Source organism: Rhodococcus sp. T7 (assembly GCF_009872365.1).
Lineage (GTDB): Bacteria > Actinomycetota > Actinomycetes > Mycobacteriales > Mycobacteriaceae > Rhodococcus_F.
On the sequence record NZ_WXYH01000187.1, the window covers coordinates 1 to 57,671 of the forward strand.

The window sequence follows — 57,671 nt, forward strand, 5'->3', positions numbered from 1 at the left end:
CCCCCGCCAAGAAGAAGCCGGCGAAGAAGGCCCCGGCCAAGACCGCGGCGAAGAAGGCCACCGCGAAGTCATCCACCTCGGAACGCAAACGCGCCTGAACCGACGCGGCGCAAACGCGCCTGAACCGACACGGAGGGGCTCGGCGAGATGGTTCTCGCCGAGCCCCTCCGTGCCAACGGTGGTGGGTGGTCAGACCGTGAATCCGAGGGCGCGCAACTGCTCGCGGCCGTCCTCGGTGATCTTGTCGGGGCCCCACGGCGGGAGCCACACCCAGTTGATCTTCAGTTCGTTGCACAGACCGCTGCGGACGAGCGCACCGCGCGACTGGTCCTCGATGACGTCGGTCAGCGGGCAGGCCGCCGACGTGAGGGTCATGTCGAGGGTCACGACGTCCTCGGCCTCGGTGATGCCGTACACCAGGCCGAGATCGACGACGTTGATGCCGAGTTCGGGGTCGACGACGTCACGCATCGCCTCCTCGAGCTCCTCCAGGCGTTTCGGGTCGGTGATCACACCCGATGCGGCGGGCGCGGATTCGCTGCCCTGGTCCGCCGCTGCCTGCTCCGGTGCGGCTGTGGCGTCCGCCTGCGGCGTCTGCGTCTCGCTCATGATGCCTGTCCTCCGATTCGAGCGGGTTCGCCGTCTGCTGTCGGAACGGCCGAATCCTGTTCGTCCACGACCCGGTCGTCCACTATCTGAACAACCGCGTCCTTGAATGCCATCCATCCCAGCAACGCGCATTTCACGCGGGCCGGGTACTTCGAGACGCCGACGAAGGCGATGCCGTCCCCGAGGACGTCCTCGTCCCCCTCGACGGTACCGCGGCTACTCACCATTTCGTTGAACGCGGCAACGGTCTGCAGCGCCTGCTCGACGGGCATTCCCACCACCTGATCGGTGAGCACCGACGTCGACGCCTGGCTGATGGAGCAGCCCTGGCCGTCGTACGACACATCCACCACCGTGCCGTCGTCGGCGAGTTCCACGCGCAGCGTCACTTCGTCGCCGCATGTGGGGTTGACGTGGTGGACTTCAGCGCCGAACGGCTCACGAAGACCGCGGCCGTGGGGATGCTTGTAGTGGTCCAGGATCACTTCCTGGTACATCTGTTCCATTCTCATGCAGGAACCTCCCCGAAGAACTCCTGGGCACGCCGCACCGCCGCCGCGAGAGCGGCGACCTCGTCGACCGTGTTGTACAGCGCGAACGACGCCCTCGCCGTGGCCGCGACACCGAAACGCCGGTGCAGGGGCCAGGCGCAGTGGTGGCCGACACGGATGGCGACGCCCTCGTCGTCGAGGATCTGGCCGAGATCGTGGGCGTGGATTCCGTCGACCACGAACGACACGGCCCCGCCGCGATCCTCCGCGGTCGTGGGTCCGATGATGCGCACGCCGTCGATGGCGCCGAGCGCTGCCAGCGCCGCCTCGACCAGGGTGTGCTCGTGCGCGGCGACCGCGTCCATCCCGATTTCGTCGAGATACCGGACCGCTGCGCCGAGACCGACCACCTGCGACGTCATCGGAACGCCGGCCTCGAACCGCTGCGGCGGCGGCGCGTAGGTGGTGCGTTCCATCGTGACGGTCTCGATCATCGAGCCACCGGTGATGAACGGCGGCATCGCGTTCAGCAGTTCGCGGCGCCCGTACAGGACACCGACGCCGGACGGGCCGAGCATCTTGTGCCCGGAGAACGCCGCGTAGTCGACTCCGAGCGCGTGGAAGTCCACCGCCATGTGCGGGACGGACTGGCAGGCGTCGAGCACCACCAGCGCGCCGACCGCGCGGGCGCGGCGGACCAGTTCCTCGACGGGTGCCACCGCCCCGGTCACGTTGGACTGGTGGGTGAACGACACGACCTTGACGGCATCGGTCAGCTCGAGCGAGTCGAGATCGATGCGGCCGTCGTCGCTGACGCCGTACCAGCGCAACGTGGCACCGGTGCTGCGCGCAAGCTCCTGCCACGGCACCAGATTGGCGTGATGCTCGAGCTCGGTGATGACGATCTCGTCGCCGGGACCGAGGTGCCGTTCGAAGCGGTCGTCGCCGAGGACGTGGGTGACGAGGTTGAGGGACTCCGTCGCGTTCTTGGTGAACACGAGCTCGTCGCTGTCGGCGCCGACGAACTCGGCGATCGCCGCACGCGCGTTCTCGTACGCGTCCGTGGCCTCTTCGGCGAGCTGGTGAGCGCCTCGGTGCACGGCGGCGTTACAGGTGGTGAGAAACTCCCTCTCGGCGTCGAGCACCTGGTTCGGGCGCTGCGAGGTCGCACCCGAATCGAGGTACACCAGCGGTTTTCCGTCGCGGACCGTACGCGCCAGGATCGGAAAGTCCTCCCGGATCCGGGTGACGTCGAATACGCGCACCGAGGTGGTCATCTGCGTTTATGCTCCTTGCGTTGCTGCAGCCTGGGTGAAGCGCTCGTAGCCGTTCGCCTCGAGCTCGTCGGCCAGTTCCGGCCCGCCCGACTCGACGACGCGACCGCCGACGAACACGTGGACGTACTCCGGCTTGATGTACCGGAGGATGCGCGTGTAGTGCGTGATCAGCAGGATTCCGCCGTGCTCGCGCTCCTTGTAGCGGTTCACGCCCTCGGAGACGACGCGCAGGGCGTCGACGTCGAGTCCGGAGTCGGTCTCGTCGAGGATCGCGATCTTGGGCTTCAGGAGGCCGAGCTGCAGGATCTCGTGGCGCTTCTTCTCGCCGCCGGAGAAACCTTCGTTGACGCTGCGCTCACCGAACGAGGGGTCGATGTCGAGTTCGGTCAGCGCCTCCTTGACTTCCTTCACCCAGTGGCGGAGCTTCGGGGCCTCGCCACGGACGGCGGTGGCCGCGGTGCGCAGGAAGTTCGACATCGAGACGCCGGGAACCTCGACGGGGTACTGCATCGCGAGGAACAGTCCCGCGCGGGCGCGCTCGTCGACGCTCATCTCGAGGACGTCCTCACCGTTGAGGGTGATGGAGCCCGACGTGATCTGGTACTTGGGGTGACCCGCGATGGCGTACGACAGCGTCGACTTGCCGGACCCGTTGGGTCCCATGATCGCGTGCGTCTCGCCGGACCGAACCGTCAGGTTCACACCCTTGAGGATGTTGATCGGTTCGGCGTTCTCGTCGGTGTTCGCGACGTCGACGTGCAGGTCCTTGATTTCCAGGACCGAGGTTTCGGGGGTGGAAGCGTCAGGGGTAGACATTGTGATCCTTCGAAGAAATGGGAAGTAATGGTCCGGCGGCGCGGCTCAGACGCCGACTGCGGCGAGTTCGGCCTCGACGGCAGCCTCGAGACGCTCGCGGATCTCGGCGACGGCGATCTTGTTGATGATCTCGTGGAAGAAGCCGCGCACGACGAGTCGCCGTGCCGCGTCCTCGGGGATTCCGCGGGCGCGCAGGTAGAACAACTGCTCGTCGTCGAATCGACCCGTGGCGCTGGCGTGGCCGGCACCGACGATCTCGCCGGTCTCGATCTCCAGGTTCGGAACCGAGTCCGCGCGGGCACCGTCCGTGAGGACGAGGTTGCGGTTCAGCTCGAACGTGTCGGTGCCCTCGGCCGCCGCACGGATCAGCACGTCGCCGACCCACACGGTGTGGGCGTCGGGCTTGCCCGACTCCGGATCACCCTGCAGGGCACCCTTGTAGACCACGTTGGACTTGCAGTGCGGCTGCGAGTGATCCACCAGCAGTCGCTGCTCGAAGTGCTGTCCCGCGTCGGCGAAGTACAGACCCAGCAGTTCGGCGTCGCCGCCGGGGCCGTCGTACTTGACGGTCGCGGAGAGGCGGACGAGGTCGCCGCCGAGGCTGACGGCGTTGTGCCGCAGGACCGCGTCCCGGCCGAGCCGCGCGTGATGCGACGCGACGTGCACGGTGTCGTCCGCCCAGTCCTGGACGGCGACGACGGTGAGGTGGGCACTGTCGCCGAGCACGAATTCGACGTTCTCGGCGAACGTGCCGCTGCCGCGCTGGTCGATGACGACGGTCGCCTTCGCGAACGCGTCGAGCCGGATCTGCAGGTGCCCGAAGGCGACCTTGCCCTCGCCCGGGCCCGTGATCGTGATGTTGATCGTCTCGGCGACCTCGATCTCACGGCCGACGGTCACGACGGTCGCCGTCTCGAAACCCGAGTACGCCTGTGCGGCCACCCGGTCGGCGGGAACCCCGGCCTTGCCCAGCCGGTCGTCGTCGCGGCCGACGGTCTCGACCTTCACGGAGTCCGGGCCTGCGACGTCGACGCCGGCCGCGCCGTTCGCCACGGCCGTTCCGTCGTGCAGTCCGCGGAGACGGCGCAGCGGGGTGAACCGCCAGACCTCGTCACGACCACCCGGGATCTCGAACGCCTTGACGTCGAACGACGTGAAGACCTCGCCCTTGTTGGCGATCGGCGAGCCGGTCGACGTCCGCGCTATCCGCGGATTCTCGCCCGCGACGGCTCCCGTGACTCCGAGATTCTGGACACCAGTTTCTGGCGTGGTCACTAACCCACCGCCCCTTCCATCTGCAGTTCGATCAGGCGGTTCAGTTCCAGGGCGTACTCCATCGGGAGTTCCTTGGCGATCGGCTCGACGAAGCCGCGCACGACCGTGGCCATGGCCTCGTCCTCGGTGAGCCCGCGGCTCATCAGGTAGAACAACTGGTCGTCGCTCACCTTCGACACGGTGGCCTCGTGACCCATGGTCACGTCGTCCTCCCGGATGTCGACGTAGGGGTAGGTGTCCGAGCGGCTGATCTGATCGACCAACAGGGCGTCACACTTGACCGTCGACTTGGAGCCGTGGGCGCCCTTGTTGACCTGGACGAGTCCGCGGTAGGACGCGCGTCCGCCGCCGCGGGCCACCGACTTGCTGATGATGGTCGACGACGTGTGCGGCGCGAGGTGCAGCATCTTGGCACCGGTGTCCTGGTGCTGGCCCTCACCGGCGAATGCCACGGAGAGAACCTCGCCGCGGGCGTGCTCGCCCATCATCCAGACGGCCGGGTACTTCATGGTGACCTTGGACCCGATGTTGCCGTCGATCCACTCCATGGATCCGCCGGCCTCGACCTTGGTGCGCTTGGTGACCAGGTTGTAGACGTTGTTCGACCAGTTCTGGATGGTCGTGTAGCGGCAGTGGCCGCCCTTCTTCACGATGATCTCGACCACCGCGGAGTGCAGCGAGTCGGACTTGTAGATCGGCGCGGTGCAGCCCTCGACGTAGTGCACGGAGGCGCCCTCGTCGACGATGATCAGGGTCCGCTCGAACTGGCCCATGTTCTCCGTGTTGATGCGGAAGTAGGCCTGCAGCGGGATGTCGACGTGCACGCCCGGCGGGACATAGATGAACGAGCCACCCGACCACACGGCCGTGTTCAGCGCGGAGAACTTGTTGTCGCCTGCCGGGATGACCGTGCCGAAGTACTCCCGGAACAGTTCGGGATGCTGCTTCAGGCCCGTGTCGGTGTCGAGGAAGATGACGCCCTGCGACTCGAGGTCCTCACGGATCGAGTGGTAGACGACCTCCGACTCGTACTGAGCCGCGACACCGGCGACGAGGCGCTGCTTCTCGGCCTCGGGGATGCCCAGCTTGTCGTACGTGTTCTTGATGTCCTCGGGCAGGTCTTCCCAGCTCTCGGCCTGCTTCTCGCTCGAGCGCACGAAGTACTTGATGTTGTCGAAGTGAATGCCTTCGAGGTCCGATCCCCAGTTCGGCATCGGCTTCTTGTCGAAGGTCTTCAGCGCACGCAGGCGGATGTCGAGCATCCAGTCCGGTTCGCTCTTCTTCGCCGAGATGTCGCGCACGACGTCTTCGGACAGACCGCGCTGCGCACTGGCACCGGCCTCGTCGGAATCGGACCAGCCGTACCCGTAATGCCCGAGTGACGCGATGGTCTCTTCCTGCGTGAGCGGCTCGGCGTTGGCCGACGCAGTGGATGTCACCTGGTCTGATGTGACGGTCATGCGAGCTCCTTCCGGAGTCTTGTTACGAGACCGGCGAGGGCTGGTCGCCGGTGGAATTGCTGACTAGAGGATCTATCGGTGAAGCGATCTATCGGTGAAACGTTCATTTGGGACCGGACGGCGGGACGAGTGGAACGTGGGTGGTGCAGGCGCAGTCGCCGTTGGCGATGGTCGCGAGCCGCTGGACGTGGGTGCCGAGCAGTTGGGCGAACGCTGCCTGCTCGGCTTCGCACAGTTCCGGGAATTCCTCGGCGACGTGCGAGACGGGGCAGTGGTGCTGGCAGATCTGCACACCGTTGCCGACCGGGCGGGTCGAGGCCGCGAATCCGGCGGTGGTGAACGCGTCGGCGATGGCGTCGGCAGTGGTTTCGAGGCCCTCGGCGCTCTGATCCGCGGCCGGGGTGACGTCGCCGACGATGGCCTGGACTCGGCGACGAGCGAACTCGGTGATCGCGGCGTCTCCCCCGACCTCCCGCAGCTGGCGCATGGCCGCGCCCGCGAGGTCGTCGTACGCGTGACCAAGCCTGCCGCGGCCCTTGGCGGTGATCTGGAAGTATTTGGCGGGCCGTCCCCGTCCGCGGTGACGCACGGCGACGGAGGACGCCTCGCGCGCCTCGCCGGAGTCGAGGAGTGCGTCGAGATGGCGGCGGACGCCGGCGGCACTCAGGCCCAGGCGGGTTCCGATTTCCGACGCGGTGATCGGCCCTTCCTCGAGAAGGAGCTTCACGACGGCCGCGCGGGTGTGCCCTTCGTGGCCCACGGCGACGGGTGACGCGGTTGCGACAGGCGCCGCCGAAGAAGGCGCGTGAACTGCGCTTTCCTTCGTTGCACGTGGTGTCGTATCCGTTTTCACAACACCAGTGTGACGGAATTCCGATCGCAGGTCTACTAAGGGTGCCCTGCCTTACACCTGTGATTATGTGCCGCCCGGGCGCGGGAATACTGGCCGAACCGGCCGTGTTCGGCGCACCGCTACGCTGCCTTGTGTGCCGCAGACCCCCGAGAACCCGGAGCCGACCCGCGCGGAGCCGACCTTGACGGCTCGCGCCGCTCTCCGACATCCGGCCGAGCTCTTCCGGCGGGCGCTGGGCATCGACGGCCCCACCCCGCGCTCGTCGGTGGCGGCCGCGTTGCACGGCGACGAACCGGAGACCGCGGGCCTGAACGGGCAGGAGACCGCCCAGCTCCGCGGCATCCGCCGGTTCGGCGCGACCGGCGCCGTCCTGATGGCGGTGGGAGCACTGGGCGCAGGCGCCCAGCCGGTACTGCAGAACCCCGTCCAGGGGCTGCGCATCATCGGACTTCCCGCCCGGATCCCCAGCGTCGCGCTGACGCTCACCATGACCGGCACCGTGATGATCGTGCTCGCGTGGCTGCTGCTCGGACGGTTCGCGATCGGCAGTCTGCAGTCCGGGGCGGTGCGCCGCCTCAACCGGTCCCAGCTCGACCGCACCCTCCTGCTGTGGATCATCCCGCTGTCCGTCGCACCGCCGATGTTCAGCAAGGACGTGTACTCGTATCTCGCGCAGAGCGAGATCGCGGCCCGCGGGCTCGACCCCTACGCCATCGGTCCCGCGGGCGCTCTCGGCGTCGATCACGTCCTGACCCGCACCGTGCCGACGATCTGGCGGGACACACCGGCGCCGTACGGTCCGCTGTTCCTCTGGATGGGGCGCGGGATCAGCTGGCTGACCGGCGAGAACATCGTCGCGGGGATCTTCCTGCACCGGTTGCTCGCCCTCGCCGGCGTGGCCATGATCGTGTGGGCGCTCCCCCGCCTGGCGCGCCGCTGCGGCGTCGCCGAGGTCAGCGCCCTCTGGCTGGGTGCCGCCAATCCTCTCTTGCTGTTCCACCTGGTCGCCGGGATCCATAACGAGGCGCTGATGCTCGGACTCATGCTGGCCGGGATCGAACTGGCGCTGCGGGCCGTCGAGCGGTCGGAACCGATCCGAGGGCAGTCTCTCCTCCTGCTGCTGTCCGGGGCGGCGCTCATCGCCCTGTCGTCGACGATCAAGATCCCGTCCCTGCTCGCGCTGGGGTTCGTCGGGATGGCGCTGGCCAGGCGATGGGGCGGAACCCCGAAAGCGGTGCTCTACGCGGCCGCCCTGCTCGGCGGCGTGGCCCTGGTGGTCACCCTCGTCATCAGCACGTCCAGCGGACTCGGCATCGGCTGGGTGCACACCCTCGGCACGGCGAACGCGGTGCGCAGCTGGATGTCGATACCCACACTGCTCGGCCTGGGCACCGGCCTGGCCGGGGTGCTGTTGGGCCTCGGCGATCACACGACGGCAGTGCTGAGCCTGACCCGGCCGATCGCCGCCGTCGCTGCGGCGTTCATCACACTCCGGATGCTCGTCGCCACCCTCGTCGGCCGCATCCACGCGGTCGGCGCGCTCGGGCTGTCCCTCGGCGCGGTCGTCCTGCTGTTCCCCGTGGTGCAGCCGTGGTATCTGCTGTGGGCGGTCCTGCCGCTCGCCGCCTGGGCCACCGCGCCCGCGTTCCGCGTCCCCGCGATCGTCTTCTCGTCCATCGTCAGCGTCATCCTCATGCCGAACGGCGGCGAGTACCAGCCCTTCGTCATCGTCCAGGCCGCCATCGCCACCATCTTCACGGCCGGAACGCTGATCGTGATCACCCGCAACCGCCTGCCGTGGCGGGTCGGTCCGGGGCAGCAGCCGGCCGTGCCGGAACCGCAGGATCCGCCCCGGGACGACGCCGGCGCGGAAAGCCGGGGCACCGGCCGGGTCACACCCGGCCGGGGCTTACGCTGATTCCCCGTGACCTCGCGAACGCCCGGATCGGCGCAACCTGCTGTACGCCTGGAAGGCGTGGTGAAGACCTTCGACGGTGTGAGGGCCGTCGACGGGCTCGATCTCACCGTCGAACGCGCACAGGTCGTCGCGTTGCTCGGTCCCAACGGCGCGGGTAAGACCACCACCGTCGAAATGTGTGAGGGCTTCATCCGCCCGGACAGCGGCACCGTCCGCGTCCTCGGACTCGATCCCGTCGCCGATGCCGGCGCCGTCCGGGCCCGGATCGGTGTGATGCTGCAGGGCGGCGGCGCGTACCCCGGTTCCCGCGCAGGCGAGATGCTCGACCTGGTCGCCGCCTACTCCGCCGACCCCCTCGACCCCGACTGGTTGCTGCGCAGCCTCGGCCTCGAGGATTCGCGTCGCACCCCGTACCGCCGGCTGTCCGGCGGGCAGCAGCAACGCCTGTCCCTGGCCTGTGCGCTGGTCGGCCGCCCCGAACTGGTCTTCCTCGACGAACCCACCGCCGGACTCGACGCCCAGGCCCGCCTGCTGGTGTGGGAACTGATCGACGCGCTGCGCCGCGACGGTGTCAGCGTGCTGCTGACGACGCACCTGATGGACGAGGCCGAGGAACTCGCGGACCGGCTCGTCATCATCGACCACGGGTCGATCGTCGCCGCCGGAACGCCCGCCGAGGTCACCAGCCGCGGCGCCGAAGGTCAGTTGCGGCTCACCGCGCCCGCCGGTCTGGACACCGGGCCGCTCGCCCGGACCCTCCCCGACGGCTTCCGGGTCGCCGAGTCCGGACCGGGCACCTACCTCGTCGAAGGGCCGATCGACCCGAAGGTGGTGGCCTCCGTCGCATCGTGGTGCGCCGATCTGGACGCCCTGATCAGCGACATCCGCGTCGACCAGCGCAGCCTCGAGGACGTCTTCCTCGAACTCACCGGCCGGGAACTGAGGGGATGACGATGAGCACCAGTGACCGTCTGACGGAGAATCGTTTCGCCCCGGGCACGTTTACCCCCGACCCCCGCCCGAGCGGCGCGGCGGTCATGCTGCGGGCGCAGACCGCGCTGGAGCTGAAACTGCTCCTGCGCAACGGCGAGCAACTGCTGCTGACGATGTTCATCCCGATCACGCTGCTGATCGGGCTGTGCCTGCTGCCCATCGGCGACCTCGGAACGTCGCGGGTCGACAAGGTGGTGCCCGCCGTGATGATGGTGGCCGTGATGTCCACCGCGTTCACCGGGCAGGCGATCGCGGTCGGTTTCGACCGCCGCTACGGCGCCCTCAAACGGCTCGGCGCGACGCCCCTGCCGACGTGGGGAATCATCGCCGGGAAGAGCGCCGCGGTGGTCATCGTCGTCGCCCTGCAATCCGTCCTGCTCGGTGCGATCGGGCTGGCTCTCGGCTGGCGTCCGAGTGCGTGGGGACTCGTCCTCGGCGCCGTGATCATCGCCCTGGGCACCGTGACGTTCGCGGCGATGGGCCTGCTGCTCGGCGGCACCCTCCGCGCCGACATCGTCCTCGCCCTCGCCAACATCCTGTGGTTCGTGATGGTCGGTGTCGGAAGTGTGGTATTCGCCACCGGCGACCTCCCCTGGCTTCTGCACACCGGGGCCCGGCTGATTCCGTCCGGAGCGCTCGCGCACGCCCTGGACGCCGCACTGTCGGGATCGGTGGACCTGCTCAGCGTCGTGGTCCTCGCCGTGTGGGGCGCGGCCGCGGGGGCCCTGGCGGCGAGGACGTTCCGATTCACGTGATCCGTCGACCCACGGCCCGCCGTGCGGGCACCGTCCTCGCCGTCCTGCTCGCCGTCCTCTGCGGTGGCGCGCTGCCCGCGGGCGCCGCACCGCAGTGGGGTCCGCCCGCGTCGCCGAATCCGTTCCTCGGACCCGCGGGCACGTCCACGATGCACGGCGACGCCGGGTCCACCGACGTGACGCCGCTGCCCGGTCCCGGCACCGGCCCCGTCACGCTGTCCGCGTACCCGCTGGTGTCGGCGTGCCCGACCCTCCTGCAGGGTTCCGACCGCCTCGTCGTCGCCCTGTGCACGTCCGTGGCCGGCCAGGTTCCCACCGTGCACCTGATCGACCCCGCGGCTGCCGCGGCGCCGTTCGGCGGCTCGCTCGCCACGTTCACGCTGGCGAAGGGCAGCCTGCTCGGCGGCGTCTACGCGTTCCTCGACAACGACAACCGCCTCGTCGTCGTCGACGGCAACCGTCAGCTACTGCGCCTCGGACATTCGAAGGAACCCAGCGGCCAGTGGCGGATCACCGTCGACTCGCACGTCGACCTGTCCGGCAGTGTTCCCCAGGGCGACAACGTGACCGGGCTGACGCCGGACTGGCAGGGCAACGTCTGGTTCGCGACGGGCGGCGGCGTCGTCGGAGCCGTGGACCGCGGCGGTGTCGCGCACACCCTGCCGCTGGCGGCGGGCGAGCAGGTGCAGAACAGCATCTCCACCTCTCCGGCAGGCGCCGCGGTCGCGACCACGCACGCCCTGTACCAGTTCGCGCTCCGCGACGGCGAGGTCCGAATGGACTGGCGCCGTGAGTACGACCGCGGACCGGACCGGAAGCCGGGGCAGCTGAGCCACGGCACCGGCTCGACCCCCACCTACTTCGGACCGTCGACGGGCAGCGATTTCGTCGCGATCGTCGACAACGCCGACCCGCAGGTGAATCTCCGGGTGTTCCGCGCCGATTCCGGTGACGAGATCTGCAGCCTCCCGGTGCTCGGCAACCCGGGCGGCAGCGAGAACTCACCGATCGGCATCGGCAACTCGGTGTACGTCGCCGGGACGTACGGCTACCCGTATCCCACCGTTCCGGACGGGGCGGGACCGGCCGTTCCCACGAACGCGCCCTTCACCGGCGGCATGACGCGGGTGGACATCGACCCGATCGGCTGCCACCAGGTGTGGAGCAACGACGTCCGCAGCGCCGCGGTCCCGCACCTGTCGACCGGCGACGGTCTGTTGTACACCGTGATCCGCCAGGGGTTCGACGTCACGACCCCGCTGGACGGTTTCGCGTTCGCGGTGATCGACCCGTCCGACGGCTCGGTCGAGCACACCAGCCCACTCCCCGGGACCGCGGTCAACGACACCCTGCAGATGTCCGGACTCGTCACCGACACCGGCGACTTCTGGCAGGGCACGGTGACCGGCATCCTGCGCATTCGCGGCGAGTAGCACGGAGTCGGCCGCGCCGCCACCGGCCCAACGACACGGTGTAGTTGACCGCCCTCTACCATCGATGCCGTGCTGTATCGCGGGTTTCTGAGCCTGGTAGACCGTCTCCCCCTTCCGTCGCTGACCGTGCAGCGTGTCATCGCGTTCGCGGTGATCCTCACGCAGGGCGGCATCGCCGTCACCGGGGCCGTGGTCCGGGTGACGGCGTCCGGCCTCGGCTGCCCCACCTGGCCGCAGTGCTTCCCCGGCAGCTTCGTGCCGGTCGGGCACGGCGAGGTCGCCGTCGTCCACCAGGCGGTCGAATTCGGCAACCGGCTGCTGACGTTCGTCGTCGTCGTGGCCGCGGCCCTGATCGTCCTCGCGGTCACTCGTGCCCGCCGCCGCAAGGAGGTCCTCGTCTACGCGTGGATGATGCCTCTCGGCACCGTCGTGCAGGCCGTCATCGGCGGTGTCACCGTGCTCACCGGACTGCTGTGGTGGACGGTCGCGGTGCACCTGCTCGCCTCGATGGCGATGGTGTGGCTGGCGACCGTGATGTACGCGAAGATCTGCGAGCCGGACGACGCCCCGGCGATCGACGTGATCCCGGCACCGCTGCGCTGGCTCACCGCACTGTCGGCTGTCGCGCTGGCCGGGGTGCTCGCCGCCGGAACGCTGGTCACGGGTGCGGGACCGCACGCGGGAGACAAGAGTCTCGACCGCGTCGTTCCCCGCCTCGAGGTGGAAATCGTCACGCTCGTGCACCTGCATGCACAACTGCTGGTGGGCTACCTGGCGTTGCTGGTCGGCCTGTGCTTCGGCCTGTACGCCGTCGGCGCCACGCGCGCGGTGAAGGTCCGGGTGCAGGTTCTGCTCGCGCTGGTGGTGGCGCAGGCGCTGATCGGGCTGGTCCAGTTCTTCACGGACGTTCCCGCCGCGCTGGTGGCGTTCCACGTCGCGGGGGCCGGGCTGTGCACCGCGGCCACCGCGGCGGTGTGGGCTGCAGGACGCACCCGCGAGTACGTCACACAGCCCGACACCGCGAGCGTCTAGCGCTCGTTGCGGGCCTTCGGGAACCGGGTCTGCCGGGCGACCCAGCCTGCCATCTTCTGGAAGTGACCCTTGCGGGGTGTGACGATGCTGGTGATCGCGCGGTCCCACTCCGAGACGGTGACGTCGTCGAGCGAGGCGACGACGGCGTTCGCGGTGGCGAGATCCTCGACCACCTGGTCACCGAGGATGCCGTCGGCTCCGACCAGGGTGATCCGGACGCCGGCGAGCCCGATGGGCTGGATGACGGCGCTGGCCGAACCGCCGTGCTGGGCGACGAACTTCTTGATCGCGTCGACCGTGTGGGACGGCAGCGAGGGCGCCGGGCTCGAGGGGGCCTGTTCCGCATGGGTGTCGGTACTCATGGTCCGAGAATACTGGGCGGTAGACGCGGCGTGTCCGCCAGGCTCCGTGCGGGATGCCGCGCCGTGTAGAACTGAAACCATGCGCGCTATACAGGTTTCCCGTCCCGGTGGTCCCGACGTCCTCGAACCGGTGGAGGTTCCCGAACCCGGGATCGGAGCGACGGATCTGCTCGTACGCACCGACGCGATCGGCATCAATTTCATCGACACGTACTTCCGGACGGGGCTGTACCCGCGGCCGCTGCCCTACGTTCCCGGCGACGAGGGCTCCGGCGTCGTGGAGGCCGTCGGCGGCGACGTGACGGATTTCGCACCCGGCGACCGGGTGGCGTGGTGCGCCGCTCCCGGCAGCTACGCGGAGAAGGTGGCCGTGCCCGCGGCGGCCGCGATCGCCGTTCCCGACTCCGTGCCCGCCCCACAGGCCGCCTCCGCGCTGCTACAGGGCATGACCGCCCACTACCTGGCCCACTCCACGTACCCGATCCGGTCCGGCGACACCGTGCTCGTCCACGCCGGTGCGGGCGGAGTGGGTCTGATCCTCACGCAGATGGCGACGACGCTGGGCGCCCGGGTGATCACCACCGTGTCCTCCGACGCGAAGGAGCAGTTGTCGCGTGACGCCGGGGCACACGAGGTGCTGCGCTACGACGACGACATCGCGGCCCGGGTGCGGGAACTGACCGACGGCGAGGGCGTCGCGGCAGCATACGACGGTGTCGGCGCGTCCACGTTCGAGGCCAGTCTCGCGTCGGTGCGAATCCGGGGAACCGTCGCGCTGTTCGGCGCGGCGAGCGGGCCGGTGCCGCCGTTCGATCCGCAGCGGCTGAACCCGGCAGGTTCACTGTTCCTCACCCGGCCCACCCTCGCACACCACATCCGCAACCGGGAGGAACTGACGTGGCGGGCCGGGGACGTGTTCTCCGCCCTCGCCGACGGCGCACTGACGGTCCGGGTGGGAGCGGAGTACCCACTCGAGCGGGCGGAGGAGGCGCATCGCGACCTGGAGGCGCGGGCGACGACGGGATCGATCGTGCTGGTGCCCTGAGGCGAAGCCTCAGCTCGGCAGGCTGAACCGAGGCGAAGCCTCAGCTCAGCAGGCTGCCGATGGTCTGCAGTCCCAGCACCGAGTCGACGGCGAGCCCGACGAACACGATGGCCAGGTAGTTGTTGGACTGCAGGAACAGGCGGAGCGGTTTCACGGCCGCTCCGCCGCGGACGCTGCGGTACAGCTGGTGGGCCATGAGCAGGAACCAGGCGCCGGCGACGAGGGTGACGGCGGCGTAGACGACGCCCGCGGCGGGGACCAGCGCGAGCGAGGTGACGACCATCGCCCAGCTGTACAGCAGGATCTGTTTGGTGACGTGCTCCTCGGTGGCGATCACCGGCAGCATCGGGACACCGGCCGCCTTGTAGTCCTCCTTGTAGCGCATCGCGAGCGCCCAGGTGTGCGGCGGCGTCCAGAAGAAGATGACCAGGAACAGCACGATGGGCTGCCAGCTCAGCGATCCGGTGACCGCCGACCAGCCGACCATGACGGGCATGCAGCCCGCGGCGCCGCCCCAGACGACGTTCTGCCAGGTCCGGCGCTTGAGCACCATCGTGTACACGAGCACGTAGAACGCGATGGTCAGGACGACCAGGCACCCGGCGAGCAGGTTCGCCCGCCACCACAACCACAGGAACGACGCGATACCGAGCGTCATGCCGAACACGAACGCGTGCGACGTCGGCACCGCGTCGCGAGCCAGCGGCCGCCGCGCGGTGCGCTTCATGACCTTGTCGATGTCGGCGTCGACGACGCAGTTGAGGGAGTTCGCGCTCGCCGCACCCATCCACCCGCCGAACAGCGTGCTGAGGATCAGCAGGATGTCGACGTTGCCCCGGTCGGCCAGCAGCATCGCCGGGATCGTCGCGACCAGCAGCAGTTCGATCACCCGCGGCTTGGTCAACGCGATGTAGGCCAGGACCTTGCCCGTGGCGCGACCCAGCACCGTGTCGGTGCCGGTCGCGCGGGGGGCGGGGCTGGGGCTGCCGAAGCCGTGTCCGCTCGGCTGATGCCCTGTCCGCACGTTCTCTCCTCGCACCACGCGTAATTCCACATCCGAATGCCGGCGACTGCTCCCGAAGTCCTTCGCGACGGCCGGCCGTTCTACTACAAACGATGGTAGACCGCCGTAATGCGCGAACCGAATCGACCCGGATACGACCGCGCACTAGGCTGGAGTCGCACAAGAGGCCCACGCATCCTCAGGCTCCACGTTCACCCATGTCAGGAGACTTCTGCCCGTGTCGATCACAGACGACATCCACGTCCTCACGCAACCGGTTCATCCCGCCGACTGGACCGAACTGGACACCAAGGCCGTCGACACCATCCGGGTGCTCGCCGCCGATGCAGTGCAGAAGGTGGGCAACGGCCACCCCGGCACGGCGATGAGCCTCGCCCCCCTCGCCTACACCCTCTTCCAGCGCGTCATGCGCCACGACCCCACCGACGCCGACTGGATCGGCCGCGACCGGTTCGTGCTGTCCTGTGGACACTCCAGCCTCACCCTCTACATCCAGCTGTACCTCGCCGGTTACGGGCTGGAACTCGAAGACCTGGAGTCGCTGCGCACCTGGGGCTCGAAGACCCCCGGCCACCCCGAGCACGGCCACACCCGCGGCGTCGAGATCACCACCGGACCGCTGGGTCAGGGTCTGGCCTCCGCCGTCGGCATGGCCATGGCCGCCCGCCGTGAGCGCGGCCTGTTCGACCCCGAGCCCGCGCTCGGCGAGAGCCCGTTCGATCACCACATCTACGTGATCGCCTCCGACGGCGACATCGAGGAAGGCGTCACCTCCGAGGCGTCGTCCATCGCCGGTGTGCAGCAGCTCGGCAACCTGACGCTGATCTACGACGACAACAAGATCTCCATCGAGGACGACACCGCCATCGCGCTGTCCGAGGACACCGCCGCCCGCTACGAGGCGTACGGCTGGCACGTGCAGATCGTCGAGGGCGGCGAGAACGTCGTCGCCATCGAGGAGGCACTGAACAAGGCCCGCGAGGTCACCGACAAGCCGTCGCTGGTCCTGCTCCGCACGATCATCGGTTTCCCGGCACCGAACAAGATGAACACGGGCGCTGCGCACGGCGCCGCCCTCGGTGCCGACGAGGTCGCGGCCGTGAAGACGGCGCTCGGATTCGATCCGGACAAGACGTTCGAGGTCGCCGACGAGGTCATCGCCCATACCCGCAAGGTCGTCGAGCGCGGCGCGCAGGCACACAAGGAATGGCAGGCCCAGTACGACGAGTGGACGCAGCGCGCCCCCGAGGGCAAGAAGCTGCTCGACCGCCTGATCGGACGCGACCTGCCCGCCGGCTGGGCCGACGTCCTGCCGACGTGGGAGCCCGACGCGAAGGGCCTCGCCACCCGGAAGGCGTCCGCCGCCGTCCTCAACGCCGTCGGACCGGTGCTGCCCGAGCTGTGGGGCGGCTCCGCCGACCTCGCGGAGAGCAACAACACCACCATCAAGGGCGCCGACTCGTTCGGTCCCAAGTCCATTTCCACCAGCATGTGGAACGCGGAACCGTACGGCCGCACACTGCACTTCGGTGTCCGCGAGCACGCCATGGGCTCGATCCTCAACGGCATCGCCCTGCACGGGCCGACCCGCCCCTACGGCGGCACGTTCCTCGTCTTCAGCGACTACATGCGTCCCGCCGTGCGGCTGGCCGCGATCATGAAGACCGCGGTCACCTACGTGTGGACGCACGACTCCATCGGACTCGGCGAGGACGGTCCCACCCACCAGCCGATCGAGCACCTCGCGGCGCTGCGCGCCATCCCCGGCCTGTACGTCGTGCGACCGGGCGACGCCAACGAGACCGCGCACGCGTGGCGCGCCGTTCTCGAGAAGGGCTCCGACGAGGCCACCCGCGCTCCCGCCGGTCTCGCCCTGACCCGCCAGGACCTGCCGGTCCTCGAGGGCACCAGCTACGAGGGTGTCTCCCGCGGCGGGTACGTCCTCGCCGACGCGTCCACCGGGGCACCGAAGGTCGTGCTCATCGGCACCGGCTCCGAGCTGCAGCTGGCCGTCGCGGCCCGCGAGGCCCTCGAGGCCGACGGCATCCCCACCCGGGTGGTGTCCATGCCCTGCGTCGAGTGGTTCGACGCCCAGGACCAGGCCTACCGCGATGGTGTGCTCCCCCCGACGGTCAAGGCGCGGGTCGCCGTCGAGGCCGGCATCTCCATGCCGTGGTACCGCTTCGTCGGTGACGCGGGCGAAATCATCTCCATCGAGCATTTCGGCGCCTCCGCCGACTACAAGACCCTGTTCCGCGAGTTCGGCTTCACCGCCGAAGCCGTCACCGCAGCCGCACAGCGCTCACTCGCACGCGTGAAGGGATAGAACGCCATGACTCAGAACCCCAACCTCCAGAAGCTCTCCGAAGCCGGCGTCTCGGTGTGGCTCGACGACCTCTCCCGTGACCGCATCGAGTCCGGCAACCTCGCCGAACTCGTCGCCACCAAGTCCGTCGTCGGTGTCACCACCAACCCGTCGATCTTCCAGGCCGCACTCAGCAAGGGCCACGTCTACGACGCCCAGGTCCGCGAACTCGCCGAACGCGGCGCAGACGTCGAGGCCACCATCCGCACCGTGACCACCGACGACGTCCGCGCCGCCTGCGACGTCCTCGCCCCGCAGTTCGAGGCCAGCCACGGCGTCGACGGCCGCGTGTCCATCGAGGTCGACCCGCGCCTCGCCCACGACGCCGACAAGACCGTCGCGCAGGCCGCCGAACTGTGGAAGATCGTCGACCGCCCGAACCTGTTCATCAAGATCCCGGCCACCGAGGCCGGCATCCCGGCCATCGCCAAGGTGCTCGGTGAGGGCATCAGCGTCAACGTCACGCTGATCTTCTCGGTCGAACGCTACGAACTCGTCATGGGCGCCTACCTCGACGGCCTCGAGACCGCCAAGGCCGCCGGACACGACCTGTCCCGCATCCACTCGGTCGCCTCGTTCTTCGTCTCCCGCGTCGACACCGAAATCGACAAGCGGCTCGACAAGATCGGCACCCCCGACGCACTCGCGCTGCGCGGCAAGGCGGCCCTCGCCAACGCCCGCCTCGCGTACGCCGCCTACCAGCAGGTCTTCGAGGTGCAGCCGCGGTTCCAGGGACTGCTCGACAGCGGTGCCCGCCCGCAGCGCGCACTGTGGGCGTCCACGGGCGTCAAGAACCCCGCCTACCCGGACACCCTGTACGTCGCCGATCTGGTGGCCCCGAACACCGTGAACACGATGCCGGAGAAGACCCTCGACGCGTTCGCCGATCACGGCCAGGTCAAAGGGGACACCGTCTCCGGCACCGGGGTCGCCTCGCAGGAGATCTTCGACCAGCTCACCGCCGTCGGCGTCGACCTGCCCGACGTGTTCAAGGTCCTCGAGGACGAGGGCGTCGACAAGTTCGAGGTGTCCTGGAACGAACTCCTCGAGGCCACCGCGGAGCAGCTGCGCGCAGCAGGGCAGAAGAGCTGATACGTGAGCGAGCCCGCAGCGTCAGACGATTGGGTCAATCCACTTCGCGACAGTAGGGACAAGCGCCTACCACGCATCGCCGGGCCGTGTGCGCTGGTGATCTTCGGTGTCACCGGCGACCTGGCCCGGCGCAAGTTGATGCCCGCCATCTACGATCTGGCCAATCGTGGTCTTCTGCCGCCCGGGTTCGCTCTCGTCGGGTTCGCCCGCAGGGATTGGTCGGACGAGGATTTCGGCAAGATCGTGCACGATGCCGTGCGCGACCATTCCCGGACCCCGTTCCGGGAGGACGTGTGGGAGCGGCTGTCGGAGGGCCTGCGGTTCGTCAAGGGCAGCTTCGACGACCCGGCGGCCTTCCAGGAACTGGCGAACACCCTCGCCACGCTCGAACGCGAACGCGGGACCGGCGGCAATCACGGGTTTTATCTCGCGATTCCGCCGGACGCGTTCCCGGTGGTCCTCAAGCAGCTGTCCGAGGCCGGCCTCGCCCGGTCGAACGACAGCCAGTGGCGCCGGGTGGTCATCGAGAAGCCGTTCGGTCACGACCTCGCGAGCGCACGTGAGCTCAACGCGGTCGTGAACGAGGTCTTCCCCGAGGACACCGTCTTCCGGATCGACCACTACCTCGGCAAGGAAACCGTTCAGAACATCCTGGCGCTGCGCTTCGCCAACCAGCTGTTCGATCCGATCTGGAACGCCCATTACGTGGATCACGTGCAGATCACCATGGCCGAGGACATCGGTCTCGGTGGGCGAGCCGGGTACTACGACGGCATCGGGGCGGCGCGGGACGTCATCCAGAATCACCTGCTGCAACTCCTCGCGTTCACGGCGATGGAGGAGCCGATCAGCTTCGAACCGTCGGAGTTGCAGGCGGAGAAGATCAAGGTGCTTTCCGCCACCAAACTCGCGCAGCCACTCGACGAGACCACCGCGCGCGGGCAGTACGCGGGCGGCTGGCAGGGCGGCACCCGGGTGGTCGGTCTGCTGGAGGAGGACGGGTTCTCACAGGACTCCACCACGGAGACGTTCGCGGCGATCACCCTCGAGGTCGACACCCGCCGCTGGGCGGGTGTGCCGTTCTATCTCCGCACCGGGAAGCGGCTCGGCCGCCGGGTCACCGAGATCGCCGTGATCTTCAAGCGCGCGCCGCACCTGCCGTTCGATCAGACGATGACCGAGGAACTCGGTCAGAACGCGCTCGTCATCCGGGTGCAGCCGGACGAGGGTGTGACGATGCGCTTCGGGTCCAAGGTCCCGGGATCGAGCATGGAGGTCCGCGACGTCAGCATGGACTTCAGCTACGGCCAGGCGTTCACCGAGTCGTCCCCCGAGGCGTACGAACGCCTCATCCTCGACATGCTGCTCGGTGAACCCTCCCTGTTCCCCGTCAACGCCGAGGTCGAATTGTCGTGGGAGATCCTCGATCCGGCGCTCGCAGCGTGGGCCGCGGAGGGCAAACCGGAACCGTACGAGGCAGGCACGTGGGGTCCCCCGTCCGCGGACGAAATGATGCAGCGCACCGGTCGCGAATGGAGAAGGCCGTAGATGATCATCGACATCCCCTCGACCACCACCGGCCAGGTCAACAAGAAGCTGGTGGAGGTCCGGAAGACCGGCGGGGCGGTGACGCTGGGACGGGTTCTCACCCTGGTGGTGTGCACCCGGGACAGCGAGAACTCCGAGGACATCATCGACGCCGCCAACGAGGCGAGCCGGGAACATCCTTGCCGTGTCATCGTCGTCGCCCGCGGTTCCCGCGACGCCGAACCGCGGCTGGACGCCCAGATCAGAGTCGGGGGTGACGCCGGCGCCTCGGAGGTGGTGGTGCTCCGCCTGTTCGGCGAACTCGCCGACCACGAGAGCAGCGTGGTGGTGCCGTTCCTCCTCCCCGACACCCCGGTCGTCGTGTGGTGGCCGGAGTCCGCTCCCACCGTCCCCGCGAAGGACCCGGTCGGGAAACTCGCGATCCGGCGCATCACCGACGCCACGGACCGTCCGGATCCCGCCGCGGAGATCAAGGGCCGCCTCGCCTCCTACACGTCCGGTGATACCGATCTGGCGTGGAGCCGCATCACGATGTGGCGGGGGCTCATCACCTCGGCCGTCGATCAGCCACCGCATTCGCGCATCGAATCGGCGGTGGTGTCGGGCCTCGTGGACGAGCCCGCCGTCGACATGATCGCCGGATGGCTGGCAGGCCGTCTCGATGCGCCCGTCAGCCGCAGGGTCGGAAAGTTGTTCGTGACACTCGCGTTCGCGGACGGTGGCACGCTGACCATCAGCCGCCCGCAGACCGGCACCACCGCGACGTTGTCGCGGACCGGGAAACCGGATGCGCTGGTGGCGCTGGGCAGGCGGGAGACCCGCGACTGCCTGGCCGAAGAACTACGCAGACTGGACCCCGACGAGGCCTACGAGGCCGCACTCGCCGGGCTGACGAAGGTGACGTATGAGTGACATCCACGTAGAAGTGCACCCCGACACCGCCACGCTGGTGACGAAGGCCGCGGAGCGATTCGTCGCCACCGTCGTCGCCGCCCAGAAGGATCGCGGTTCGGCGTCGGTGGTCCTCACCGGCGGCGGCACCGGGATCGGGTTGCTCGAGAAGGTCCGGGAGAATCCGGGCGACATCGACTGGCGCGCGATCGACATCTTCTGGGGTGACGAGCGGTTCCTGCCGGCAGGCGATCCGGAACGCAACGACGTGCAGGCGCGGGCCGCGCTGCTCGACCACGTCGACGTCGATCCCGACCGCGTGCACACCATGCCCGTCGCGGACGGGATCTACGAGAACGACCCGGAGGCGGCCGCCGTCGCGTACGCGCAGGTGCTCGGGGCCCACGCCGACGGCAGGCAGGTCCCGGTCTTCGACGTCCACCTGCTCGGCATGGGCGGTGAGGGACACGTCAATTCGCTGTTCCCCGACACCGACGCGGTCCGCGAGGAGCACCGGTTCGTCGTCGCGGTGACGGACTCCCCCAAGCCGCCGCCGGTGCGGGTCACGCTGACCCTTCCCGCCGTCCGGCACGCCGACGAGGTGTGGCTCGTCGTGTCCGGCGAAGCCAAGGCCGAGGCCGTGGCCGCCGCGATCGCAGGCGCACCGCCCGTCGAGATCCCGGCGTCCGGGGCCCGCGGACTCTCGGCCACCCGGTGGCTGCTCGACACGTCGGCCGCGACCCGGCTGCCGAACTGACCCTTGCCGAACTGACGCGCGCCGAACTGACCCTCTCATCCGACGGGGTCCTCGTCGTCGCCCGGTAACCCGGCGGGCGACCGGGGGTCCCGTTCGACCGGTGTCCGGGTGACCCGGCATTCGGTGACGATGCGGCCGGCCCGATGCGGGCTCGCCGTCCGCGTCCCCCGCCGCCCGATTCCGCCGCGCCAATAGACCGGGTCACCCGCGCATCGCCTCATCTGTCGCCCCACTTCGTCTCGGAAACGTTGTGCTCTTTCCCGTTTTGACGCAGGGACGGACGGTTCGGTTCCCGCGCCCCGCAAGAAAGTTCGTGCACTTTCTCGCGGGGCGCGGAAACCGGCCCTGCTACCCGCTGTTGCGCAGTGCGGTCGCCAGCCCGTTCATCGTGAGCTGGATGCCGCGGCGCGTCTGATCACTGTCGTCCCCGGCCCGGTAGCGGCGCAGCAGTTCCACCTGCAGGTGGTTGAGCGGCTCGAGGTACGGGAACCGGTTGTGCACCGACCGCTCCAGACCGGGATTGTCGGCGAACAGTGTGTCGTTCCCGGTGACCGCCTTGTACATCCGGATGGTCCGCTCGTGCTCCTCGGCGATCTTGCCGAACACCCGTCGGCGCAGTTCCTCGTCGGGGACGAGTTCCGCGTACCGGGCGGCGAGGCCCATGTCCGACTTCGACATCACCATCGCCAGGTTCGACAGCACGGTCCGGAAGAACGGCCACGTCTCGTAGAGGCGGGACAGTGTCGCCACCCTGTCGGGGTCGCCGTGCGTCCATTCCTCGAACGCGGCGCCGGTGCCGTACCACCCGGGCAGCATGACCCGGGACTGACTCCACGACAGCACCCACGGGATGGCCCGCAGGTCGGAGATGGACGTGGTCTGCTTGCGGGAGGCCGGGCGGCTGCCGATGTTGAGCGCCCCGATCTCCGCGACCGGGGTCGACATCTCGAAGTACTCCACGAATCCGGGTGTCTCGTGGACCAATTCGCCGTAGGCGCGGCGGGCCAGTGCGGCGAGTTCGTCGAGGATGCGGTACGCCGGTTCGGCGTCGTCGCCGAGGCCCTCGACGTCGAGGAGGGTGGCCTCGAGGGTCGCGGCGAGCAGCGTTTCGAGATTGCGTTGCGCGAGGCGGGGTTCCGCGTACTTGGCGGCGATCACCTCACCCTGTTCGGTGATCCGCAGCGATCCGGCGACCGCGCCGGGCGGCTGCGCGAGGATCGCCTCGTAGCTGGGTCCGCCGCCGCGGCCCACGGTGCCACCGCGACCGTGGAAGAGCCGCAACCGGATTCCCGTCTTGCGGGCCGCGTCGACCAGGTCCAGCTCGGCGCGGTACAGCGCCCAGTTGGCCGCCAGATAGCCGCCGTCCTTGTTGGAGTCGGAGTACCCGAGCATCACTTCCTGGGCGTCGCCGCGCGCCGACACCAGGGCCCGGTAGATCGGGACCTCCAGGGTGGCCTCGAGGGTGGCGGCCCCCTGCTGCAGGTCTTCGATCGTCTCGAACAGCGGCACGATGCCCACCGGGCAGGACGGCGCCTCCCCCGCTCCGGGATCGAGGATGCCGACCTCCTTCAGCAGGACCGCGGCCTCGAGCATGTCGCTGACGGAGGTGCACATGCTGATGATGTAATTGGGCACCGCGCCCGCACCGAGGGTCCGCACGGCCTCGGCGCCGGCCTGGAGAATGGCGAGTTCCTTCGCCGTCAGCTCGCTGAACTCGGCGTTCGCCGTGGTCAGGGGGCGCCGGGTGGACAGCTCCGCCGACAGCAATTCGACCCGCTCGTCCTCGGACAGCGACGGGTAGTCGGCGTGCACGCCCGCCCACGCCAGCAGTTCGGCGACCACGGTCTCGTGCACGTCCGAGTTCTGCCGCATGTCGAGGCCGGAGAGATGGAAACCGAACACCTCCACCGAATCCCGCAGCGTGGCCAGTCCGTCGTCGGCGATCGTGCCGTCGCCGCCGCACCGCAGGGAGTCGTCGACGACGTCGAGTTCGTCGAGCATCTGCCGCGGCGTGTCGTACGGTGCGAGCCCGAGGTCGAGCCCGTGATCGGGCGCCTCCCCCAGGATGCGGTGCGCGGTGGCCGTGAGACGCCCCCGGATGCCCCGCACGGCACGACGGTACGGCTCGTCGGCGCGGAACGGTGAATCGTCCTGGGACGCCGCGGCCAGGAGGTCGAGGGCGGGTGTGACGGTGACGAGACGGGCCGACATGGACAGTTCCCGCTCGAGCGTCTCGAGTTGCCCGAGATGGTGCTCGAGCGCGGTGGCCGCGGCCCGGATGGTGGCCTGGCGGACCACCTCGGCGGTGACGTACGGATTGCCGTCGCGGTCCCCGCCGATCCACGATCCGGGACGCAGGATCGGTTCCCGGCCCAGATCGGCGTCCGGCCACCGCGACCGCAGGGCAGTGCGCAGTTCGGCGTTGATCTTCGGGACCACCTCGAACAGCGCCGCGTCGTAGTACCGCAGCCCGACCTCGATCTCGTCCTGGATCCGCAACCGCGACAACCGGATCAGCGCGGTCTGCCACAGGGTGAGGATCTGCCGCCGCAACCGGACGTCGACGTCGGCGGTCTCGGACTCGGTCAGCGCGGTGCGTTCGCGGTACCGCATCAGTTCGGTGATCCGCGTCTGGGTCTCGAACACCGTGCGGCGACGGGTCTCGGTGGGATGCGCGGTGATGACCGGCGACACCAGTGCCCCGCGCAACGCGTCCGCGACGACGTCGCTGCTCAGATGAGCGGCGTCGAGCTTGGCGAACGTGGCGGTCAGGGTGCTGTCGGGGGCGGGTTCACCGGCGGCGACGTGGACGGCACGCCGGCGTTCGCGGTGATTGTCCTCGGCGAGGTTGGCCAGCAGGGCGAAGTGGCTGAAGGCCCGGATGACGGGAATGGCGTCGCTCGTGGACACCTCGGTGAACATGTCGGCCAGATCGGCGCGATCGATCTCGGAACGACGAACCCGGAACGACTCGACCCTGGCCTTCTCGACGAGGTCGAAGACGCTGTCCCCGGCCTGCTCCCGCACTATCTGACCGAGGATGCCGCCCAGGAGCCGAATGTCTTCGCGGAGTGGTTCAGTGGCCTCACGTGGGGTTTCGATCATGCATCCAGTATCGACCGGTGACGGCCCGTCCGCATGATGAAGCCGATCAGCCGAACTTGATCTCCAGGCCGATGCCGATGATGGCGATGAACCAGATCAGACCGGTGAAGACGGTCAGCCGGTCGAGGTTCTTCTCGACCACGGTGGAACCGGACAGGCTGGACTGGACGCCGCCGCCGAACAGGCTGGACAGACCGCCGCCCTTACCGCGGTGCAGCAGCACCAGCAGAATCAGCAGCAAGCTGGTGATCACCAGCAAGATATCCAGGAACAGTTCCATGTCTGTCTACGTCCACCCATCCAGTAGGAACAACTACGACCTCGTACACCCTACAGGCGCTCCGCGCTCGTGCGCCTTTCCGGTACCCACCGCTACCGGAAAGGCGCACGAGCGCCGAAGGAGCATTACGGCAGGGGTCCGCCTGCGGCGATCGCCGACAGGGTGGCGAACTCGTCGGCCTTCAGTGACGCGCCGCCCACGAGGGCGCCGTCCACATCCGTCTGACCGACGATCTCGCCGACGTTCTTCGCGTTGACGCTGCCGCCGTAGAGAACGCGGACACCGGACGCGACGTCCGGCGAGGCCAGCTCACCGAGCGTGGCGCGGATCGCGGCGCAGACTTCCTGCGCGTCCGCGGCACTGGCCACCCGGCCGGTGCCGATGGCCCACACCGGCTCGTACGCGATGACGACCTTCGCGATGTCCTCGGCGGACAGTCCGGCGAGCGAACCCCGCAGCTGCTCGACGTTGTAGGACACGTGCTCACCGGCCTCGCGGATATCGAGGCCCTCACCGATGCAGACGATCGGGGTGAGCCCGTTCTTCAGCGCGGCCTTGGTTTTGGCCAGCACGGTGTCGTTGTCCTCACAGTGCAGGGTCCGGCGCTCCGAGTGTCCGACGACGACGAACGTGCAGCCCAGCTTGGCCAGCATGGAGCCGCTGATCTCGCCGGTGTACGCACCCGAATCCTGGGCCGACACGTCCTGCGCACCGTAGGTGAGCAGGAGCTTGTCGCCCTCGACGAGGGTCTGCACGCTGCGGATGTCGGTGAACGGCGGGATCACCGTCACGTCGACCTTGTCGAAGTACTTCGCCGGGAGCGAGAAGGCGATCTTCTGAACCAGCGCGATGGCCTCGAGGTGGTTCAGATTCATCTTCCAGTTGCCGGCGATCAGCGGCTTCCGTGCCATTCCTCAGCCCTCCAGAACTGCGATGCCGGGGAGTTCCTTGCCCTCGAGGTACTCGAGGGAGGCGCCGCCACCGGTGGAGATGTGCGAGAACCCGTCCTCGGGCAGACCGAGCTGGCGCACCGCCGCGGCGGAGTCACCGCCACCGACGACGCTGTACGCGCCCTTGCCGGTGGCCTCGATGATCGCCTCGGCGACACCCTTGGTGCCCGCGGCGAACTTCTCGAACTCGAACACGCCCATCGGGCCGTTCCAGAACACGGTCTTCGCGCTGGTCAGGATCGCCGCGAACCGGCGAACCGACTGCGGTCCGATGTCGAGTCCCATCCAGCCGTCCGGGATCTCGAGCACCGACACGATCTTCGACTCGGCGTCGGCCGAGAACGAATCGGCGATGACCACGTCCTGCGGGATGTGGATCACGTCGGCGTACTGCTCGAGCAGCGCCTTGCACGTGTCGATCATCGACTCCTCGCACAGCGAGTTGCCGACCGAGACGCCCTGCGCCGCGAGGAACGTGTAGTACATGCCGCCGCCGATGACGAGGGTGTCGACCTTGGGGGCCAGCGCCTCGATCACCGCGAGCTTGTCCGACACCTTGGATCCACCGAGGACGACCGCGTACGGCCGCTCGGGCTCCTCGGTGAGCTTGCCGAGCACCTCGATCTCGGCTTCGACGAGCTTGCCCGCGTAGTGCGGGAGCAGCTTCGCGACGTCGTACACCGACGCCTGCGCGCGGTGCACGACACCGAAGCCGTCGGACACGAACGCACCGTCGTCGCCGACGAGTTCGACCAGGGCCTTGGCGAGCTTCATCCGCTCGGCCTCGTCCTTGCTGGTCTCTCGCGGGTCGAAGCGGATGTTCTCCAGCAGGAGGACGTCGCCGTCGGTGAGTCCCTCCGCGCGTGCCAGCGCGTCCTGCCCGACGACGTCGCCGGCGAGCTGGACGTTGCGGCCCAGCACCTCGGCGAGCTTGGCCGCCACCGGTGCGAGGGAGTACTGCGGGTCGGGCTCGCCCTTGGGGCGACCCAGATGGGCGGTGACGATGACCTTGGCGCCCGCCTCCGCCAGCGCTTTCAGCGTCGGTGCGGAAGCGAGGATGCGCCCGGGATCGGTGATCCGGTCGCCGTCGAGCGGAACGTTGAGGTCGGAGCGCACCAGCACGGCACGCCCCTCGACCCCAGCGTTCAGAAGATCGTCGAGAGTCTGAACTGCCACTGTTACCGGACCTTCACTCAGAGAGACTTGGCGACGAGACCGATGAGGTCGGCCAGACGGTTGGAGTAACCCCACTCGTTGTCGTACCAGGACACGATCTTGGCCTGATCCTCGATGACCTTGGTGAGGCCGGAGTCGAAAATCGAGCTGTGCGGGTCGGTGACGATGTCGGACGACACGATCGGGGCGTCCGTGTACTTCAGGATGCCCTTGAGCGGGCCCTCGGCGGCAGCCTTCATCGCGGCGTTGATGTCCTCGACGCTGGCCGACTTCCGCAGGTTCGCGGTGAGGTCGGTGACCGAACCCGTGGGGATCGGGACGCGCAGCGCGTAGCCGTCCAGCTTGCCGAGCAGCTGCGGGAGGACCAGGCCGATGGCCTTGGCGGCACCGGTTCCGGTGGGAACCACGTTCAGTGCGGCGGCACGGGCGCGACGCAGGTCGCTGTGCGGGCCGTCCTGCAGGTTCTGGTCCTGGGTGTAGGCGTGGACCGTCGTCATGAGGCCCTTGACGATGCCGAACTCGTCGTCGAGCACCTTGGCGATGGGGCCGAGGCAGTTGGTGGTGCACGAGGCGTTGGAGATGATGTTCTGGCTGCCGTCGTACTTGTCGTCGTTGACGCCCATCACGATGGTGATGTCCTCGCCCTTGGCCGGGGCGGAGATGATGACCTTCTTGGCGCCGGCCTCGAGGTGGCCCTTCGCCTTGGCTGCGTCGGTGAAGATGCCGGTGGACTCGACGACGACGTCGACGCCCAGGTCGCCCCAGGGAAGCGCCGCCGGGCCTTCCTTGATGGCGAGAGCCTTGATCTTCTGGCTTCCGACGACGATGGTGTCTTCACCCTCGAGCGAGACGTCGTGCGGGAGACGACCGAGGATCGAGTCGTACTTCAGGAGATGCGCCAGCGAAGCGTTGTCCGTGAGGTCGTTGACCGCCACAATCTCGATGTCGGTGGTTCCGAGCGCCTTCTGCGCATCCACCGCCCTGAAGAAGTTACGCCCGATACGGCCGAAACCGTTTACGCCTACCCGGACAGTCACAATCTGCTCCTTTGTGCATGATTCTGGTTGTGCAGCTCTGCTCCTGCGCCGCTACGACACCACCGACGGGTGATCGGCGCAGGGGTTCATCGGTCGATGTGGTTCCTACCCTAGTGCGCGGACGACGCCCGCGCGCAGTCAACTCCGAGCGCCCTTCGCCCCGCCGCCCCGACCGGAACGAACGGGACGCTCGTTCGATCCGACGCGACTGGCGTCCCGTTCGTCCGGGAAACCCGGGGTGGCGGGCCGTGACGGCGGACGACGGTCAGGCGTCGTCGAGAAGGTCTGCGGTGACGGCCGACTCGGTGTCCGGGATGCCGGTTTCCTTCGCCTTGCGGTCCGCCATCGACAGCAGCCGCCGGATGCGGCCTGCCACGGCGTCCTTCGTCATCGGCGGGTCGGCGAGCTGGCCGAGTTCCTCGAGGGACGCCTGCCGGTGCTCCACCCGCAGGTGACCGGCGGCCGCGAGGTGGTCGGGCACCTCGTCACCCAGGATGTCGAGGGCCCGCTCGACGCGGGCGGCGGCCGCGACCGCGGCGCGCGCGGAGCGGCGCAGGTTGGCGTCGTCGAAGTTGGCGAGCCGGTTGGCGGTGGCGCGGACCTCCCGGCGCATGCGCCGTTCCTCCCACACGAGGCGGGTGTCCTGGGCTCCCATCCGGGTGAGGAGCGCGCCGATGGCCTCGCCGTCGCGGATCACCACCCGGTCGGTGCCGCGGACCTCGCGTGCCTTCGCGGAGATGCCCAGCCTGCGCGCCGCCCCGACGAGGGCGAGCGCCGCCTCCGGGCCGGGGCAGGAGACCTCGAGCGCGGACGAGCGTCCCGGCTCGGTCAGCGAACCGTGCGCCAGGAACGCGCCGCGCCACGCGGCCTCCGCGTCGGCGACGCTGCCACCGACGACCTGCGCGGGAAGCCCGCGCACCGGACGTCCCCGCAGGTCCAGCAGCCCCGTCTGACGGGCCAGGGCCTCCCCCTCCTTCGCGACCCGCACGATGTACCGGGACGACTTGCGCAGCCCGCCCGCGCTGAGGACGTGGACGTCGGCACTGTAGGTGAACAGGTCGAAGATCTCACGGCGCAACCGGCGGGCCGTGGACCCCAGATCCACTTCCGCCTCGACCACTACCCGGCCGCCGACGATGTGCAATCCCCCGGCGAACCGCAGCAGCGACGAGACCTCGGCCTTCCGGCAACTCACGTGAGTGACGACGAGACGACTGAGTTCGTCTTTGACCTCTGCTGTCATTGCCACGAAGCGCTCTCCCTTTCCTCTGGTGTCTCGGCCGCTTCGCTCCCCCGAGACCCCGCTTCGGGGTCGCTCCAGAGCTGTTCGAGAACGGACGCAAGTCTTCCTGCATGGTGCGTGTGGGTGCCGTGCTCCGACACGTCGGCGTACACGACGCGTGCCCGGAACTGTCCGGCGGCGCGGGCGAGGTGCTCGCGCTCGCGCCCCGGTGGCACCGAACCCGAATCGACGACGACGAAGTCGACGGTGAGTTCGGGTGCGTGTTGGGACAGTACGTGCAGATGACGCTCGGTGGAGAATCCCGCGGTCTCGCCGGGTTCCGGAGCCAGGTTGAGTACCAGCACCTTCCGCGCGGGGGTGGCGATCAGCGTGTCGAGGAGTTCGGGCACGAGGACGTGCGGGATGACGCTGGAGAACCACGACCCGGGGCCGAGGACGACCATGTCGGCGACGTCGATCGCCCGGACCGCGTCCGGGCAGGCGGGCGGATTCGCCGGCAGCAACCGCACGCGGCGCACCTTGCCGGGGGTGGTCGCGACCGCGACCTGACCGCGGATGCAGCGGCTGACCCGCGGGTCCGCCTCGAGGCCCTGCACGTCGGCCTCGATGTCCAGGGCGATCGGCGACATCGGCAGCACCCGCCCGTTGATCCGCAGCAGCCGGGCGAGTTCGTCGAGCGCAGCGACGGGGTCGCCGAGCACCTCGGTGAGACCGGCGAGAATGAGATTGCCCACCGAGTGTCCGGCGAGGGCGCCGATTCCTCCGAATCGGTGCTGGATGGTGTCGGTCCAGTCCTGCACCTCGGGGTCGTCCGCGGCGAGCGCGGCGAGCGCCATCCGCAGATCCCCGGGCGGGATGACGCCGAGTTCGGCGCGCAGTCGTCCCGAGGATCCACCGTCGTCCGCGACGGTGACGACGGCGGTCACGTCACGGCTGAGCCTGCGGGCGGCGCTGAGGGTGGCGAACAGCCCGTGGCCACCGCCGAGCGCGACGATCGCAGGCGCCTGGTGCACCGGCCTCATTCGCGCCCCAGATCACGATGGACGACGCGCACGTTCAGCCCGGAGTCCTTTCCGAGCCGGCCCGCCAGGGCCTCCGACATGGCGACACTGCGATGTTTCCCCCCGGTGCATCCCACCGCGATGGTCATGTAGCGCTTCCCCTCCCGACGATATCCGGCGATCGTCAGATCCAGCAGGTGGTGATACGTGGCGAGATAGTCGTCCGCACCGTCCTGCGACAACACGTAGTCCCGCACGTCCGCGTTCTGCCCGGTGTGCGGACGCAACTCGGGGATCCAGTGCGGGTTGGGCAGGAACCGGACGTCGCAGACGAGATCGGCGTCCATCGGAAGACCGTACTTGAAACCGAACGACTGGACTGTTACTTGCATGGTGCGGTTCTCGGCGTCGCCGAACGCGTCCTCGATCTTCTGCCGCAACTGGTGCGCGGCGAGGGACGACGTGTCGATCACCAGATCCGCGGCGGCCTTCACCTTCGCGAGCTGGTCGCGCTCGGCGGCGATGCCCTCCGACAGGGTGCCCTCGGCGCCGCCGCCGGACAGCGGGTGACTGCGCCGGACCTGTTCGAACCGGCGGACCAGGACCTCGTCCGACGCGTCGAGGTACAGCACCCGCGTATGCACGGGCTTGCTCTCGAGTTCGGTGAGGACCCAGCCGAGGTCGCCGGTGAACAACCGGGAGCGCACGTCGATGACGACGGCGAGCCGCTCGAGCCGCGAATCGGATTCCAGGCTCAGATCCACCATCCGGGAGATCAGTTCCGGGGGAAGATTGTCCGCGACGTACCACCCGAGGTCCTCGAGGACCTTCGCCGCGGTCTGCAGACCCGCACCGGAGAGCCCGGTGACGAGAAGGAAGTCCATCGGCCGAACCGTGGGCGGACGGTCGCTCTGCGCGTGCTGCTCGTTCACTCGACACCTGTCCGTTGCGATGCGCTCTGTGCTGCCGGGCCGTGCTGTCCTACCGGTTCGCGGGGTAGGTCCGTTCCGTTTCGTTCTGCCGTGCCCGGCCCGTTCCGATCTGGTTCATCATCCCCCACTCCCGTGACGTCCGCAGACGGTTCCTCCGCCCCGAGAGCGGTGAGTACCGCCTTCGCCGTGGCCGTTCCGATGCCGGGCACCGCGGTGATCTCCTCGACGGAGGCCTGTTTGAGTTTGGCGACGGATCCGAAATGCGTCACCAGCGCCTTGCGCCGGGTCTCGCCGAGGCCGCGGACCGAGTCGAGTGCGGAGGCCGTCATCCGGCGGGACCGTTTGCTGCGATGGAACGTGATCGCGAAGCGGTGCGCCTCGTCCCGCACCCGCTGCAGCAGGTACAGCGACTCGCTGGTGCGCGGGAGGATCACCGGGTCCTCCTCCCCCGGCACCCACACCTCCTCGAGCCGCTTGGCCAGCCCGACGACGGCGACGTCGGTGATGCCCAGTTCGTCGAGCACCGCCGAGGCCGCGGCCACCTGCGGGGCACCGCCGTCGACGACGAACAGGTTCGGCGGGTACGCGAACCGCCGCGGCCTGCCGGTCTGCGGGTCGATCGCCGCCTCCGGGGCGAGGTCGCCGCCGTCCCCGCCGGACACCTGGTCGGCGTCCGCCCCCGCCGCTTCCGCGCGCAGCACCCCGACGTCACGGTTGTGCCGCAGGAACCGGCGCCGGGTGACCTCGGCGATGCTGGCGACGTCGTCGGAGCGGCCGTCGCCTGCGGCTTCCTTGATGGCGTAGTGCCGGTAGTCGGACTTGCGCGGCAGGCCGTCCTCGAAGACGACGAGGGAGGCCACCACATCGGTGCCCTGCACGTGGCTGATGTCGACGCATTCGATGCGCAGCGGCGCCGAGTCCAGGTCGAGGGCCTCCTGGATGCCCTGCAGGGCCGCCGACCGCGACGTGAAGTCGCCGGCGCGGCGCAGCTTGTGTTGTTGCAGTGCCTCCGTCGCGTTGCGCTGCACGGTCTCGGCGAGTGCCTTCTTGTCGCCGCGCTGGGGCACCCGGAGACGAACGGCGGAACCGCGGAGACCGCTGAGCCATTCCTGCACCTGCTCGGCGTTCGGTGGCAGCACCGGCACCAGGACCTCCCTCGGCACCCCGCTGGTGCCCACCTCCTGGTCGGCCGCGCCGGACAGGGCCGCCTGCTCACCGTAGAACTGGGTGAGGAACTGCTCGACGAGCAACGGCAGGTCAGAGCCCGCAGCGGAATCGACGCTGGCCCAGTCGATGACGTCGCCTGCCTTCTCGACTACCCAGCCGCGCTGCCCGCGGACGCGGCCGCCCCGGACGTGGAACACCTGAACCGCGGCCTCGAGTTCGTCGGTCGCGAACGCGGCGACGTCGGCGTCGGTGCCGTCGCCGAGCACGACGGCCTGCTTCTCGAGCGCCCGCCGCAACGCGCCCACGTCGTCGCGCAGTCGCGCCGCCGTCTCGAAGTCGAGTTCCTCGGACGCCTGCTGCATCCGGGCCTCGAGTTGCCGGACCAGTTTGTCGGTGCGCCCCGACAGGAAGTCGCAGAAGTCCTCGACGATCTGGCGGTGTTCGGCCGCGGACACGCGTCCGACGCACGGCGCCGAACACTTGTCGATGTAGCCCAGGAGGCAGGGGCGGCCGATCTGGTTGTGCCGCTTGAACACCCCGGCCGAGCAGGTGCGGGCGGGGAAGACCCGCAGCAGCAGGTCGAGGGTTTCGCGGATGGCCCACGCGTGCGAGTAGGGGCCGAAGTAGCGGACACCCTTGCGCCGGGGGCCGCGGTAGACGAACAGCCGCGGGTACTCCTCGTTCAGCGTGACCGCCAGAACCGGGTACGTCTTGTCGTCGCGGTAGCGGACGTTGAACCGGGGATCGAATTCCTTGATCCAGTTGTACTCGAGCTGGAGCGCCTCGACCTCGGTGCTCACCACGGTCCACTCGACGCTGCCGGCCGTGGTCACCATCTGGCGGGTGCGCGGGTGCAGCGTCGAGACGTCGGCGAAATAGGAATTCAGCCGTGATCGAAGACTCTTCGCCTTCCCGACATAGATGACCCGGCCGTGCGGATCGCGGAACTTGTACACCCCCGGGTCGACCGGAATCGTTCCGGTCGCGGGGCGATATGTCGAAGGATCGGGCACCCCTCCACGTTAGTCGGCGCCACCGACCAACCCCGCATCCGCGGCGGCGCGGAGGGGTGGCCCGCCGGTCAGGACGGCGCGTACTCCGACGCGAGCGCGCGGAACCGGTCGACGGCGTCGACGGCGTACTCGCGATCGTTCGACTGGATGGCCATCACGGCCAGGTACTCGTCGTCGGGCAGTTCGATCCGGGCCCAGGCCGCGCCGTCCGGGAAGGACAGCCCCTCGTACAGGTCCCAGTCGACGATGCGCTCACCGAGCACGTTGCGCACGGCGATGCCGCGGGGCCCGATGCGCACCCGCGGGCGGGTCAGCAGCAGCACGCCGGCCGCGAGGAGGCAGCCGATGCCCGCGAACGCCAGCTGGTCGGCGAGCCGGAAGTACACACCCGTCGAATCGCCGCGCAACAGGATCGCGAACGTCACGTGCACGACGACGAGCAGGACCGCAACCCCGATCGCGTAGCGGCGGGACTTGCGGGGCTTCGCGACGAGTGTCCACTCGGATTCCGGGGTGGTCACGGGTGGATCCGGATCATGCGAAGGACTCCTCGGCCCGGCGCAGCCGCGCCAACGTGACGGCGGTGTCGAGCGCGGCCGCGCACGCCTGCCCGCCCTTGTCCTCGACGGATCCGGGCAGGCCGCTGCGGTCGACGGCCTGCTGCTCGGTGTCCGTGGTGAGCACACCGTTCCCCACCGGGGTGCTCTCGTCCAGCGAGACCCGGGTCAGACCGGCCGTGACGGCGTCGCAGACGTATTCGAAGTGCGGGGTCCCGCCGCGGATCACGACACCGAGCGCGACGACGGCGTCGTGGCTGCGGGCGAGCGCCTGCGCGACCACGGGCAGTTCGATGGCGCCCGCGACGCGGACCAGGGTGACGTTCTTCACGTTCGCCTCGGCGGCCACTCGCTGCGCGCCGGCGATCAGCGCCTCGGAGATCTCGGCGTGCCAGCTGCCTGCGACGATGGCGAGCCGGAGGTCGCCGGCCTCCCCGAGTTGCAGCTCCGGCAGTCCCTCGCCGCTCACAGCATCTCTCCCGCTTCGAAGTCGTCGAGGCCGATCAGGTCGTGGCCCATGCGGTCGCGCTTGGTGCGCAGGTATGTCAGGTTCTCGGCATTCGCCCGCAGCGGCATCGACACCCGCTCGGTGATCTGCAGCCCGTAGCCGTCGAGGCCGACGCGCTTGGCCGGGTTGTTGGTGAGCAGCCGCATCGACGAGATGCCCAGGTCCACCAGGATCTGCGCGCCGATGCCGTAGTCGCGGGCGTCGGCGGGCAGGCCGAGCTCGAGGTTGGCGTCGACGGTGTCCGAACCGGCGTCCTGCAGCTGGTAGGCCTGCAGCTTGTGCATCAGGCCGATGCCGCGGCCCTCGTGCCCGCGCATGTACAGCACCACCCCGCGGCCCTCCTGCGCGACCATGTCCAGTGCGGCGTCGAGCTGGGGACCGCAGTCGCAGCGCAGCGAGCCGAACACGTCGCCGGTGAGGCATTCGGAGTGCACGCGCACGAGCACGTCGCTGCCGTCGCCGTCCGGTCCGGGCAGGTCGCCGCGGACCAGGGCCACGTGCTCGACGTCGTCGTAGATGCTCGTGTAGCCGACGGCGGTGAACTCGCCGTGCCGGGTCGGGATGCGCGCGGACGCGACCCGCACCACGTGCTTCTCGTGCTTGCGGCGCCACGCGATGAGGTCGGCGATGGAGATCAGTGCGAGGTTGTGGTCGTCGGCGAAGACCCGCAGTTCGTCGGTCTGGGCCATGTGGCCCTCGTCCTTCTGACTGACGATCTCGCAGATCACGCCGGCAGGCCGGAGGTCGGCCATCCGGGCGAGGTCGACGGCGGCCTCGGTGTGGCCGGGACGGCGGAGCACTCCGCCGTCCTTGGCCCGCAGCGGCACGACGTGGCCGGGGCGGGTGAAGTCCTGGGCGCCGGAGTTCGGGTCGGCCAGCAATCGCATGGTGGCGGCGCGGTCGGACGCGGAGATGCCGGTGCCGATGCCCTCGCGGGCGTCGACGGTGACGGTGTACGCGGTGCCGTGCTTGTCCTGGTTGGCGGCGTACATCGGAGGCAGGCCGAGCCGGTCGCAGTCGGCGCCGTCGAGCGGCACACACAGGTAGCCGGAGGTGTATCGAACCATGAAGGCAACCAACTCGGGGGTGGCTTTCTCCGCGGCGAAGATGAGGTCTCCCTCGTTCTCGCGGTCTTCGTCGTCGACGACGACGACAGCCTTGCCTGCGGCGATATCCGCAACGGCGCGCTCGATAGTGTCGAACCTGGTCACGTGCTCGGTCTCCAAAGTCTTGACTGACGCATCTTCGAATACAACGGATGCATCCGTGGGATGCTCCTCAACAGTACGACTCAGCGGCCGGCCGCTTGCAGCCGCTCCACATACTTCGCGATCACGTCGACCTCGAGGTTGACGGGCGTCCCGACGGCCGCCGCCCCGAGCGTCGTCAGTTGCAGCGTGGTCGGGATGAGCGAGATCTCGAAGTATTCGGCGCCGCGTTCCCCGCCGAGCGCCGACACCGTCAGCGACACACCGTCGACCGTGATCGACCCCTTCTCCACGACGTACCGGGAGATGGCGTCGGGAAGGGCGATGCGCACGACCTCCCAGTTCTCGGACGGGCTGCGGCTGATGATGTGCCCGGTGCCGTCGACGTGGCCCTGGACGAGGTGGCCGCCGAGGCGGCTGTTCAGCGCGGCGGCCCGCTCCAGGTTGACGCGGCTGCCCACGTCGATCTTCTCCAGGCTCGACCGGTTCAGCGTTTCCTGCATGACGTCCGCGGTGAAGGAGCCGTCGGCGAGCACCTCGACGACGGTGAGACACACGCCGTTCACCGCGATCGAATCACCGTGCGACGCATCGGAAGTCACGACCGGACCACGCACGGTGAACCGTGCGGCGTCGGCCAGTTCTTCCTTGGCGACGATCTCACCCAACTCTTCGACGATCCCGGTGAACACTGTGGCTTCTCCTACGTTCGGTGACTGTCAGGGTTTTCGGACACTGCTGGAACCAGACTCAACAACAGATCGGGGCCGATTGTTTCGACCGACTCGTGCCGGAACCGCAGGGCGCCGCCGATCGTGTGCACACCCGCCTCCGACACGGCGGACGTGCCCGCGCCGAGGACCAGCGGGGCGAGGTACGCCTGGATGCGGTCGATCCGGCCCGCGGCGAGGAACGCGCCGGCCAGCCGGGGCCCGCCCTCGAGCAGTACGTCGGTGTATTCGGCGAGCGCGGCGAGGACCTCGTCCACGTCGCGGGTGCGCAGCAGCAGGGTAGGTGCCGAGTCGTCGAGGACGCGGGCGCCGGGCGGGATGTCGCCGAGTCCGACGACGACGCGCACCGGCTGGTGCGCGGCGAGCGACCCGTCGGGCGTCCGGGCGGTCAGGTGGGGGTCGTCGGCCAGCACCGTCCCCGTCCCGACCACGATCGCGTCGAGCTTCGCGCGGTCGGCGTGGACCCGTTCGCGCGCCTCGGGACCGGTGATCCACTGGCTGGTGCCGTCGGCGGCCGCGCTGCGCCCGTCCAGTGTGGCCGCGTACTTCCAGGTCACGTGCGGTCGTCCGGTGCGCTGCCGGTGCAGCCAGGCCCGCAGCGGGCCGCGTTCGACGTCCTGCGCGCGCAGACCGGATGTCACCTCGACGCCCGCGGAGACGAGGGTCTCGGCGCCGCCCGCGGCCTCCGGGTTGGGGTCGCCCACCGCGTAGTGCACGGCGACCACACCGGCATCGAGCAGCGCCCGCGAGCACGGCCCGGTGCGGCCGGTGTGGTTGCACGGTTCCAATGTGACGACGGCGGTGCCGCCGCGGGCGGCGTCCCCCGCCTCCCGCAGCGCGACAACCTCCGCGTGGGGGCCGCCGGGCGGCTGCGTCATCCCGACACCGGCGATGCGCCCGGCGGCGTCGAGGACCACCGCGCCGACCGCCGGGTTCGGGCTGGTGAATCCGCGCGCCGACTCCGCGGCGCCGATCGCGATCTGCATCGCGGCGTCGAGGTCCGCAGCCGAATTCTCGTGCCGCACATGGGGGTTCACGATGTGCCGGGTGCCGCTACCGGGACAGGCTCAGGTGCGGCGACGCCTTCGCGGCGCTGGCACGCAGGGCGCGCACGGCCTCCGCGGGATCGCTCGTGCCGTAGACGGCGGAACCGGCGACGAAGCAGTCGACACCGGCCTCGGCGGCGGCCTCGACGGTGTCGGCGTTGATGCCGCCGTCGATCTCCACGACGAGGCGCAGCTCACCGGAGTCGACGAGGCGGCGGACGGCCTTCGCCTTCGACAGGACCTCCGGGATGAACGACTGACCGCCGAAGCCTGGTTCGACGCTCATGACGAGGAGCGTGTCGAAGTCCTTCAGGATCTCCAGGTACGGCTCGATCGGCGTGCCGGGCTTGACGCTGAGGCCGGCCTTGGCGCCTGCGGCGCGGATGTCGCGGGCGACGGACCGGGGGTCGTCGGTCGCCTCGGCGTGGAACGTGACGTTGTGCGCGCCGGCCTCCGCGTACGGCGGCGCCCAGCGGCCGGGGTCGTCGATCATGAGATGGCAGTCGAGCGGGATGTCCGTCGCCGCGAGGAGACTCGTCACGACGGGCAGGCCGAGGGTCAGGTTGGGCACGAAATGTGCGTCCATCACGTCGACGTGCAGCCAGTCGGCACCGGCGACCGCGTCCGCCTCCTCGGCGAGACGCGCGAAATCGGCAGAGAGAATGGACGGTGCGATCATCGGGGTTGCCACGCGCCGAAGTTTAGTCGTACGCGTACCGGGGCCGGGTCACGCGGTCCATACTGGGCGCATGCCGACCTGGACGGACGTCGTGGCGATCGGTGCGGCCCTGCCGGAGGTGCAGGAGAGCACGTCGTACAACACCCCGGCACTGAAGGTGGCGGGCAAGTTGCTCGCCCGGTTGCGAGCCGAGTCGGACGGCGGCCTGGTGGTGATGTGCGACCTCGACGAGAAGGCGGCCCTGCTCGCCGAGGGCGCACCGTTCTACACCACCGCGCACTACGACGGCCACGGTTCCATCCTCGTGGACCTCGAGAACGTCGACGTCCCGCAGCTGACCGAGTTGCTGCGCGACGCCTGGCGGATCAAGGCTCCGGCGAAGCTGCGCAAGCAGTTCGACCAGATCTGACGGGAAGGCGAGGGCCCGGGCGGCGCCCGCACACCGGCCCGGACCCTCATCGGATCGGCGTCAGACGCCGAGTTTGAGACCCGCCCCCGCATCGACCCGGAGTTGCTGACCGGTGACGAACCGGGACTCGTCGGACGACAGGAACACCACCGCGTGCGAGATGTCCTCGGGTTCGACCCACGGGGTCGGCATCGCCTGCATGAACGGGAACGTGACCTTCGCGTCCTCGGCGGTCGGGTTCTCGAGGTCGGGGCGGAACGTGCGGAACATCGGGGGGCTCTGCAGCATGTCCGTGTTGCAGTTGGTGGGGTGAATCGCGTTGACGCGGATGGACTTCGGGCCCAGGGTGAGCGCGAGCGAGTTGGTATACGTCCACACCATCTTCTTGGCGAGGCCGTAGCCGTCGCCCCCCGGCCCCTGCAGGGCCTGCTGGCCGTTCAGACCGGTCTGCGGAACCAGCCCGACCACCGATCCCGTCGCGATGATCGACGCGCCGGCGTCCAGGTGCGGCAGGGCCGAGTGGATCGTGTTGACCACACCGACGAAGTCGACGTCGAACGCATCGACGAAGCCCTCGACCGGCACGTCGTTCCCGAGGGGCGCGATCCCCGCGTTGGCGACGACGACGTCCAGGCGTCCCAGCGTCGCGACCGCGGCGTCGAGTTCGCGGCGCAGTGCCGCCCGGTCGCGCACGTCCACCTTGGCGGTGACGACGCGGCGCCCCGCTTTCTCGACGAGCCGTCCCGTCTCCGCGAGGTCGGCCTCGGTGGCCAGCGGGTATTCGTTCGACGCGATGTCCTCGCAGAGGTCGAACGCGATGATGTCGGCGCCCTCGTCGGCGAGATGCACGGCATGACTACGACCCTGACCCCGCGCCGCCCCGGTGATCAGAACGACCTTCCCCGCTACCCGATTCATCTGAAGTCCTCCACTCGCCTCGTGACGCACGTCTCTGTCGCGAGAAGAATTAGAACACGTTTCACAACAAAAGTGAAACAGGTTCTACCTCTTTCGGGGCGGGTATCGGGGCAGCGGGGAGAAGACCGCCCTATGGCTTGCGCAACGCGGCCATGAACATTGCGTCGGTGCCCTGCCTGTGCGGCCAGAGCTGGACGCTCGGACCGTCCCCCAGACCCGGCACCCCGGGAACGAGTTCACGGGTGTCGAGCGCCGTGAGCCCGTGGCGCCGCACCGCGTCGGCGACCACCGCCACCGTCTCGGACAGGTGCGGCGAACACGTCGCGTACAGGATCACGCCACCGGGGCGAACCAGCTCGGCGGCCGACGCGAGGAGTTCCCGCTGCAGTTTCGCGAGACCCGCCACGTCGGACGGTTGACGCCGCCACCGCGCCTCCGGACGCCGGCGCAGCGCACCCAGTCCGGTGCACGGCGCGTCGACCAGGATGCGGTCGAAGCCGCCCTCCAGCCCGGGATCGCGGCCGTCGGCGACGTGCACGTCCACCGGGAGTTCCTTCGTCGTCTTGCGGATCAGGTCCGCGCGATGTGCCACCGGTTCCACGGCGTCGAGGCGCCCGCCCTCGATCCCCGCGAGTGCGCCGAGCAGGGCGGCCTTGCCGCCGGGGCCCGCGCACAGGTCGAGCCAGCGGCCGGTGTCCGGTCCGTCCAGCGGCGCCAGCGACAGCGCGCGGGCGACGAGCTGACTGCCCTCGTCCTGTACTCCGGCGAGCCCCTCGCGGACCGCGTCGAGCAGACCCGGGTCGCCGCCGTCCAGGTAGACGGCGTACGGCGAGTACCGGCCCACCTCGCCGCCGGTGGCGAGCGCGAGTTCCTCCGACGAGATCTCCCCCGGACGGGCGACGAGATGGACCGCGGGCCGCGCGTCGTCGGCGATGAGCACGTCCTCGAGTTCCCCGGCGTCGGCGCCGAGCGCGTCCGCGAACACCTGCGCGATCCACGTGGGGTGCGCGTGCTCGAACGCCAGCCGCCCCACCGGGTCGGCGGGGGCGAGACGCTCCACCCATTCCGCCTCCGACCGCTCCGACACCCGGCGCAGCACAGCGTTGACGAACCCCGCCTTCCCCGGACCGGCCTCCGCGCGGACCAGGTCGACGGAGGTGGCGACGGCGGCGTGCGGGGCGACGCGGGTGCGCAGCAGCTGGTAGGCGCCCAACTGGAGAACGTCGAGGAGCGGGCCGTCGATCTCGGCGATCGGCCTGCCCGCGCAGTCGGCGATCACGGCGTCGAGGAGTCCGCGGGCACGGGCGGCGCCGTACGCCAGTTCCGTGGCGAGGGCGGCGTCACGGCCGTCCAGGCGTCGCTCACGCAGCAGCCCGGGCAGGACGAGATTGGCGTAGGCGTCGCGTTCCCGGACGGCGCGCAGCACGTCCCTCGCGGCGAGCCGGGGCTGGTCGAGTCCGGACTGGGATGCGTCCGGGCGGCGCGCCTGCCGGGGGCGGTTGTTGCGGGCCCCCGAGCCGGACTGGCCGCGGCGTGCGGGCCTTCTGGATTCGCTCACTGTGCCCGTACCTCCGCGTCGAGTCGTGCGCCTCGTGCCCAGTCCAGGGCGGCCATCTGTTTCTTGCCCTGCGGCTGGACGCGGTCGAGCCGGACCGCCACCGTGGACGTCCCGATCAGAAATCCGGACTTGGTCACGGAGATCTCCCCCGGCTCCAGTCTCTCGTCCGTCACGGTGACCGGGCCGACCTTGACGCGCAGATCACCGATCGTCGTCCAGGCGCCGGGCGCGGGCGTCACCGACCGGACGTGCCGGTCCACCACCGCAGCTGTTCTGTCCCACCGGATCCGCGCCGCCTCGACCGTCACCTTGGCGGCGTGCGAGACCCCCTCGGCCGGTTGCGGGACCGCGGTGATCGCGCCGTCCTCGATTCCGTCGAGCACCGACTCCAGGAGCACGGCGCCGCTGTCGGCGAGGCGTCCGAGGAGGTCGCCTGCGGTGTCGGTGTCCCGGATCCGCTCGGTGACCACCCCGTAGACCGGACCGGTGTCCATCCCCGCCTCCAGCCGGAACGCGCTCGCACCGGTCATGTCGTCGCCCGCGCCGATCGCGGCCTGCACGGGGGCGGCCCCGCGCCATGCAGGCAACAGCGAGAAGTGCAGGTTCACCCAGCCGTGGGCCGGGATGTCGAGCACCTTCTGCGGCAGCAGCGCGCCGTAGGCGACGACGGGCGCGCAGTCGGGTGCGAGGTCGGTGAGGCGCGCCAGGAACTCCGGTTCCGTGGGCCGCTCGGGCGTGAGCACCTCGATGCCGTGGGAGTCGGCGAGTTCGCCGATCGGTGAGCGGACCACCTTGCGTCCACGCCCGGCGACCGCGTCGGGGCGGGTGATCACGGCGACGACGTCGTGGCGTGGCGAACGGATCAGGCGTTCGAGGGAGGGAACGGCAGGCTCGGGGGTTCCGGCGAAGACTATGCGCACGCCGGCGACCCACACGACGGACGGTGGACCGCTGCGCGGGCCGAAACGGTACTCACGAAGGAAGCTCCCCTTTGATCGACGATGTGCCGACCAGTCTAGGGAGTCGCACCCGGGCCGTGACACTCGGCGAACGGTCGGCGAAGCGATTCCGCGGAACCGCACACAGCGACGACGGACGGGTATTGACTGTTCTGAGGCCGGCGCGAACGGTCGGGCCGGTGTCCCGTTTTCGAACCTCTGGAGGTAACGATGGCAGGAATCGAGAGCAAGTTCGACAAGGCCTACGAGACGAAGCCCGTCGAAGAACTGGCAGGCGCCCCCGTCGCCGCCCTGCAGGGCGTGAGCGATTCCGACGCCGAACACCTGGCGGCCGCGTTCAACATCAAGACCGTGAAGGACCTCGGCACCAACAAGTACTTCCTGTGGGCGCAGGCCGTCGCGAAACTGGCGGAATAGCAGCCACACACGAGAAGCGGGGAGCCGTGCGGTGCACGGCTCCCCGCTTCTTCTGTGTGCGGGTCTAGCGGTTGCTGTCGACGACGACCTCCGGGATGCCCGCGCCGATCGGGACGAACTCGCAGCGAGCGAGCGGAACCGCGTCCGGGTCGAGGGCCGCCCGGACCAGGTCGAGCGCGAACGGATCGTACGGAGCGCGGAAGTGCCCGGTGCCGTTCTCGGGGCATCGATCCTGGATCAGGATGTTGACCGCCCCGGCGCCGCGGAGCGCCATGTTCGTATATGGCTGGATCATCTCGTCGTACCGCGACCCGATCGTCGTGTACGAGACGCCGGGAACCGTGTCGCCGCCCGCGTTGAGGTCGTTCATGAACGGCGAGCCCTGCATCTGCTGACTGACGGCCACCGACGTCACCGTGCGGGCGAAGTCCGGGCCGCCGGGCAGCGCCTGCACGACCGGAACGAGGCCGTACATCACTCCCCCGTAGCTGGGCGACGCGAGTCCGACCCAGTGGTCGACGAACGGGGCGCCGCCGAGTTTGTTCACGTAGTACCTGGTGACGTTCGCGCCCTGCGAGTAGCCGACGACGTCGACCTTGCCGGCGCCGGTCGCGTCGCGGACCCGGTCGACGAACCGGCCGAACTCCCCCGCGCTCGCGACGATGTCCTCGGTCCCGAACGAATCGGCGCCCGGCGCACCGCCGTAGTCGAGCGCGAACACGCAATAGCCGTCCGCGGCGAGCATCGGCGACAGGGCGGCCCAGTCGGCGTAGGCGCTGGCGTCGGTGCCGTGCGCGAGCACGACCGGCTCGGGGTGTTCCGCGGAGGGCGTGCAGGAGAAGTCGTTCGATCCGGCGGGCGCACTGCCCGGGTGGTCGTGGGCGTACGCGGCGGCGGCACTACGGCCGGTCTGGGGAACCCCGGCGCCGGCGGGCACGACGTATGTGGGTGGCGAGGCGTCGTCCGCGTGGGCGGTGGACACTGCGCCGGACATCAGCAGGACGACACCCGCGACGACCGCACCGGCACCCCGAAACCTCATGATCCCTCCCGACTTGGCTGTGACGTTGCTGTGAACCTTCCCAGAATGTGCACGCTCTGTCGCGTCGAGCCGGCGGGTCCGCGGCGGGGTGCAGCGGCCTACGAGTCGGCTTCGTCCTTGCCCGCGTCGCTCTGATCGTCCTCCGCGAGAAGGCGATACAACGAGCGCCGCGCTTCGGTGAGAATCTCGCCGGCCCGCCGGACCTGGACGTCGTCGCCGACCGCGGCGACCTGCCCCGCAGCGCCCATCAGCAGCCCGATCAGGCCCCGCAGGTCCTCAGCCGGCCTGCCGACGCTCTCCCGCACGTCGTCCCACGGCGTGCCGAGTTCGGCCTTGTTCGCTTCGACGAAGGCCTTGCCTTCGTCCGTGAGGCGCGCGGTCTTGCGGCCCGCCACCTTTGCGATGAGCACCAGACCCTCGTCCTCGAGCTGCGACAGCGCGGGATAGATCGACCCGGGACTGGGCTTCCACACCCCGTCGCTGCGGTCGACGATCTGCTGGATCAGCTCGTAGCCGTGCATCGGCTGCTCGGTGAGCAGCAGCAGGATCGCGGAGCGGACATCGCCGCGCCGTCCCCGCCCACCCCGCCCGCGTCCGCGGCCGAAGTGCATTCCGGGCCCGAAGCCCGGACCGCCCTCGGGGCCGAAGCCGCCTCGGCGGTGTCCGTGACGGTGCGGCCCGTCGGGCCGTGCCATCCGTTCGCGTCCGAATCGTTCCCGTCGGGAACCTCTGTGTTCGAAATGGAAGTCTTCCATCATCAGCCTCCTTCTGTATCGCTGATGCATCAACGATATATCGTCAATAGCAGCGCGGCAAGGCCCCTTTTCTGTGACGGTGGTCAATTACCCGATGCGAATGGGGTCGATCTGTACCCGCGCGGGCTGCGAGTCCTTCCGCGCACTGCGCACCGACTGCGCCTCCCCCAACGCCTTGGCCAGCGGTTTCCCCTCTCCGCGGGGCACCCGGATCAGCATGCGCTCCACCTCCGCCGGCTCCGGTGCGTCACCGGAGAACGGCAACCGCTCCCCGGCGGGCAATTCGACCGGGCCGAGCAATTCCGCATTCGCCGGCAGGTCGGCGAGATCCAGGAGGTCGGCGATCGCCTTCGCGCTGCCGTCGATCGCCGCGAGATGGATGGCAGGCGGAAATCCGACCTCGGCCCGCTCCTCGTACTGCGCACGCGCGTGACCGACCGGATCCCAGCGGACCAGCGCCTGCACCGTCGGAATGCCCGAATCGGCGACGACGACCACCTGACCGCCGTCGGCGAACGGGCGCACGAGGGACGACGCCGTCATCCACCGCCGCATCGTCTCCTCGGCTGCACGCAGATCGGGACGGCCCAGCAGCGCCCAGCCATCGAGCAGCAACGCCGCGCCGTAGCCGCCCGGCATCACCGGTTCGGCCCCGACCGTCGACACCACAAGGGTGGGGCCCTGCTTCACTTCGTCGACGACGTCCGAGCCTCCGGACATCCGGACGGCCACCCCGGGGAACGCGCGACCCAGTTCCTCGGCGGTGCGTCCCGCACCGACCACGACGGCCCGCAGCGCCCGCGCTCCGCACGCGTGGCAGCGGTGCGCGGCGTCGGCGACGCCGCACCACCGGCACGCGGGTGTTCCCGCCCCGTCCGGACCCGCCGCGGACGGCAGCGCGAGCGGTCCGTTGCACCGCCGGCACCGCGCGGGCGCCCGGCACTTGCCGCACGCGAGGCTGGGGACGTAGCCGCGCCGGGGCACCTGGACCAGCACACCCCGGCCTGCGCCGAGAGCCTCCCGGGCGGCGGCGAACGCGATGGCGGGCAACCGGGCGGCCCGCGCTCCGGGGTCGCGGGCCAGGGCGTGGTCGCTGTCCGCGAGTGCGGTGATCTTCGGGGCGGCCGCCCGCACGGTGTCCCGGAAGGCCACGAGGTCGTGCGCCCAGCCCGAATCGACCAGGGCCTGGGCCTCCGCGGTGCGCGCGTGCCCGGCCAGCACCACCGCACACCCACTGGCATACGCGCGGAGCAGCGCCACCTCGCGGGCGTGCGGGTACGGTGCGCGCGGTTCGGAATGGTTGTCGTCCCCGTCGTCCCACACCACGATCAGTCCGGTGCGCGGTGTCGGCGCGAACACCGAACTCCGGGTTCCGACGACGACCCGGGCGGTCCCGCGCAGCGCCGCCAGCCACCGCCGGTAGCGCAGGGCGGGCCCGAGACCGGCGGCGAGTCCGACGACGGCGTCCTTACCGAGCAGCGTCTCCACCGCAGCGACCACCCGGTCGAGGTCGCGCTGGTCGGGGACGACGACGACGGTGCTCGCCCCGGTGGCGGCGACGAGCCCGGACAGTTCGGCGAGACGCGCCGGCCAGTCCTCGCCGGGGAGTGCCTGCCACACCGCGCGCGGGGCGCGCCCCTCGGACAGCGCCGTCAGGAACGCGGCGCCGTGCATGTACCGGTCCCACGCGTCGGCGGCGATCGCGGTGGCGGACACCTCGGTCGGTTCGGATGCGGCCTCGGACTCCGCCCGCGCGTGCCTCGGCGGAATCGCGAGCCGCAGGACGTCGGCGCGGGTTCCGGCGTAGCGGCCGGCGACGAGGTCGACCACCCGGGTGATCTCCTCGGTCAGCACCCGTTCGGGTAAGATGACCCGTTCGAGCCACCCGAATCGGCCCTGATGGTCGCTCGTCGCGGTGCGGGCCACTACGAATCCGTCGACGAGGCGCCCGGCGAACCGGATGCGGACCCGGACCCCGGGCTGCGCCTGCTCGTCGAGGTCCTTCGGCACGAGATAGTCGAACTCGCGGTCGAGGTGTGCGAGCGGAAGGAGCGGCAGCACCCGAGCAACCGGGTCGACTTCTGCCGCAACCTTTTCCGCGCTCACCCGGCGGCCCCTACCGCAGCGGCGCCCGCCGCGCCGTGACGACCGATCAGAGGCCTGCGGCTGCCCGCAGCTTCTCCGCCCGGTCGATGCTCTCCCACGGGAGGTCGATGTCGGTGCGACCGAAGTGACCGTACGCCGCGGTCTGCGCGTAGATCGGGCGCAGCAGGTCGAGGTCGCGGATGATGGCGCCCGGACGCAGATCGAACGTCTCGGTGATGGCCTGCTGGATCCGCGCCGGATCCGTCTTCTCGGTCCCGAACGTCTCGACGAACAGGCCCACCGGCGCCGCCTTGCCGATCGCGTACGCCACCTGGACCTCGATGCGATCCGCGAGACCCGCCGCGACCGCGTTCTTGGCCACCCAGCGCATGGCGTAGGCCGCCGACCGGTCGACCTTCGAGGGGTCCTTGCCGGAGAACGCGCCGCCTCCGTGGCGGGCCATGCCACCGTAGGTGTCGACGATGATCTTGCGCCCGGTCAACCCGGCGTCGCCCATCGGGCCGCCGAGGACGAACTTGCCGGTCGGGTTCACGAGGAGGCGGATGTTCGACACGTCGAGTTCGGGCATGTCGATGTCGGCGAGAACCGAACCGAGCACCTTCTCGCGCAGATCCGGGGTGAGCAGGTTGTCGAGGTCGATGTCGGCGGCGTGCTGCGTCGAGATGACCACCGTGTCGAGGCGAACCGCCTTGTCACCGTCGTACTCGATGGTGACCTGGGTCTTGCCGTCGGGACGCAGGTACGGCAGGACCCCCGACTTGCGGACCTCGGTGAGTCGACGCGACAACCGGTGCGCCAGCGCGATCGGCAGGGGCATCAGTTCCGGGGTGTCGGTGGTGGCGAACCCGAACATCAGTCCCTGGTCGCCTGCGCCCTGACGGTCGATCTCGTCGTCGCTCAGTTCGCCGGTGCGGACCTCGTGCGAGTGGTCGACGCCCTGGGCGATCTCCGGGGACTGCGCGCCGATCGCCACGTTGACGCCGCAGGAGTTGCCGTCGAAACCCTTGGCCGAGGAGTCGTACCCGATCTCGAGCACGGTGTCGCGGACGATCTTGGGGATGTCGGCGTAGGCGGTGGTCGTCACCTCACCGGCGACGTGGACCTGCCCGGTGGTCACCAGCGTCTCGACGGCGACGCGGGCACGGGGGTCTTCGGTGAGGAGCGCGTCGAGGATGGAGTCGCTGATCGCATCACAAATCTTGTCCGGGTGCCCCTCGGTCACAGACTCACTGGTGAATAGCCGACTACCGGACTGGCTCACAGAATTCCCTCTCGACAGTTGTCCTGAACAGCACTTGAAAACAGCTTAGCTGCGTAATACAACGAACGACCCTAGCGCCACCCCGGCGGGAGTGACACCCTTCGAATCACCGAAACTCTGCCGGATTTTCCGTCAGAGTGTCCGGAAAAGCTGGTCGACGGCGTCGAGCACCCGGCTCGCCATCAACGCCTTCGATCCGTGCTCGAGCGCGGACTCGGAACCGTCGGCTCCGAGCAGCCACCCGTCGTTGTGGTCGACCTCGAACGCCTTGCCCTCACCGACCGCGTTGACGACGAGGAGGTCGCAGCCCTTACGCCCGAGCTTGGCCCGGGCGTACGTGAGGACGTCACCGTCCGCGTCGCCGGTCTCGGCCGCGAATCCGACGATCACCGTCCTCGACGGGATCTCGCCGTCCCGCCGGGACTGGACGAGGCCGGCGAGGATGTCCTCGTTCTTGGTGAGTGCGATCGAGTCGGGTTCGCCCGCACCCTTCTTGATCTTGCTCGCCACCGTCGTCGTCGGCCGGAAGTCGGCGACGGCCGCGGCCATGATCACCGCGTCGAACCCGGGCGCGTGTTTGGCGACGGCGACCCGCATGTCTTCCGCGGTGCGCACGTGCACCATGTCGACGGCGGCCGGGTCGGCGAGGCCGGCGGTGTACCCGGAGACGAGTGTGACCTCGGCCCCGCGCTGCACGGCGAGCCGGGCGATGGCGTACCCCTGCTTGCCCGAACTGCGGTTCCCGAGGAACCGCACCGGGTCGAGCGGTTCGCGGGTGCCGCCCGCGGACACGAGGACCCGCCGGCCCTCGAGATCGCGGGGTAGCGCGTCGGGACGCTCGACCAGCAACGACGCCAATCCGACGATCTCGTCGGGTTCGGGCAGCCGGCCTGCGCCGGTGTCCTTGCCGGTGAGGCGGCCGGTCGCGGGTTCGATGACGGTCACGCCGCGGGCGCGCAGTGTGGCGACGTTGGCGACGGTGGCCGGGTGCTCCCACATTTCCGTGTGCATCGCGGGTGCGAACACGACGGGACATCGCGCGGTGAGCAGCGTGGCGGTGAGCAGGTCGTCCGCACGTCCCGCCACGGCCCGTGCCATGAGGTCGGCGGTGGCGGGGGCGATGACGACGAGATCCGCTTCCTGCCCGAGACGCACGTGCGGAACCTGCGGAACGTCGGTGAACACACCCGTGTGGACGGGGTTGCCCGACAGCGCCTCGAACGTCGCCTTGCCGACGAACTCGAGCGCGGACTCCGTCGGGATGACCCGCACGTGGTGTCCGGCCTCGGTGAAGGCGCGGATGACGGCGCAGCTCTTGTACGCGGCGATGCCGCCGCCGACACCGACGACGATCCGCTTGCGCGCCCCCGAGGGCACCGGTCCCGGTGAATCCGTCACGTGCCCGGAGTCCGGGCTCGCTGCCTGGTCAGGCACCGCAGATCCTCCGCTCACTCGCCTTCGGTGTGCTCGAGAAGATCGGAGTGGATCTCACGCAGCGCGATCGACAGCGGCTTCTCCTGCAGGCCCGGCTCCACGAGGGGGCCGACGTACTCCAGGATGCCGTCGCCGAGCTGGTTGTAGTAGTCGTTGATCTGACGCGCACGCTTGGCCGCGTAGATCACCAGCGCGTACTTCGACGACGTGCGGGCGAGCAGCTCGTCGATCGGAGGGTTGGTGATGCCGAGCGGGGTGTCGTAAGCCGGCAGGGCGCCGTGGCTGGGTGTGGCGGACGCTACTGCGGGGGTGCTGCTCACTCGGTATCTCCTGAAATTGTTCTGGCTAGTTGATGTGAGATCTAGTGGGTCGACTCGGACTGTTCCGGTCGTCCAACCAACAAGGATACCAACTCGTCGCACGTTCGGCTGACATCCTCGTTCACGACGACCACGTCGAACTCGTCCTGCGCCTCCAGCTCGACCCGGGCGGTCGCGAGACGCCGCTCCACGACCTCGGCGGATTCGGTGCCCCGGCCGGTCAATCTCTCGACCAGCACGTCCCAGCTCGGGGGCGCCATGAAGACGAGCAGCGCCTCCGGCATCGCGGCGCGGACGGCCCGCGCACCGGCGAGATCGACCTCGACCAGCACCGGCCTGCCCTGTTCGATCGCCGCGCGGACGGGTGCGGCCGGGGTTCCCGACAGCTGGAGTCCGCCGTGGATCTCGGCCCATTCGAGCAGCTCACCGGAATCGATCATCCGCTGGAACTCGCCACGAGAGGTGAACCGGTAGTCCTTGCCGTCCACCTCGCCCGGGCGTGGATCACGCGTCGTCGCGGACACGCTGAAGACGAGCTCCGGCATCCGCTCACGCAGGAGTCGCACCACGCTGGACTTACCGACGGCCGAGGGGCCGGCCAGTACTACCAGCCGACCCCTCCGCACTGCGGTCTTGCGCTCTGACACTTGTGCGTCAGCTACCACTGTCGTGCTCAGGCCTCGAAGTCGAACTTCGCGAGCAGGGCCTTCCGCTGCCGATCGCCGAGGCCACGGAGGCGACGGGTCGGAGCGATCTCCAGCTCGGTCATGATCTCCTGAGCCTTGACCTTGCCCACCTTGGGCAGCGCCTCGAGCAGTGCCGACACCTTCATCTTGCCCAGGATCTCGTCGTCCTCGGCGTCCTTGAGAACCTGCTTGAGGTCGGTGCCACCACGCTTCAGGCGCTCCTTGAGCTCAGCCCTGGCCTTGCGGGCAGCAGCTGCCTTCTCCAAAGCAGCAGCGCGCTGCTCATCAGTCAACTGGGGAAGGGCCACGGTTCCTCCGTCTCGTCGTTGGCAAATAGTCCAAACCACTGGATAACCAGCAGCGATAGCGACCGTACTCACGCCCGGCGCCGATTGCGAACCCACCCCCGGAGGTCAGAGCCGGATTCAGGTGGGCTATGACAGTGCGGACTCGATCTCGTCACGTACCTTCACGGCCGCCTCACGCAGTGCCGCGGCCGACGGTCCGGCCTGGAGAACACCACGAGACGTGTTCGGCAACAACAGTTTTCGCGAATCGGGGAAAATGTCGGCGAGATCACCGGGAGTCGCGCCCTGGGCGCCGAGACCGGGCGCGAGAATCGGCCCGGAAAAATTCGACAAATCCAGGCCGTGTCCGCGTGTCGCGCCCACCACCAGACCCACCAGACCCGGTTGTGCGTCGTTGTGCCGGACAGCCGCGTCCACCACGGACTGGGCCACGGACACCCCTGCGGCCGTCCCCGCCGCCTGCAGATCGCCGCCCTCGGGATTGGACGTCCGGGCCAGCACGAAGAGCCCGCGGCCCTGTTCCGCCGCCAGCGACAGCGCCGGATCCAGGGCACCGAATCCCAGGTACGGCGACACCGTCACGGCATCGGACGACAGAGTGGACTCCGCGCCCAGCCAGGACTGCGCGTACGCCGCCATCGTCGACCCGATGTCCCCGCGCTTGGCATCGGCGACGACGAGCGTCCCTGCCTCTCTGAGGACCGAAATGGTGCGTTCGAGCACCGCGTATCCGGCGGAGCCGTACGCTTCGAAGAACGCCACCTGAGGCTTCACGACGGCCACCTCACCGACGAATGCCTCCACGCAGATCTCTGCGAACGTCTCCAGCCCCTCGGCGGAGACGGGCAGGCCCCACGCCTCGAGCAGTCCCGGGTGCGGGTCGATGCCGACACACAACCGCCCCCGGTGCTCGACCGCCGACGTCAGCCGATGCACCCAGGAGTGGTGGTGATGATGGTGTCCGCTCACGACGAGACGGCCCCGGTCGCGGGGGCCACGACCACGGCCGGCGACCGCAGCCGCGCGTGCAGCGCCTGGAGCGACTGGACGCCGATGTCGCCGCGGATCGCTGCCTCGATGCCCTGCACCGCGGCGGACGCGCCCTGAACGGTGGTGACGCACGGGATGTTCGTGGCGACGGCCGCGCTGCGGATCTCGTAGCCGTCGACACGCGGTCCGGAGTTGCCGTACGGGGTGTTGATCACCATGTCGACTTCACCGTCGCGGATCGTCTCGACGATGGTGCGCTCCCCCGCCTCCAGCTTCTCGCCGGAGTGCTTGTGCACCTCCTGGCAGGTGATCCCGTTGCGGCGGAGGACGGCCGCGGTGCCCTCGGTGGCCAGGATCCGGAAGCCCAGGTCGGCGAGCCGCTTGACCGGGAAGATCAGCGACCGCTTGTCCTTGTTGGCGACCGACACGAACACCGAGCCCGAGGTGGGCAGCGAACCGTACGCGGCCGTCTGGCTCTTCGCGAACGCGGTGCCGAAATCGGCGTCGATGCCCATGACCTCGCCGGTCGACTTCATCTCCGGGCTCAGCAGGGTGTCGACCCCGGTGCCGTCGGCGCGGCGGAACCGGTTGAACGGCAGCACCGCCTCCTTGACGGCGACGGGCGCATCCGCCGGGGTCCAGCCGCCGTCGCCGGTGGCCGGGAGCACGCCGCTCGTGCGCAGGTTCGCGATGGACTCGCCGAGCATGACGCGGGCGCACGCCTTCGCGAGCTGCACGGCCGTCGCCTTCGACACGAACGGCACGGTGCGGCTGGCGCGGGGGTTGGCCTCGAGGACGTACAGGATGTCGTCCTTGAGGGCGTACTGGACGTTGAGCAGGCCCTTCACGCCGACGCCCTTGGCGAGCGCCTCCGTGGAGCGGCGGACGTTCTCGAGGTCGGCGCGGCCGAGGGTGATCGGTGGCAGCGCACAGGCCGAGTCGCCCGAGTGGATACCGGCCTCCTCGATGTGCTCCATCACGCCGCCGAGGTACACCTCGGTGCCGTCGCACAGCGCGTCGACGTCGATCTCGATGGCGTCTTCCAGGAACCGGTCGACCAGCACCGGCCGGTCGTCGGAGATCTCGGTGGCGCGGGAGATGTAGCTTTCGAGAGACGCCTCGTCGTACACGATCTCCATGCCGCGGCCACCGAGGACGTACGACGGCCGCACCAGCACCGGGTATCCGATCCCGGCGGCGATGTCGCGGGCCCCGGCGAACGTGGTCGCGGTGCCGAACTTGGGAGCGGGCAGACCGGCGTCGACCAGTACCTTCCCGAACTCGCCGCGGTCCTCCGCGAGGTCGATCGCCTCGGGGCTGGTGCCGACGATCGGCACCCCCGCCGCCTTCAGCCGCTTCGCCAGACCCAGCGGGGTCTGACCGCCGAGCTGCACGATCACACCGGCGACGGTGCCCGAGATCGACTCCGCCCGGTACACCTCGAGCACGTCCTCGAACGTGAGCGGTTCGAAGTACAGCCGGTCGGCCGTGTCGTAGTCGGTGGAGACGGTCTCCGGGTTGCAGTTGACCATCACGGTCTCGTAGCCGGCCTCCGACAGCGTCAGGGCGGCGTGCACGCAGGAGTAGTCGAACTCGATGCCCTGACCGATGCGGTTCGGTCCGGAACCGAGGATCAGGACCTTCGGACGCTCGGTCTGCGGGGCCACCTCGGACTCGGCCGCCGGGTCCAGTTCGTACGTCGAGTAGTGGTACGGCGTCTTCGCCTCGAACTCTGCGGCGCAGGTGTCGACCGTCTTGTAGACCGGGTGGACGTCCCACTTCTCACGCAGCGCACGGACCGCGTCCTCGCCACCGATCTCGGGGCGCAGGGCCGCGATCTGCCGGTCCGACAGGCCGTGGTGCTTGGCGCGCCGCAGGACCCGCTCGGTCACCTCGGGCGCCTCGCGCAGCGTGTCGCCGAGTTCGTGGATCTGCAGGATCTGGTCGAGGAACCACGGGTCGATCTTCGTGGCGTCGAACAGCTGCTCGACGGTGGCGCCGAGCGCGAACGCCTTCTCGATGCCGTACACGCGTCCGTCGCGGGGGATGCTCAGTTCCGCGAGGAGGCTGTCGAGGTCGGCGGCCTCCACGTCGGGACCTGTCCAGTACCCGGCCCGCTTGGTCTCGAGGGAGCGCAGCACCTTGCCGAACGCCTCGGTGAAGTTGCGGCCGATCGACATGGCCTCACCGACCGACTTCATCGTGGTGGTGAGGGTGTCGTCCGCGCCGGGGAACTTCTCGAACGCGAACCGGGGCGCCTTGACCACGACGTAGTCGAGGGTCGGCTCGAAGCACGCCGGGGTTTCCTTGGTGATGTCGTTGACGATCTCGTCCAGCGTGTAACCGATGGCGAGCTTCGCGGCGATCTTCGCGATCGGGAAGCCCGTCGCCTTCGACGCGAGCGCGCTGGACCGGGACACGCGCGGGTTCATCTCGATGACGACGAGGCGCCCGTCGGCAGGGTCCATCGCGAACTGGATGTTGCAGCCGCCGGTGTCGACGCCGACCTCGCGGAGGATGTCGATGGAGAGATCGCGCATCGCCTGGTACTCACGGTCGGTGAGCGTCATGGCGGGGGCGACGGTGATCGAGTCACCGGTGTGCACACCGACTGGGTCGACGTTCTCGATCGAGCACACGATCACGACGTTGTCGCGGCCGTCGCGCATCAGCTCGAGTTCGTATTCCTTCCACCCGAGGATCGACTCCTCGATCAGCACGTTGGCGGTGGGGGACGCCGCGAGGCCGCCGCCGGCGATCCGGGTGAGGTCCTCGTCGTCGTAGGCCATGCCGGAGCCGAGGCCGCCCATCGTGAACGACGGCCGCACGACGACGGGGAAGCCCAGTTCTGCGACCGTGTCGCGGACCTCGTCCATCGTGTAGCAGACGCGGGAGCGCGCCGACTCGCCGCCGACCTTGGCGACGATGTCCTTGAACTTCTGCCGGTCCTCACCGCGCTGGATGGCGTCGAAGTCGGCGCCGATCAGCTCGACGTCGTACTTCTCGAGGATGCCCTGCTCGTGCAGCGCCACCGCGGTGTTCAGGGCCGTCTGGCCGCCGAGCGTCGCGAGGACGGCGTCGATCGGGTGACCCTTCTCGGCCTCGAGGGCGATGACCTTCTCGACGAATTCGGCGGTGATCGGCTCCACGTACGTGGCGTCCGCGAATTCGGGGTCGGTCATGATCGTGGCCGGGTTGGAGTTGACGAGGCTGACCCGCAGGCCCTCCTCGCGCAGCACCCGGCAGGCCTGGGTTCCGGAGTAGTCGAACTCACAGGCCTGGCCGATGACGATCGGCCCGGAGCCGATCACCAGGATGTGGGAGAGATCGGTACGGCGTGGCATTAGTTCTTGACTCCCTCGAGCAGGCTGGTGAAGCGGTCGAACAGGTACGCGGCGTCGTGCGGACCCGCCGCGGCCTCGGGGTGGTATTGCACCGAGAAGGCGGATCCGTCGAGCAGGCGGACCCCCTCGACGGCACCGTCGTTGGCGCAGGTGTGACTGACGACGGCCTTGCCGAACGGGGTGTCGAACTCCTGTCCGGCCTCCCCCTCCAGCGCGAACCCGTGGTTCTGCGCGGTGATCGCGATGCGTCCCGTCTCGTGTTCGACAACCGGGATGTTGATGCCCCGGTGACCGAACTTCATCTTGTACGTGCCGAGACCGAGGGCGCGCCCCAGAATCTGGTTGCCGAAGCAGATGCCGAACAGGGGCAGGCCCTGCCCGATGACTTCCTTCGTCAGGTGCACGGCGCCGTCGGCGGTCGCCGGGTCGCCGGGGCCGTTGGAGAGGAAGACGCCATCGGCCTTCAGGTCCAGGATCTGCGCGAGCGTGGCGTCGGACGGCAGCACGTGCACCCGGATGCCGCGCTCGGCGAACATGCGCGGGGTGTTGGTCTTGATGCCGAGGTCGATGGCCGCGACGGTGAAGCGCGCGTCTCCCCCGGTCGGCTCGACGACGTACCCGCTGGTGGTGCTGACCTCGCCGGCGAGGTCCGCGCCGAGCATCGACGGCTGGCCCTTCACCCGGTCGAGCAGCACGTCGGTGTCGGCGAGGGCGTCGCCGGAGAACACGCCGGCGCGCATGGAGCCGCGGGTGCGCAGGTGGCGGACCAGGGCCCGGGTGTCGATGCCGGCGATCCCGACGACGCCCTGCTTGACGAGTTCGTCCTGCAGGGATCCGGTGGCACGCCAGCTGGAGGTGCGGCGGGCGGGGTCGCGGACGACGTACCCGGCGACCCAGATCTTCGCCTCGGCGCTGCTGCCGGTGGGGCCGACGGATTCGTCGTCCTCGTCGTTCCACCCGGTGTTGCCGATCTGCGGCGCGGTGGCCACGACGATCTGGCGGTGGTAGCTGGGGTCGGTGAGCGTCTCCTGGTAGCCGGTCATGCCGGTGCTGAAGACGGCCTCACCGAGCGTCTGGCCGACGGCCCCGAAAGTGGTGCCCCGGAATACCCGTCCGTCCTCGAGGACCAGTACTGCAGAGTCGGTGTCGTAGCCGCTCATGCGTTCTCTCCGTTCTGCTCGACCTCACCAGAGCTCGCCGCATTCGCTGAATCTTCACTGTCTGTCTTGCCGTCCGGTGTCCCTGCGCCCACCCAGGCCGGGTACACGGACTTGTCGTCGCTGCGGAAACCGGTGTCGATCTCGGTGCCGGTCGGCAGCTCCCACCGGATCACCAGGACGCCGTCCTTGCTCATGACCTTGCCCGCCAGTCCGCGCTCGGTGCGCACGGCGCGGACCGCGTCTTGCGGGATCCAGATCGCCGACGCCCCGTCGCGTTCGAGCAGGATCCCGGTTTCGTAGCGGGAGATCTCACCCGTCGCCCGGAAGCCGAGGTCGCCGACGGCGATCCGGTCCTGCCAGCTGGGGGCGAGGGTGCTGCCCACGTACAGTCCGGTGGCCGGGGCGATCGTCTGCGCGCCGAGGTGCGCGGGCACGCCGGGCAGTTGCCCGACCCGGTCGGCCTGCCGCCGGGCGCGACCGCGCCAGCCGATGTACATGAGGAAGATGGCCAGCGCCCAGAACGCGACGAGGCCGACTACCCACAGAATTCTCTCCACCGTCATCCCCTGCCGTTTCGCACCCGGACGCGGGCCCGGCCGTCGCTCGCGGTGATCCGGCCGCGCAGGATCGTCGTGGTCACCCGCGCCGGGAGAGTCATCGACTCGTACGGCGTGTTGTGGGCGACGCTGGCGAGATCGGGGCCGTGGACGGTCCATTCGGCGTCCGGATCGATCAGCACGAGGTTGGCGGGCTCGCCGACCTCGAGCGGGCGACCCTGGTCGTCGAGTCCGACGATCTCGGCCGGACGCTCACTCATCACCCGGGCCACGCCGCGCCAGTCGAGCAGCCCGGTGCGGACCATCGTCTGCACGACGATCGACAGCGCGGTCTCGAGCCCCAGCATGCCGGGGCGGGCGGCCGCGAACTCGCAGCACTTGTCCTGCTCGGCGTGCGGCGCGTGGTCGGTCGCGACACAGTCGATGGTGCCCTCGGCCAGTCCGGCCCGGAGCGCGGCGACGTCGCTCGTCTCCCGCAGCGGCGGGTTCACCTTGTTGACGGCGTCGTACGTCTCGAGCCGGGAGTCGTCGAGCAGCAGGTGGTGCGGGGTGACCTCGGCGGTGATCGAAATACCTTGTCCGCGTGCCCACTTCATCAGTTCGACGGTGCCCGCGGTGGAGGCGTGGCAGATGTGCACCCGCGCCCCGGCGTCGCGGGCGAGCAGTGCGTCGCGGGCGACGATCGACTCCTCGGCGGCGCGCGGCCAGCCGGCGAGCCCGAGCCGGGCGGCGGTGGGTCCTTCGTGCGCGATCGCCCCGACGGTCAGTCGCGGCTCCTCCGCGTGCTGCGCGATGAGCACCCCGAGCGAACTCGAGTA

The 57,671-nt window shown here is 69.5% G+C and carries 53 protein-coding genes (1 of these 53 running past the window's edge); 13 read left to right on the forward strand and 40 right to left on the reverse strand.

What is annotated here, in order from left to right:
• Nucleotides 1–189: 189 nt before the first annotated feature.
• The 7 genes from MLGJGCBP_RS18470 to MLGJGCBP_RS18500 all read right to left on the reverse strand — a co-directional run bounded on the left by MLGJGCBP_RS18470 (nucleotide 190) and on the right by MLGJGCBP_RS18500 (nucleotide 6,781).
• Entirely contained in the window at nucleotides 190–609 is a 420-nt protein-coding gene (locus MLGJGCBP_RS18470) for a metal-sulfur cluster assembly factor (protein WP_160097516.1), read from the reverse strand.
• A complete protein-coding gene (gene sufU / locus MLGJGCBP_RS18475; protein WP_087561262.1) occupies nucleotides 606–1,121 on the reverse strand; it encodes a Fe-S cluster assembly sulfur transfer protein SufU in 516 nt (171 codons plus the stop codon). The genes MLGJGCBP_RS18470 and sufU overlap by 4 nt, the downstream gene beginning before the upstream one ends.
• The gene (locus MLGJGCBP_RS18480) at nucleotides 1,118–2,377 is read right to left on the reverse strand and encodes a cysteine desulfurase (RefSeq protein WP_160097517.1); all 1,260 of its coding nucleotides are present in this window, start codon (nucleotides 2,375–2,377) and stop codon (nucleotides 1,118–1,120) included. The genes sufU and MLGJGCBP_RS18480 overlap by 4 nt, the downstream gene beginning before the upstream one ends.
• A 6-nt stretch (nucleotides 2,378–2,383) precedes the next feature.
• Nucleotides 2,384–3,193 carry a Fe-S cluster assembly ATPase SufC gene (sufC, locus tag MLGJGCBP_RS18485; RefSeq protein WP_072942079.1) on the reverse strand — a complete coding sequence of 270 codons (810 nt, stop codon included), beginning with the start codon at nucleotides 3,191–3,193 and terminating at the stop codon, nucleotides 2,384–2,386.
• 45 nt (nucleotides 3,194–3,238) lie between these two features.
• Entirely contained in the window at nucleotides 3,239–4,468 is a 1,230-nt protein-coding gene (gene sufD / locus MLGJGCBP_RS18490; protein WP_160097518.1) for a Fe-S cluster assembly protein SufD, read from the reverse strand.
• Entirely contained in the window at nucleotides 4,468–5,928 is a 1,461-nt protein-coding gene (sufB, locus tag MLGJGCBP_RS18495; RefSeq protein WP_072942082.1) for a Fe-S cluster assembly protein SufB, read from the reverse strand. Before sufB ends, sufD begins: the two co-directional genes overlap by 1 nt.
• 103 nt (nucleotides 5,929–6,031) lie before the next feature.
• Nucleotides 6,032–6,781: a helix-turn-helix transcriptional regulator gene (locus tag MLGJGCBP_RS18500; RefSeq protein WP_373414841.1), complete on the reverse strand. Its 750-nt coding sequence runs from the start codon at nucleotides 6,779–6,781 to the stop codon at nucleotides 6,032–6,034.
• Nucleotides 6,782–6,914: 133 nt separating this feature from the next.
• On the opposite strand from MLGJGCBP_RS18500, the gene mptB reads away from it, so the two are divergent.
• From mptB to MLGJGCBP_RS18525, 5 genes are all read left to right on the forward strand, one after another.
• Entirely contained in the window at nucleotides 6,915–8,699 is a 1,785-nt protein-coding gene (gene mptB / locus MLGJGCBP_RS18505) for a polyprenol phosphomannose-dependent alpha 1,6 mannosyltransferase MptB (protein ID WP_160097519.1), read from the forward strand.
• Between the two features lie 6 nt (nucleotides 8,700–8,705).
• Complete coding sequence (locus tag MLGJGCBP_RS18510) at nucleotides 8,706–9,650, forward strand: ABC transporter ATP-binding protein (RefSeq protein WP_160097520.1); 945 nt, start codon at nucleotides 8,706–8,708, stop codon at nucleotides 9,648–9,650.
• Entirely contained in the window at nucleotides 9,647–10,447 is an 801-nt protein-coding gene (locus MLGJGCBP_RS18515) for an ABC transporter permease (RefSeq protein ID WP_124390922.1), read from the forward strand. Before MLGJGCBP_RS18510 ends, MLGJGCBP_RS18515 begins: the two co-directional genes overlap by 4 nt.
• Nucleotides 10,444–11,880: a hypothetical protein gene (locus tag MLGJGCBP_RS18520; RefSeq protein WP_160097521.1), complete on the forward strand. Its 1,437-nt coding sequence runs from the start codon at nucleotides 10,444–10,446 to the stop codon at nucleotides 11,878–11,880. The genes MLGJGCBP_RS18515 and MLGJGCBP_RS18520 overlap by 4 nt, the downstream gene beginning before the upstream one ends.
• 69 nt (nucleotides 11,881–11,949) lie before the next feature.
• The gene (locus MLGJGCBP_RS18525; RefSeq protein ID WP_124390920.1) at nucleotides 11,950–12,912 is read left to right on the forward strand and encodes a COX15/CtaA family protein; all 963 of its coding nucleotides are present in this window, start codon (nucleotides 11,950–11,952) and stop codon (nucleotides 12,910–12,912) included.
• On the opposite strand, the gene MLGJGCBP_RS18530 is transcribed toward MLGJGCBP_RS18525, so the two are convergent.
• Nucleotides 12,909–13,274 (reverse strand): hypothetical protein, encoded by a 366-nt coding sequence (locus tag MLGJGCBP_RS18530; RefSeq protein WP_160097522.1) that lies wholly within the window; start codon nucleotides 13,272–13,274, stop codon nucleotides 12,909–12,911. The two genes, MLGJGCBP_RS18525 and MLGJGCBP_RS18530, sit on opposite strands and share 4 nt — an antisense overlap.
• Nucleotides 13,275–13,353: 79 nt before the next feature.
• Between MLGJGCBP_RS18530 and MLGJGCBP_RS18535 the strand changes: the two genes are divergently transcribed.
• Entirely contained in the window at nucleotides 13,354–14,319 is a 966-nt protein-coding gene (locus MLGJGCBP_RS18535; protein ID WP_160097523.1) for a quinone oxidoreductase family protein, read from the forward strand.
• 40 nt (nucleotides 14,320–14,359) lie between these two features.
• On the opposite strand, the gene MLGJGCBP_RS18540 is transcribed toward MLGJGCBP_RS18535, so the two are convergent.
• The gene (locus tag MLGJGCBP_RS18540; protein WP_087561337.1) at nucleotides 14,360–15,343 is read right to left on the reverse strand and encodes a heme o synthase; all 984 of its coding nucleotides are present in this window, start codon (nucleotides 15,341–15,343) and stop codon (nucleotides 14,360–14,362) included.
• Between the two features lie 217 nt (nucleotides 15,344–15,560).
• On the opposite strand from MLGJGCBP_RS18540, the gene tkt reads away from it, so the two are divergent.
• Genes tkt through pgl form a run of 5 tightly spaced genes read left to right on the forward strand, consistent with a single transcriptional unit; the run spans nucleotide 15,561 to nucleotide 21,996 of the window.
• The gene (tkt, locus tag MLGJGCBP_RS18545; protein ID WP_160097524.1) at nucleotides 15,561–17,669 is read left to right on the forward strand and encodes a transketolase; all 2,109 of its coding nucleotides are present in this window, start codon (nucleotides 15,561–15,563) and stop codon (nucleotides 17,667–17,669) included.
• Nucleotides 17,670–17,675: 6 nt separating this feature from the next.
• Nucleotides 17,676–18,800 (forward strand): transaldolase, encoded by a 1,125-nt coding sequence (tal, locus tag MLGJGCBP_RS18550; RefSeq protein WP_160097525.1) that lies wholly within the window; start codon nucleotides 17,676–17,678, stop codon nucleotides 18,798–18,800.
• 3 nt (nucleotides 18,801–18,803) lie between these two features.
• A complete protein-coding gene (gene zwf, locus MLGJGCBP_RS18555; RefSeq protein WP_087555964.1) occupies nucleotides 18,804–20,348 on the forward strand; it encodes a glucose-6-phosphate dehydrogenase in 1,545 nt (514 codons plus the stop codon).
• Nucleotides 20,349–21,260, forward strand: coding sequence for a glucose-6-phosphate dehydrogenase assembly protein OpcA (gene opcA / locus MLGJGCBP_RS18560; RefSeq protein WP_087555963.1), 912 nt, complete (start codon nucleotides 20,349–20,351; stop codon nucleotides 21,258–21,260). It begins immediately after the preceding gene.
• Entirely contained in the window at nucleotides 21,253–21,996 is a 744-nt protein-coding gene (gene pgl / locus MLGJGCBP_RS18565) for a 6-phosphogluconolactonase (protein WP_160097526.1), read from the forward strand. Before opcA ends, pgl begins: the two co-directional genes overlap by 8 nt.
• Nucleotides 21,997–22,344: 348 nt before the next feature.
• On the opposite strand, the gene ppc is transcribed toward pgl, so the two are convergent.
• From ppc to rpe, 15 genes are all read right to left on the reverse strand, one after another.
• Nucleotides 22,345–25,101, reverse strand: coding sequence for a phosphoenolpyruvate carboxylase (gene ppc / locus MLGJGCBP_RS18570; protein ID WP_160097527.1), 2,757 nt, complete (start codon nucleotides 25,099–25,101; stop codon nucleotides 22,345–22,347).
• Between the two features lie 46 nt (nucleotides 25,102–25,147).
• The gene (secG, locus tag MLGJGCBP_RS18575; protein WP_015890633.1) at nucleotides 25,148–25,381 is read right to left on the reverse strand and encodes a preprotein translocase subunit SecG; all 234 of its coding nucleotides are present in this window, start codon (nucleotides 25,379–25,381) and stop codon (nucleotides 25,148–25,150) included.
• Nucleotides 25,382–25,506: 125 nt separating this feature from the next.
• Nucleotides 25,507–26,292, reverse strand: coding sequence for a triose-phosphate isomerase (tpiA, locus tag MLGJGCBP_RS51880; RefSeq protein WP_087555960.1), 786 nt, complete (start codon nucleotides 26,290–26,292; stop codon nucleotides 25,507–25,509).
• Between the two features lie 3 nt (nucleotides 26,293–26,295).
• Nucleotides 26,296–27,507: a phosphoglycerate kinase gene (locus MLGJGCBP_RS51885; protein ID WP_087555959.1), complete on the reverse strand. Its 1,212-nt coding sequence runs from the start codon at nucleotides 27,505–27,507 to the stop codon at nucleotides 26,296–26,298.
• Nucleotides 27,508–27,524: 17 nt separating this feature from the next.
• The gene (gap, locus tag MLGJGCBP_RS18590; RefSeq protein WP_015890630.1) at nucleotides 27,525–28,544 is read right to left on the reverse strand and encodes a type I glyceraldehyde-3-phosphate dehydrogenase; all 1,020 of its coding nucleotides are present in this window, start codon (nucleotides 28,542–28,544) and stop codon (nucleotides 27,525–27,527) included.
• 265 nt (nucleotides 28,545–28,809) lie between these two features.
• The gene (whiA, locus tag MLGJGCBP_RS18595) at nucleotides 28,810–29,793 is read right to left on the reverse strand and encodes a DNA-binding protein WhiA (RefSeq protein ID WP_005262275.1); all 984 of its coding nucleotides are present in this window, start codon (nucleotides 29,791–29,793) and stop codon (nucleotides 28,810–28,812) included.
• A complete protein-coding gene (locus MLGJGCBP_RS18600) occupies nucleotides 29,784–30,809 on the reverse strand; it encodes a gluconeogenesis factor YvcK family protein (protein WP_160097528.1) in 1,026 nt (341 codons plus the stop codon). Before MLGJGCBP_RS18600 ends, whiA begins: the two co-directional genes overlap by 10 nt.
• Nucleotides 30,806–31,672, reverse strand: coding sequence for an RNase adapter RapZ (gene rapZ / locus MLGJGCBP_RS18605; RefSeq protein ID WP_072942446.1), 867 nt, complete (start codon nucleotides 31,670–31,672; stop codon nucleotides 30,806–30,808). Before rapZ ends, MLGJGCBP_RS18600 begins: the two co-directional genes overlap by 4 nt.
• Before the next feature lie 44 nt (nucleotides 31,673–31,716).
• Nucleotides 31,717–33,900 (reverse strand): excinuclease ABC subunit UvrC, encoded by a 2,184-nt coding sequence (gene uvrC, locus MLGJGCBP_RS18610; protein WP_160097529.1) that lies wholly within the window; start codon nucleotides 33,898–33,900, stop codon nucleotides 31,717–31,719.
• Between the two features lie 68 nt (nucleotides 33,901–33,968).
• Entirely contained in the window at nucleotides 33,969–34,421 is a 453-nt protein-coding gene (locus MLGJGCBP_RS18615) for a PH domain-containing protein (protein ID WP_087555956.1), read from the reverse strand.
• A 13-nt stretch (nucleotides 34,422–34,434) separates the two neighbouring features.
• Nucleotides 34,435–34,926: a 6,7-dimethyl-8-ribityllumazine synthase gene (gene ribH, locus MLGJGCBP_RS18620; RefSeq protein WP_087555955.1), complete on the reverse strand. Its 492-nt coding sequence runs from the start codon at nucleotides 34,924–34,926 to the stop codon at nucleotides 34,435–34,437.
• A complete protein-coding gene (locus MLGJGCBP_RS18625) occupies nucleotides 34,923–36,176 on the reverse strand; it encodes a bifunctional 3,4-dihydroxy-2-butanone-4-phosphate synthase/GTP cyclohydrolase II (protein ID WP_087556009.1) in 1,254 nt (417 codons plus the stop codon). Before MLGJGCBP_RS18625 ends, ribH begins: the two co-directional genes overlap by 4 nt.
• Nucleotides 36,177–36,256: 80 nt before the next feature.
• Entirely contained in the window at nucleotides 36,257–36,865 is a 609-nt protein-coding gene (locus tag MLGJGCBP_RS18630; RefSeq protein WP_160097530.1) for a riboflavin synthase, read from the reverse strand.
• Between the two features lie 11 nt (nucleotides 36,866–36,876).
• Entirely contained in the window at nucleotides 36,877–37,929 is a 1,053-nt protein-coding gene (gene ribD, locus MLGJGCBP_RS18635; RefSeq protein ID WP_160097558.1) for a bifunctional diaminohydroxyphosphoribosylaminopyrimidine deaminase/5-amino-6-(5-phosphoribosylamino)uracil reductase RibD, read from the reverse strand.
• Between the two features lie 28 nt (nucleotides 37,930–37,957).
• Nucleotides 37,958–38,641, reverse strand: a complete 684-nt coding sequence (rpe, locus tag MLGJGCBP_RS18640; RefSeq protein ID WP_072942121.1) for a ribulose-phosphate 3-epimerase — start codon at nucleotides 38,639–38,641, stop codon at nucleotides 37,958–37,960.
• 58 nt (nucleotides 38,642–38,699) lie between these two features.
• Here rpe and MLGJGCBP_RS18645 point away from each other — a divergent pair, with 58 nt between their 5' ends.
• On the forward strand, nucleotides 38,700–39,038 hold the full coding sequence (locus MLGJGCBP_RS18645) for an MmcQ/YjbR family DNA-binding protein (protein ID WP_087555952.1): 339 nt from the start codon (nucleotides 38,700–38,702) through the stop codon (nucleotides 39,036–39,038).
• A gap of 60 nt (nucleotides 39,039–39,098) precedes the next feature.
• Here MLGJGCBP_RS18645 and MLGJGCBP_RS18650 read toward each other — a convergent pair whose 3' ends face one another.
• From MLGJGCBP_RS18650 to fmt, 3 genes are all read right to left on the reverse strand, one after another.
• A complete protein-coding gene (locus MLGJGCBP_RS18650; protein ID WP_160097531.1) occupies nucleotides 39,099–39,956 on the reverse strand; it encodes a mycofactocin-coupled SDR family oxidoreductase in 858 nt (285 codons plus the stop codon).
• Between the two features lie 130 nt (nucleotides 39,957–40,086).
• Entirely contained in the window at nucleotides 40,087–41,514 is a 1,428-nt protein-coding gene (locus MLGJGCBP_RS18655) for an RsmB/NOP family class I SAM-dependent RNA methyltransferase (protein WP_087555950.1), read from the reverse strand.
• Nucleotides 41,511–42,434, reverse strand: a complete 924-nt coding sequence (gene fmt / locus MLGJGCBP_RS18660) for a methionyl-tRNA formyltransferase (protein WP_087556008.1) — start codon at nucleotides 42,432–42,434, stop codon at nucleotides 41,511–41,513. Before fmt ends, MLGJGCBP_RS18655 begins: the two co-directional genes overlap by 4 nt.
• A gap of 249 nt (nucleotides 42,435–42,683) precedes the next feature.
• Between fmt and MLGJGCBP_RS18665 the strand changes: the two genes are divergently transcribed.
• Nucleotides 42,684–42,890 carry a hypothetical protein gene (locus MLGJGCBP_RS18665; protein WP_015890616.1) on the forward strand — a complete coding sequence of 69 codons (207 nt, stop codon included), beginning with the start codon at nucleotides 42,684–42,686 and terminating at the stop codon, nucleotides 42,888–42,890.
• Between the two features lie 64 nt (nucleotides 42,891–42,954).
• On the opposite strand, the gene MLGJGCBP_RS18670 is transcribed toward MLGJGCBP_RS18665, so the two are convergent.
• From MLGJGCBP_RS18670 to MLGJGCBP_RS18730, 13 genes are all read right to left on the reverse strand, one after another.
• Nucleotides 42,955–43,932, reverse strand: a complete 978-nt coding sequence (locus MLGJGCBP_RS18670) for an esterase/lipase family protein (protein WP_160097532.1) — start codon at nucleotides 43,930–43,932, stop codon at nucleotides 42,955–42,957.
• Between the two features lie 98 nt (nucleotides 43,933–44,030).
• Nucleotides 44,031–44,687: a PadR family transcriptional regulator gene (locus tag MLGJGCBP_RS18675; RefSeq protein ID WP_160097559.1), complete on the reverse strand. Its 657-nt coding sequence runs from the start codon at nucleotides 44,685–44,687 to the stop codon at nucleotides 44,031–44,033.
• 87 nt (nucleotides 44,688–44,774) lie between these two features.
• The gene (locus MLGJGCBP_RS18680) at nucleotides 44,775–46,793 is read right to left on the reverse strand and encodes a primosomal protein N' (RefSeq protein ID WP_160097533.1); all 2,019 of its coding nucleotides are present in this window, start codon (nucleotides 46,791–46,793) and stop codon (nucleotides 44,775–44,777) included.
• Nucleotides 46,794–46,839: 46 nt separating this feature from the next.
• Nucleotides 46,840–48,054 carry a methionine adenosyltransferase gene (metK, locus tag MLGJGCBP_RS18685; protein WP_160097534.1) on the reverse strand — a complete coding sequence of 405 codons (1,215 nt, stop codon included), beginning with the start codon at nucleotides 48,052–48,054 and terminating at the stop codon, nucleotides 46,840–46,842.
• A 132-nt stretch (nucleotides 48,055–48,186) separates the two neighbouring features.
• Nucleotides 48,187–49,488 (reverse strand): bifunctional phosphopantothenoylcysteine decarboxylase/phosphopantothenate--cysteine ligase CoaBC, encoded by a 1,302-nt coding sequence (coaBC, locus tag MLGJGCBP_RS18690; protein WP_160097535.1) that lies wholly within the window; start codon nucleotides 49,486–49,488, stop codon nucleotides 48,187–48,189.
• A 14-nt stretch (nucleotides 49,489–49,502) separates the two neighbouring features.
• Nucleotides 49,503–49,808: a DNA-directed RNA polymerase subunit omega gene (rpoZ, locus tag MLGJGCBP_RS18695; RefSeq protein WP_005241734.1), complete on the reverse strand. Its 306-nt coding sequence runs from the start codon at nucleotides 49,806–49,808 to the stop codon at nucleotides 49,503–49,505.
• A 41-nt stretch (nucleotides 49,809–49,849) separates the two neighbouring features.
• Nucleotides 49,850–50,473 carry a guanylate kinase gene (gene gmk, locus MLGJGCBP_RS18700; protein WP_087555944.1) on the reverse strand — a complete coding sequence of 208 codons (624 nt, stop codon included), beginning with the start codon at nucleotides 50,471–50,473 and terminating at the stop codon, nucleotides 49,850–49,852.
• Nucleotides 50,474–50,481: 8 nt separating this feature from the next.
• The gene (gene mihF, locus MLGJGCBP_RS18705) at nucleotides 50,482–50,802 is read right to left on the reverse strand and encodes an integration host factor, actinobacterial type (RefSeq protein ID WP_072942134.1); all 321 of its coding nucleotides are present in this window, start codon (nucleotides 50,800–50,802) and stop codon (nucleotides 50,482–50,484) included.
• Nucleotides 50,803–50,928: 126 nt separating this feature from the next.
• Nucleotides 50,929–51,738 (reverse strand): orotidine-5'-phosphate decarboxylase, encoded by an 810-nt coding sequence (pyrF, locus tag MLGJGCBP_RS18710; protein WP_087556006.1) that lies wholly within the window; start codon nucleotides 51,736–51,738, stop codon nucleotides 50,929–50,931.
• A gap of 29 nt (nucleotides 51,739–51,767) precedes the next feature.
• Nucleotides 51,768–55,136 carry a carbamoyl-phosphate synthase large subunit gene (gene carB, locus MLGJGCBP_RS18715; RefSeq protein WP_160097536.1) on the reverse strand — a complete coding sequence of 1,123 codons (3,369 nt, stop codon included), beginning with the start codon at nucleotides 55,134–55,136 and terminating at the stop codon, nucleotides 51,768–51,770.
• A complete protein-coding gene (gene carA / locus MLGJGCBP_RS18720; RefSeq protein ID WP_160097537.1) occupies nucleotides 55,136–56,296 on the reverse strand; it encodes a glutamine-hydrolyzing carbamoyl-phosphate synthase small subunit in 1,161 nt (386 codons plus the stop codon). The genes carB and carA overlap by 1 nt, the downstream gene beginning before the upstream one ends.
• On the reverse strand, nucleotides 56,293–56,859 hold the full coding sequence (locus tag MLGJGCBP_RS18725; protein ID WP_087555941.1) for a PH-like domain-containing protein: 567 nt from the start codon (nucleotides 56,857–56,859) through the stop codon (nucleotides 56,293–56,295). Before MLGJGCBP_RS18725 ends, carA begins: the two co-directional genes overlap by 4 nt.
• Nucleotides 56,856–57,671 carry the 3' portion of a dihydroorotase gene (locus MLGJGCBP_RS18730; protein ID WP_160097538.1) on the reverse strand. 528 nt of this gene lie beyond the right edge of the window, so 816 of the gene's 1,344 nt are visible here — the last part of the coding sequence; its start codon lies beyond the right edge, outside the window — the gene reads right to left on this strand; the stop codon is at nucleotides 56,856–56,858. The genes MLGJGCBP_RS18725 and MLGJGCBP_RS18730 overlap by 4 nt, the downstream gene beginning before the upstream one ends.

Excerpts from the sequence above, each read along its gene's own strand:
- MLGJGCBP_RS18470 (WP_160097516.1), bottom strand. The coding sequence starts at position 609 with ATGAGCGAGACGCAGACGCCGCAGGCGGACGCCACAGCCGCACCGGAG.
- sufU (WP_087561262.1), bottom strand. The coding sequence starts at position 1,121 with ATGAGAATGGAACAGATGTACCAGGAAGTGATCCTGGACCACTACAAG.
- MLGJGCBP_RS18480 (WP_160097517.1), bottom strand. The coding sequence starts at position 2,377 with ATGACCACCTCGGTGCGCGTATTCGACGTCACCCGGATCCGGGAGGAC.
- sufC (WP_072942079.1), bottom strand. The coding sequence starts at position 3,193 with ATGTCTACCCCTGACGCTTCCACCCCCGAAACCTCGGTCCTGGAAATC.
- sufB (WP_072942082.1), bottom strand. The coding sequence starts at position 5,928 with ATGACCGTCACATCAGACCAGGTGACATCCACTGCGTCGGCCAACGCC.
- MLGJGCBP_RS18515 (WP_124390922.1), top strand. The coding sequence starts at position 9,647 with ATGACGATGAGCACCAGTGACCGTCTGACGGAGAATCGTTTCGCCCCG.
- MLGJGCBP_RS18530 (WP_160097522.1), bottom strand. The coding sequence starts at position 13,274 with ATGAGTACCGACACCCATGCGGAACAGGCCCCCTCGAGCCCGGCGCCC.
- MLGJGCBP_RS18535 (WP_160097523.1), top strand. The coding sequence starts at position 13,354 with ATGCGCGCTATACAGGTTTCCCGTCCCGGTGGTCCCGACGTCCTCGAA.
- tal (WP_160097525.1), top strand. The coding sequence starts at position 17,676 with ATGACTCAGAACCCCAACCTCCAGAAGCTCTCCGAAGCCGGCGTCTCG.
- opcA (WP_087555963.1), top strand. The coding sequence starts at position 20,349 with ATGATCATCGACATCCCCTCGACCACCACCGGCCAGGTCAACAAGAAG.
- pgl (WP_160097526.1), top strand. The coding sequence starts at position 21,253 with ATGAGTGACATCCACGTAGAAGTGCACCCCGACACCGCCACGCTGGTG.
- ppc (WP_160097527.1), bottom strand. The coding sequence starts at position 25,101 with ATGATCGAAACCCCACGTGAGGCCACTGAACCACTCCGCGAAGACATT.
- secG (WP_015890633.1), bottom strand. The coding sequence starts at position 25,381 with ATGGAACTGTTCCTGGATATCTTGCTGGTGATCACCAGCTTGCTGCTG.
- tpiA (WP_087555960.1), bottom strand. The coding sequence starts at position 26,292 with ATGGCACGGAAGCCGCTGATCGCCGGCAACTGGAAGATGAATCTGAAC.
- MLGJGCBP_RS18600 (WP_160097528.1), bottom strand. The coding sequence starts at position 30,809 with ATGAGGCCGGTGCACCAGGCGCCTGCGATCGTCGCGCTCGGCGGTGGC.
- rapZ (WP_072942446.1), bottom strand. The coding sequence starts at position 31,672 with ATGGACTTCCTTCTCGTCACCGGGCTCTCCGGTGCGGGTCTGCAGACC.
- MLGJGCBP_RS18645 (WP_087555952.1), top strand. The coding sequence starts at position 38,700 with ATGCCGACCTGGACGGACGTCGTGGCGATCGGTGCGGCCCTGCCGGAG.
- MLGJGCBP_RS18650 (WP_160097531.1), bottom strand. The coding sequence starts at position 39,956 with ATGAATCGGGTAGCGGGGAAGGTCGTTCTGATCACCGGGGCGGCGCGG.
- MLGJGCBP_RS18665 (WP_015890616.1), top strand. The coding sequence starts at position 42,684 with ATGGCAGGAATCGAGAGCAAGTTCGACAAGGCCTACGAGACGAAGCCC.
- MLGJGCBP_RS18670 (WP_160097532.1), bottom strand. The coding sequence starts at position 43,932 with ATGAGGTTTCGGGGTGCCGGTGCGGTCGTCGCGGGTGTCGTCCTGCTG.
- MLGJGCBP_RS18675 (WP_160097559.1), bottom strand. The coding sequence starts at position 44,687 with ATGGAAGACTTCCATTTCGAACACAGAGGTTCCCGACGGGAACGATTC.
- carB (WP_160097536.1), bottom strand. The coding sequence starts at position 55,136 with ATGCCACGCCGTACCGATCTCTCCCACATCCTGGTGATCGGCTCCGGG.
- carA (WP_160097537.1), bottom strand. The coding sequence starts at position 56,296 with ATGAGCGGCTACGACACCGACTCTGCAGTACTGGTCCTCGAGGACGGA.
- MLGJGCBP_RS18725 (WP_087555941.1), bottom strand. The coding sequence starts at position 56,859 with ATGACGGTGGAGAGAATTCTGTGGGTAGTCGGCCTCGTCGCGTTCTGG.